This is a genomic window from uncultured Paraglaciecola sp. (assembly GCF_913020055.1).
Taxonomy (GTDB): Bacteria; Pseudomonadota; Gammaproteobacteria; order Enterobacterales; family Alteromonadaceae; genus Paraglaciecola.
In genome coordinates this window covers 1-57,671 of record NZ_CAJWCF010000004.1, presented here as the reverse complement: position 1 = coordinate 57,671, position 57,671 = coordinate 1, and the positions used below count along the sequence as shown (strand labels likewise).

The 57,671-nt window shown below is 39.6% G+C and carries 56 protein-coding genes and 1 riboswitch (1 of these 57 running past the window's edge); of the genes, 32 read left to right on the top strand and 24 right to left on the bottom strand.

Features of this window, described 5'->3' with window-relative positions:
* The 4 genes in view from QZ488_RS01795 to QZ488_RS01780 are tightly spaced (at most 11 nt apart) and all read right to left on the bottom strand, a layout consistent with a single transcriptional unit that may run on beyond the window.
* Positions 1-145 carry the 5' portion of an XdhC/CoxI family protein gene (locus tag QZ488_RS01795; protein WP_293745919.1) on the bottom strand. 863 nt of this gene lie to the left of the window's left edge, so 145 of the gene's 1,008 nt are visible here — the first part of the coding sequence; its start codon is at positions 143-145; the stop codon falls past the left edge of the window.
* Positions 146-150: 5 nt separating this feature from the next.
* A complete protein-coding gene (locus tag QZ488_RS01790) occupies positions 151-1,314 on the bottom strand; it encodes an RDD family protein (protein WP_293745918.1) in 1,164 nt (387 codons plus the stop codon).
* An 11-nt stretch (positions 1,315-1,325) separates the two neighbouring features.
* Complete coding sequence (locus QZ488_RS01785; RefSeq protein ID WP_293745917.1) at positions 1,326-2,510, bottom strand: hypothetical protein; 1,185 nt, start codon at positions 2,508-2,510, stop codon at positions 1,326-1,328.
* Positions 2,510-3,346, bottom strand: coding sequence for a MoxR family ATPase (locus QZ488_RS01780; RefSeq protein ID WP_293745916.1), 837 nt, complete (start codon positions 3,344-3,346; stop codon positions 2,510-2,512). The genes QZ488_RS01785 and QZ488_RS01780 overlap by 1 nt, the downstream gene beginning before the upstream one ends.
* A gap of 261 nt (positions 3,347-3,607) precedes the next feature.
* On the opposite strand from QZ488_RS01780, the gene cysK reads away from it, so the two are divergent.
* Complete coding sequence (cysK, locus tag QZ488_RS01775; RefSeq protein WP_293745915.1) at positions 3,608-4,573, top strand: cysteine synthase A; 966 nt, start codon at positions 3,608-3,610, stop codon at positions 4,571-4,573.
* 147 nt (positions 4,574-4,720) lie between these two features.
* Complete coding sequence (locus tag QZ488_RS01770) at positions 4,721-5,164, top strand: hypothetical protein (RefSeq protein WP_293745914.1); 444 nt, start codon at positions 4,721-4,723, stop codon at positions 5,162-5,164.
* A 9-nt stretch (positions 5,165-5,173) separates the two neighbouring features.
* Here the strand turns inward: QZ488_RS01770 and ggt are convergent, their stop codons facing one another.
* Entirely contained in the window at positions 5,174-6,910 is a 1,737-nt protein-coding gene (gene ggt / locus QZ488_RS01765) for a gamma-glutamyltransferase (RefSeq protein WP_293745947.1), read from the bottom strand.
* Positions 6,911-7,091: 181 nt separating this feature from the next.
* Between ggt and rrtA the strand changes: the two genes are divergently transcribed.
* The gene (gene rrtA / locus QZ488_RS01760; protein ID WP_293745913.1) at positions 7,092-7,694 is read left to right on the top strand and encodes a rhombosortase; all 603 of its coding nucleotides are present in this window, start codon (positions 7,092-7,094) and stop codon (positions 7,692-7,694) included.
* A 66-nt stretch (positions 7,695-7,760) separates the two neighbouring features.
* On the opposite strand, the gene QZ488_RS01755 is transcribed toward rrtA, so the two are convergent.
* From QZ488_RS01755 to QZ488_RS01740, 4 genes are all read right to left on the bottom strand, one after another.
* On the bottom strand, positions 7,761-10,250 hold the full coding sequence (locus tag QZ488_RS01755) for a prolyl oligopeptidase family serine peptidase (RefSeq protein ID WP_293745912.1): 2,490 nt from the start codon (positions 10,248-10,250) through the stop codon (positions 7,761-7,763).
* A gap of 254 nt (positions 10,251-10,504) precedes the next feature.
* Positions 10,505-11,269 carry an SDR family oxidoreductase gene (locus QZ488_RS01750; protein ID WP_293745911.1) on the bottom strand — a complete coding sequence of 255 codons (765 nt, stop codon included), beginning with the start codon at positions 11,267-11,269 and terminating at the stop codon, positions 10,505-10,507.
* Between the two features lie 42 nt (positions 11,270-11,311).
* On the bottom strand, positions 11,312-12,316 hold the full coding sequence (locus QZ488_RS01745; RefSeq protein ID WP_293745910.1) for an NADP-dependent oxidoreductase: 1,005 nt from the start codon (positions 12,314-12,316) through the stop codon (positions 11,312-11,314).
* 45 nt (positions 12,317-12,361) lie between these two features.
* Positions 12,362-14,167 carry an acyl-CoA dehydrogenase gene (locus QZ488_RS01740; RefSeq protein WP_293745909.1) on the bottom strand — a complete coding sequence of 602 codons (1,806 nt, stop codon included), beginning with the start codon at positions 14,165-14,167 and terminating at the stop codon, positions 12,362-12,364.
* 171 nt (positions 14,168-14,338) lie between these two features.
* Here QZ488_RS01740 and QZ488_RS01735 point away from each other — a divergent pair, with 171 nt between their 5' ends.
* Both QZ488_RS01735 and QZ488_RS01730 read left to right on the top strand, forming a co-directional pair.
* Complete coding sequence (locus QZ488_RS01735; RefSeq protein ID WP_293745908.1) at positions 14,339-15,313, top strand: helix-turn-helix domain-containing protein; 975 nt, start codon at positions 14,339-14,341, stop codon at positions 15,311-15,313.
* Positions 15,314-15,627: 314 nt separating this feature from the next.
* Complete coding sequence (locus QZ488_RS01730; RefSeq protein WP_293745907.1) at positions 15,628-15,936, top strand: isoamylase early set domain-containing protein; 309 nt, start codon at positions 15,628-15,630, stop codon at positions 15,934-15,936.
* Between the two features lie 91 nt (positions 15,937-16,027).
* On the opposite strand, the gene QZ488_RS01725 is transcribed toward QZ488_RS01730, so the two are convergent.
* Positions 16,028-16,954, bottom strand: a complete 927-nt coding sequence (locus QZ488_RS01725; protein ID WP_293745906.1) for an FAD-binding protein — start codon at positions 16,952-16,954, stop codon at positions 16,028-16,030.
* Positions 16,954-17,703, bottom strand: a complete 750-nt coding sequence (locus QZ488_RS01720) for an electron transfer flavoprotein subunit beta/FixA family protein (RefSeq protein ID WP_293745905.1) — start codon at positions 17,701-17,703, stop codon at positions 16,954-16,956. Before QZ488_RS01720 ends, QZ488_RS01725 begins: the two co-directional genes overlap by 1 nt.
* A gap of 456 nt (positions 17,704-18,159) precedes the next feature.
* Here QZ488_RS01720 and QZ488_RS01715 point away from each other — a divergent pair, with 456 nt between their 5' ends.
* From QZ488_RS01715 to fur, 5 genes are all read left to right on the top strand, one after another.
* Positions 18,160-19,797: an electron transfer flavoprotein-ubiquinone oxidoreductase gene (locus QZ488_RS01715; protein WP_293745946.1), complete on the top strand. Its 1,638-nt coding sequence runs from the start codon at positions 18,160-18,162 to the stop codon at positions 19,795-19,797.
* Between the two features lie 70 nt (positions 19,798-19,867).
* Positions 19,868-20,641, top strand: a complete 774-nt coding sequence (locus QZ488_RS01710; RefSeq protein WP_293745904.1) for an alpha/beta fold hydrolase — start codon at positions 19,868-19,870, stop codon at positions 20,639-20,641.
* Positions 20,642-20,724: 83 nt separating this feature from the next.
* Positions 20,725-20,934 (top strand): DUF2788 domain-containing protein, encoded by a 210-nt coding sequence (locus QZ488_RS01705; protein ID WP_293745903.1) that lies wholly within the window; start codon positions 20,725-20,727, stop codon positions 20,932-20,934.
* Positions 20,935-21,002: 68 nt separating this feature from the next.
* On the top strand, positions 21,003-21,527 hold the full coding sequence (gene fldA / locus QZ488_RS01700; RefSeq protein ID WP_293745902.1) for a flavodoxin FldA: 525 nt from the start codon (positions 21,003-21,005) through the stop codon (positions 21,525-21,527).
* Between the two features lie 109 nt (positions 21,528-21,636).
* On the top strand, positions 21,637-22,056 hold the full coding sequence (gene fur, locus QZ488_RS01695) for a ferric iron uptake transcriptional regulator (protein ID WP_293745901.1): 420 nt from the start codon (positions 21,637-21,639) through the stop codon (positions 22,054-22,056).
* Between the two features lie 49 nt (positions 22,057-22,105).
* Here fur and QZ488_RS01690 read toward each other — a convergent pair whose 3' ends face one another.
* Positions 22,106-22,744 (bottom strand): lysoplasmalogenase, encoded by a 639-nt coding sequence (locus QZ488_RS01690; protein ID WP_293745900.1) that lies wholly within the window; start codon positions 22,742-22,744, stop codon positions 22,106-22,108.
* Positions 22,745-22,993: 249 nt separating this feature from the next.
* Here QZ488_RS01690 and QZ488_RS01685 point away from each other — a divergent pair, with 249 nt between their 5' ends.
* The 4 genes from QZ488_RS01685 to QZ488_RS01670 all read left to right on the top strand — a co-directional run bounded on the left by QZ488_RS01685 (position 22,994) and on the right by QZ488_RS01670 (position 26,518).
* Positions 22,994-23,665: a nitroreductase gene (locus tag QZ488_RS01685; protein WP_293745899.1), complete on the top strand. Its 672-nt coding sequence runs from the start codon at positions 22,994-22,996 to the stop codon at positions 23,663-23,665.
* A 535-nt stretch (positions 23,666-24,200) separates the two neighbouring features.
* Positions 24,201-24,581, top strand: a complete 381-nt coding sequence (locus QZ488_RS01680) for a GntR family transcriptional regulator (protein WP_293745898.1) — start codon at positions 24,201-24,203, stop codon at positions 24,579-24,581.
* A gap of 10 nt (positions 24,582-24,591) precedes the next feature.
* Positions 24,592-25,452 (top strand): hypothetical protein, encoded by an 861-nt coding sequence (locus QZ488_RS01675; RefSeq protein ID WP_293745897.1) that lies wholly within the window; start codon positions 24,592-24,594, stop codon positions 25,450-25,452.
* A 226-nt stretch (positions 25,453-25,678) separates the two neighbouring features.
* Positions 25,679-26,518, top strand: coding sequence for a hypothetical protein (locus QZ488_RS01670; protein ID WP_293745896.1), 840 nt, complete (start codon positions 25,679-25,681; stop codon positions 26,516-26,518).
* A 243-nt stretch (positions 26,519-26,761) separates the two neighbouring features.
* Here QZ488_RS01670 and QZ488_RS01665 read toward each other — a convergent pair whose 3' ends face one another.
* The 7 genes from QZ488_RS01665 to moaA all read right to left on the bottom strand — a co-directional run bounded on the left by QZ488_RS01665 (position 26,762) and on the right by moaA (position 31,378).
* Positions 26,762-27,664 (bottom strand): transporter substrate-binding domain-containing protein, encoded by a 903-nt coding sequence (locus tag QZ488_RS01665; RefSeq protein WP_293745895.1) that lies wholly within the window; start codon positions 27,662-27,664, stop codon positions 26,762-26,764.
* A gap of 332 nt (positions 27,665-27,996) precedes the next feature.
* Positions 27,997-28,458: a molybdopterin synthase catalytic subunit MoaE gene (gene moaE, locus QZ488_RS01660; RefSeq protein WP_293745894.1), complete on the bottom strand. Its 462-nt coding sequence runs from the start codon at positions 28,456-28,458 to the stop codon at positions 27,997-27,999.
* Positions 28,459-28,466: 8 nt separating this feature from the next.
* Positions 28,467-28,727: a molybdopterin converting factor subunit 1 gene (gene moaD / locus QZ488_RS01655; RefSeq protein ID WP_293745893.1), complete on the bottom strand. Its 261-nt coding sequence runs from the start codon at positions 28,725-28,727 to the stop codon at positions 28,467-28,469.
* Positions 28,721-29,206 (bottom strand): cyclic pyranopterin monophosphate synthase MoaC, encoded by a 486-nt coding sequence (gene moaC / locus QZ488_RS01650; protein ID WP_293745892.1) that lies wholly within the window; start codon positions 29,204-29,206, stop codon positions 28,721-28,723. The genes moaD and moaC overlap by 7 nt, the downstream gene beginning before the upstream one ends.
* An 8-nt stretch (positions 29,207-29,214) precedes the next feature.
* A complete protein-coding gene (moaB, locus tag QZ488_RS01645) occupies positions 29,215-29,757 on the bottom strand; it encodes a molybdenum cofactor biosynthesis protein B (RefSeq protein ID WP_293745891.1) in 543 nt (180 codons plus the stop codon).
* A 1-nt stretch (position 29,758) separates the two neighbouring features.
* Entirely contained in the window at positions 29,759-30,364 is a 606-nt protein-coding gene (locus tag QZ488_RS01640; protein WP_293745890.1) for a molybdenum cofactor guanylyltransferase, read from the bottom strand.
* Between the two features lie 45 nt (positions 30,365-30,409).
* Positions 30,410-31,378: a GTP 3',8-cyclase MoaA gene (gene moaA, locus QZ488_RS01635; RefSeq protein ID WP_293745889.1), complete on the bottom strand. Its 969-nt coding sequence runs from the start codon at positions 31,376-31,378 to the stop codon at positions 30,410-30,412.
* Positions 31,372-31,540: riboswitch (molybdenum cofactor riboswitch) on the bottom strand. It overlaps the preceding gene by 7 nt.
* Positions 31,541-31,755: 215 nt before the next feature.
* Between moaA and QZ488_RS01630 the strand changes: the two genes are divergently transcribed.
* From QZ488_RS01630 to QZ488_RS01605, 6 genes are all read left to right on the top strand, one after another.
* Positions 31,756-32,631: a P-loop NTPase fold protein gene (locus QZ488_RS01630; protein WP_293745945.1), complete on the top strand. Its 876-nt coding sequence runs from the start codon at positions 31,756-31,758 to the stop codon at positions 32,629-32,631.
* Complete coding sequence (locus QZ488_RS01625; protein WP_293745888.1) at positions 32,624-33,460, top strand: HAD-IIB family hydrolase; 837 nt, start codon at positions 32,624-32,626, stop codon at positions 33,458-33,460. Before QZ488_RS01630 ends, QZ488_RS01625 begins: the two co-directional genes overlap by 8 nt.
* 11 nt (positions 33,461-33,471) lie before the next feature.
* A complete protein-coding gene (locus tag QZ488_RS01620; RefSeq protein WP_293745887.1) occupies positions 33,472-34,698 on the top strand; it encodes a glycosyl transferase in 1,227 nt (408 codons plus the stop codon).
* Positions 34,699-34,707: 9 nt separating this feature from the next.
* Complete coding sequence (locus QZ488_RS01615) at positions 34,708-36,480, top strand: sugar phosphorylase (protein WP_293745886.1); 1,773 nt, start codon at positions 34,708-34,710, stop codon at positions 36,478-36,480.
* 376 nt (positions 36,481-36,856) lie between these two features.
* Complete coding sequence (locus QZ488_RS01610) at positions 36,857-37,069, top strand: EF-hand domain-containing protein (RefSeq protein ID WP_293745885.1); 213 nt, start codon at positions 36,857-36,859, stop codon at positions 37,067-37,069.
* 95 nt (positions 37,070-37,164) lie between these two features.
* Complete coding sequence (locus QZ488_RS01605; protein ID WP_293745884.1) at positions 37,165-37,398, top strand: hypothetical protein; 234 nt, start codon at positions 37,165-37,167, stop codon at positions 37,396-37,398.
* 53 nt (positions 37,399-37,451) lie between these two features.
* On the opposite strand, the gene QZ488_RS01600 is transcribed toward QZ488_RS01605, so the two are convergent.
* Positions 37,452-38,285, bottom strand: a complete 834-nt coding sequence (locus QZ488_RS01600; RefSeq protein WP_293745883.1) for a sulfurtransferase — start codon at positions 38,283-38,285, stop codon at positions 37,452-37,454.
* Between the two features lie 457 nt (positions 38,286-38,742).
* Between QZ488_RS01600 and QZ488_RS01595 the strand changes: the two genes are divergently transcribed.
* From QZ488_RS01595 to QZ488_RS01585, 3 genes are all read left to right on the top strand, one after another.
* A complete protein-coding gene (locus QZ488_RS01595) occupies positions 38,743-41,169 on the top strand; it encodes a TonB-dependent receptor (RefSeq protein ID WP_293745882.1) in 2,427 nt (808 codons plus the stop codon).
* 72 nt (positions 41,170-41,241) lie between these two features.
* The gene (locus tag QZ488_RS01590) at positions 41,242-42,966 is read left to right on the top strand and encodes a cupin domain-containing protein (RefSeq protein ID WP_293745881.1); all 1,725 of its coding nucleotides are present in this window, start codon (positions 41,242-41,244) and stop codon (positions 42,964-42,966) included.
* A 118-nt stretch (positions 42,967-43,084) separates the two neighbouring features.
* A complete protein-coding gene (locus QZ488_RS01585) occupies positions 43,085-43,348 on the top strand; it encodes a hypothetical protein (protein ID WP_293745880.1) in 264 nt (87 codons plus the stop codon).
* Positions 43,349-43,354: 6 nt separating this feature from the next.
* Here QZ488_RS01585 and QZ488_RS01580 read toward each other — a convergent pair whose 3' ends face one another.
* Positions 43,355-44,362, bottom strand: a complete 1,008-nt coding sequence (locus QZ488_RS01580) for an adenosine deaminase (RefSeq protein WP_293745879.1) — start codon at positions 44,360-44,362, stop codon at positions 43,355-43,357.
* Between the two features lie 280 nt (positions 44,363-44,642).
* On the opposite strand from QZ488_RS01580, the gene QZ488_RS01575 reads away from it, so the two are divergent.
* Both QZ488_RS01575 and QZ488_RS01570 read left to right on the top strand, forming a co-directional pair.
* Positions 44,643-45,971 carry an NCS2 family permease gene (locus QZ488_RS01575; RefSeq protein WP_293745878.1) on the top strand — a complete coding sequence of 443 codons (1,329 nt, stop codon included), beginning with the start codon at positions 44,643-44,645 and terminating at the stop codon, positions 45,969-45,971.
* 337 nt (positions 45,972-46,308) lie between these two features.
* A complete protein-coding gene (locus QZ488_RS01570) occupies positions 46,309-47,400 on the top strand; it encodes a hypothetical protein (protein WP_293745877.1) in 1,092 nt (363 codons plus the stop codon).
* Between the two features lie 54 nt (positions 47,401-47,454).
* On the opposite strand, the gene QZ488_RS01565 is transcribed toward QZ488_RS01570, so the two are convergent.
* From QZ488_RS01565 to QZ488_RS01555, 3 genes are read right to left on the bottom strand one after another with little or no spacing between them, the layout of a single operon-like run.
* Positions 47,455-47,895 carry a MaoC family dehydratase gene (locus tag QZ488_RS01565; RefSeq protein WP_293745876.1) on the bottom strand — a complete coding sequence of 147 codons (441 nt, stop codon included), beginning with the start codon at positions 47,893-47,895 and terminating at the stop codon, positions 47,455-47,457.
* Between the two features lie 51 nt (positions 47,896-47,946).
* Complete coding sequence (gene puuE / locus QZ488_RS01560; RefSeq protein ID WP_293745875.1) at positions 47,947-48,849, bottom strand: allantoinase PuuE; 903 nt, start codon at positions 48,847-48,849, stop codon at positions 47,947-47,949.
* Positions 48,850-48,857: 8 nt separating this feature from the next.
* A complete protein-coding gene (locus QZ488_RS01555) occupies positions 48,858-49,502 on the bottom strand; it encodes a TetR/AcrR family transcriptional regulator (protein ID WP_293745874.1) in 645 nt (214 codons plus the stop codon).
* Between the two features lie 358 nt (positions 49,503-49,860).
* On the opposite strand from QZ488_RS01555, the gene xdhA reads away from it, so the two are divergent.
* From xdhA to QZ488_RS01520, 7 genes are all read left to right on the top strand, one after another.
* A complete protein-coding gene (gene xdhA, locus QZ488_RS01550; RefSeq protein ID WP_293745873.1) occupies positions 49,861-51,339 on the top strand; it encodes a xanthine dehydrogenase small subunit in 1,479 nt (492 codons plus the stop codon).
* Positions 51,332-53,674, top strand: coding sequence for a xanthine dehydrogenase molybdopterin binding subunit (gene xdhB, locus QZ488_RS01545; protein ID WP_293745872.1), 2,343 nt, complete (start codon positions 51,332-51,334; stop codon positions 53,672-53,674). The genes xdhA and xdhB overlap by 8 nt, the downstream gene beginning before the upstream one ends.
* Complete coding sequence (xdhC, locus tag QZ488_RS01540; protein ID WP_293745871.1) at positions 53,671-54,549, top strand: xanthine dehydrogenase accessory protein XdhC; 879 nt, start codon at positions 53,671-53,673, stop codon at positions 54,547-54,549. Before xdhB ends, xdhC begins: the two co-directional genes overlap by 4 nt.
* On the top strand, positions 54,546-55,085 hold the full coding sequence (gene uraD, locus QZ488_RS01535) for a 2-oxo-4-hydroxy-4-carboxy-5-ureidoimidazoline decarboxylase (RefSeq protein WP_293745870.1): 540 nt from the start codon (positions 54,546-54,548) through the stop codon (positions 55,083-55,085). The genes xdhC and uraD overlap by 4 nt, the downstream gene beginning before the upstream one ends.
* Positions 55,082-55,408, top strand: a complete 327-nt coding sequence (gene uraH, locus QZ488_RS01530; RefSeq protein WP_293745869.1) for a hydroxyisourate hydrolase — start codon at positions 55,082-55,084, stop codon at positions 55,406-55,408. Before uraD ends, uraH begins: the two co-directional genes overlap by 4 nt.
* A 13-nt stretch (positions 55,409-55,421) precedes the next feature.
* Positions 55,422-56,741, top strand: a complete 1,320-nt coding sequence (guaD, locus tag QZ488_RS01525; protein WP_293745868.1) for a guanine deaminase — start codon at positions 55,422-55,424, stop codon at positions 56,739-56,741.
* A partial coding sequence (locus QZ488_RS01520; RefSeq protein ID WP_293745867.1) for a urate hydroxylase PuuD occupies positions 56,741-57,671 on the top strand: 931 nt, incomplete at its 3' end. The genes guaD and QZ488_RS01520, both read left to right, overlap by 1 nt.

The window sequence follows — 57,671 nt, the reverse complement described above, 5'->3', positions numbered from 1 at the left end:
ATTGTCCCATGTCGTTTATTAACATCATGGCTCCGGCTTTTCTATATGATGAGCCGTCTGTTTCAACGATTGTTGCTAAAACCCATAAATGTTGATCTCGGTTTTCGGACCAATGGCCTAACAACTGAGTGATTCTATTGGCCATTAATGTTATTCCGTCATCTCTTTAACAAAATGTACTTTGGGTTTACGCAAATCAATTACTAGGGTTTCAGATATTTTATCTTGAATAGCTTGACGATTCGGGTCCCAAAAGACCTGTAAAAACCCGGTTAATCCTGTGGCAAAACCTGCTGCATAGCCGCCATAACGACCAAAACTTTCCCATAAATTTAATGCCTTATTATCAAGCTTAATAACCTTCATACCCATTAATTTTTTTCCTGGAGTTTGCCCTTTCCACCAAGCAGTAAAAATACTGAAATAAAACGCTGCCCAACCAAAACCCAGACCTAGCTCTTCTACTAAATCTTCTAACCAGTTAAGTAAGCCCTTGGACTTCGTATTTTCCTTATTCTCTAATGCCTTATTAACTTTTACTTCAGTAGATAAAGGTTCTTCTAAGCTTTCAGATTTATAGTTCGTCGCAACAATATTCAGTAAATGGTTCGATAACTCAGCTTGTTGCTCTGTATTAAGGTTTTCTGAAACTGCTGAAAGATAACCTTCTAATACGCCATCAATAGCGTCTTTATTAAAGCCAATATCTATAATGTCTTGAATAAGTTCTTCACCTAAGGTTTCAACGCAGTCATAGGCAGGTTCACAATCGCCTGCAGTGATTTTTTCTTTCATTTCCTTAGTCTCTAACAAATACTTTGCCGTTATTGCAACTATTTCAATTCCACCTACGTTAATATCGTTGCTTTCTGACACGTCAGGCTGATTATTATCAAATGCATCATTTTCATTAATTTCATCCACAATGCCCATAGCAACAACAAACAACAACAAAGCAACAAGTAGCCTTAAAAATATGCGAGCCCCATTGAAACGTTTCTTTGTTTTTAATCGATTGCCTGCTCTGAAAAAAGTCCAAGCTGCTACAGCTGCCAAAACCAAACTGCTTACCTGGGTTAATAAGGCAATAAATACTAAATCGATTAGTAATGCAAAACCTCTTCGAAAAGGTCCTGCCAGAGGCGTACCTAATAAATCATCAGATACAAAAAACGCATATGGAGTGACAATTTGTCGTGTTTCTTTGCGGGTAAGATGTGGATTGTGTTCAGTAGAGTCTAGCGCGCTAGACTCTACATCATTATCTGCTTGTTTTTTTATTTGATTTATTGCTAAGTCTGTTGATTTTTCCATAACTGACTATTTTATCCACTTCTTTTAGTTAAGCTTTTAATTCCCTCCCCTATTCCATCTAGCGTGAGGGGGAACATTCTTTCTGTCATCAGTTCTTTCATTATGCTAACTGACGCATAATAATTCCAGTACTGACTCAACTGCGGGTTAAGCCATATTGCATGTTCAAAATGATTAAGTAAACGTTGCATCCATACAGAACCCGCTTCTTCATTCCAATGTTCTACACTGCCTCCAGGATAGGTAATTTCATAAGGCCCCATGGTGGCATCACCTACAAATATTAACTTATAGTCAGCACCATATTTGTGAATGATATTGGCAATCGGAATAACTTCTCTGTCACGCCTTTTGTTGTCTTTCCAAACGCCCTCATAAACACAATTATGAAAATAGAAATATTCAAGATATTTAAATTCAGTATGTACCGCAGAAAACAATTCTTCACACTCTTTAATGTGTGCGTCCATTGAGCCACCTACATCAAAAAACATCAATACTTTTACCGCGTTGTGTCGCTCTTGCACCATATGAATATCAAGTAACCCAGCGTTCTTAGCGGTAGAGCCTATAGTAGTTGGGATGTCGAGTTCTTCAGTTGCTCCTGTACGGGCAAATTTACGCAGTTTTCTCAGGGCTACTTTTATATTACGGGTGCCTAATTCAACATCACCGGCTAGGTTCTTAAACTCTCTTTTATCCCACACTTTAGCAGCTGAAAAATTCCTATTTCCTTCTTGGCCTATACGCACGCCTTGAGGATTGTAACCGTTAGCACCAAAGGGTGATGTGCCTCCCGTACCAATCCATTTATTACCACCTTGATGACGTTTTTCTTGTTCAGCCAAACGTTCTTTGAGGGTTTTCATCAGTTCTTCAAGGCCACCCAAAGCTTTAATTTGTGCCTTTTCTTCTTCACTAAAATGTCGTTCCAATGCATTTTTCAACCATTCTTCAGGGATATCTTTACCAAAAAGATCAATGCTTTGCACACCTTCAAAATAATCTGCAAACGCCCTATCAAACTTATCGTACTGACTCTCATCCTTAACCATTACCAGTTTGGCTAATATATAAAAATCATCAACACTGGCAAATATCACACCTTTTTCAAGTGCCTTAAGTAAGTCGAGAAGCTCTCTTAGACTCACTGACAGTTTGTATTCTCTGAGTTTAAAAAAGAAATCAATTAACATTAACGGCGCGCCATAAAGACCAATTTTTCGAACAAGTGGATATCTTGTTCATTCTTCAACAAAGCGCCATATAAAGGTGGAATACTTTGTTTGCCGTCTTTGTTTTGTAATGCTTCAGCTGGAATGTCTTCAGCCACTAATAATTTTAACCAATCTAGCAATTCTGATGTAGAAGGTTTTTTACGCAAACCAGGTACATCACGTAGATCGAAAAATGATTGTAACGCTTGGTTAAGAAGTATTTTCTTAATTTCCGGAAAGTGTACATCCACAATTTGACGCATCTCTTGGGCATCAGGAAACTGAATATAATGGAAAAAACAACGTCGTAAGAATGCGTCAGGTAATTCTTTTTCATTGTTCGATGTAATGATTACAATTGGACGTCGTTTGGCTTTGATAACCTGTTGTGTTTCATAAACAAAAAATTCCATTTTATCCAGCTCTAACAACAGATCATTTGGAAACTCAATATCGGCTTTGTCTATTTCATCAATCAATAATATGGTGCGTTTTTCTGCATCAAATGCCTGCCACAACTTACCTTTAACAATGTAATTGCCAATATCATGGACCTTTTCATCACCTAGCTGCGAGTCACGCAGACGAGAAACAGCATCGTATTCATATAAACCTTGCTGGGCTTTTGTTGTAGATTTAATATGCCACTGGATTAGATTGGCATCTAAACTTTTTGCCAATTCTTCAGCCAACATGGTTTTACCCGTGCCCGGCTCCCCCTTAATTAATAACGGTTTTTCTAACGTGATAGCCGCGTTAACAGCAAGTTGTAACTCGCGGCTAGCAATATATTTTTCTGTTCCATTAAACGCCATTTAAAACCTCAAAAATCATTAACAAAAAATTAACCATAAGATATAGCGAAAAAGCTCTTTAAATAAAGCCTTCTACCCTTACCTATAGTTATGAATGTCATTATGATAAAACAGTTTTATAGGCTATATGTATCAATAATATTTATAGGGCCAGTTGTTGTTTGATAAATATTAAGAAAATAGGCGCTACAATTACTGATAGACGGTGTACCAATTAAGGTTACACTGTTAAAAATAAAAATATTAAGCAAGGAAATAACTATGCAAGTATACGACGACAATTCACTCGCTATTGGTAAAACACCTTTGGTTAAACTCAATCGAGTTACCGGTGGCAACGTTTACGCAAAAATTGAATCCAGAAATCCAAGCTTCAGTGTTAAGTGCCGTATAGGCGCAAACATGATTTGGGATGCCGAGAAAAAAGGCTTACTTAAACCAGGTAACGAAATAGTGGAAGCAACAAGTGGAAATACCGGGATCGCGTTAGCATTTGTAGCAGCATCTAGAGGGTATAAGATCACCTTAACCATGCCTAGCTCAATGAGCTTAGAGCGTCGTAAGTTACTTAAAGCCATGGGCGCAAATTTAGTCTTAACAGAAGCGCCTAAAGGAATGAAAGGAGCGATTGCTGCTGCAAATGAAATTGTAGCATCCGATCCTTCAAAGTATATTCCTATGCATCAATTTGAAAATCCAGCCAACCCTGAAATTCATGAAAAAACCACTGGCCCAGAGATTTGGAATGATACAGACGGTAAAATAGATATTTTTGTTGCTGGTGTTGGAACTGGCGGAACCATTTCTGGTGTAAGCCGTTATATCAAGAATACCCAAGGCAAAGCTATCACTACTGTGGCAGTTGAGCCCACTGATTCTCCAGTCATCACTCAAGCCAAAGCAGGTGAAGCACTTACTCCTGGTCCTCACAAAATTCAGGGAATAGGCGCTGGTTTTATCCCTGGCAACCTAGACCTAGACACTGTTGATGCTGTTGAGCAAGTCAGTAATGAAGAATGTATGGCAATGACCCATCGTCTAATGAAGGAAGAAGGCATTTTAGCCGGCATTTCTTCAGGTGCCGCTGTAGTTGCAGCCAAACGTTGGGCAGAAAAGCCAGAGAATGCCAACAAAATCATAGTGGTTATCTTAGCCAGCGCATCTGAGCGTTATTTGAGTAGTCCTTTGTTTGCCGGTGAGTTTTCTGATTCAGAAAATATTCAATAACCGTATAAATTGATAATATTGTAAACTTTGTTTACATCTTTTTTTATTAAAAGGGAGGCACTAGCCTCCCTTTTCTTTTGGTCTATCAAAAAACAGGATAAGATGAAACTATAAAAATAAGCTTAAATATAATTTATGGAATCTAACATGCTAAAAAATATCAGCTTTATCTTAATATTTTCTCTTTTTTTCATCGCATGTGAAGAAGCCCCAGTAAAAAAAGGCGGAGGGAAATTCGGAATGTTAGATAGTGATATTCCTGAATTCGCAGCCATTGAGTTTTTCGAACATATTTATCACAGTAAAAATTTAGAAGGAGCCATTAAATTAAGCACGCCAAAAATGGAGCGATTAATGCGTTCATATCACACTAACAAAGGCGTACAAAAACACGTGTTAAATATGCGATTCGATAAGGTCAAAATTCAACCCAGCACACGCAGTGCTGGCCGAAATGAATTCGCTAAAGACGCCAAAATATCATTGTTTTTTGAGGGAGAATTAGATGGTGATATTATTAAAGACATGCGTTTAGTGGAATTGATAAAAGTAGACAAAGATTGGAAGGTTGATGAAGTGAGTGTGGAATAGGCTTCCAGCCTATAACCCTACTGCAACACCTTCACGCCTAGGATCTGCACCGCCAATCAGTACTCCGTCGATTATTTGGATGCCATGTAAACCGCTGTTTAAATCTCTAATTTGGACTTTGTGCCCCATTTTTTCAAGAACTGGTTTTAAGCCTTCAACTTCAGTACCTTTTTCTAACGCTGTATAGTCATTCCTATTAGTCACTTTAGGTAAATTGATGGCTTGTTGTATATCTAACCCCCAATCAAGAACACCCATAATAGTCTGTGCGACGTAACTCACAATACGACTTCCTCCTGGTGAACCTATGGCAAGAATCAGTTGACCGGTTTCATCGAAAACCATGGTAGGACTCATCGCACTTCGGGGGCGTTTTTTAGGTTCAACCCTATTAAGCACTGCATCATTATATCTATAAGGATTAAATGAAAAATCAGTAAGCTGATTATTTAATAAGAATCCATCCACCATCACCCCTGAGCCAAAGGCGAACTCAATACTGGTTGTCATAGAAACTGCATTGCCCTCTTTATCGACAATACTGATATGGCTAGTATTGGGCTGTTCAAGGGTTTGACCTTTAGAAAAATTGGAGATAAGAAAAGGTTTACCTGCCAAAGTTTTACCTATGTCTTTATCTAAGCTAATTTTCCTTGAGCGTTCTGCCAAATAACGTTTACTTAACAACGCACTGAAAGGAATTCGACTGAAGTCGCTATCAGCAATGTACATCTCTCTATCAGCATAAGCCAACCTAGAAGCTTGGGTAAATAAGTGAACGGTTTGAATAGAGTCAATTGGATATTGGCCCATATTAAAAGGCTCTAAAGTGCGTAATATCTGTAATACATTAATACCACCTGAGCTTGGTGGCGCCATACCGCATATCTGATAAGTGCGATAACTGCCGCAAACGGGTGACCGTTTAACGGCTTTATACTCTGCTATGTCTTGCGAAGTTAACAAGCCTGGATTAATAATTGAAAACTGTGCTGCGCCTGCAATATTCTCAGCAAGTTTACCGTTGTAAAAACTCTCAGCACCATCTTTAGCTATGGTAGTTAAAGTGCGAGCTAACGCAGCGTTCTTTTTAACAGAACCTTCAGTGAGAGGTTTGCCACCAGGGTAAAAATAAATAGAGGACGTTCTAAATTGGTTAAGGCCGGGATGAATTTTGCGCTCTAATAAAGAAGCGAGACGATTTGAAACGGTAAAACCATTTTTCGCTAGGGAAATGGTATCAGTAAACAGTGTTGACCAATCTAAGGTGCCAAATTCTTTATGTGCCATATCAAGTGCTTTTAGCACCCCAGGTACACCTATGGATTTACCTCCTACAACTGCATCAATCCATTTAACGGGTTTTCCATCATCCAAAAACAAATCAATTTTTGCTTTGGAGGGAGCTGTTTCTCGACCGTCATAAGTATGTAATTTTTTGGCTTTGTTATCCCAATAAAGAATAAACGCACCACCACCTATACCTGAAGACTGGGGTTCTACTAACGTTAGCATAGCCTGTACCGCAATTGCGGCATCAATTGCATTACCACCATTAACTAATATATTTTTACCCGCCCAAGACGCGTATGGATTAGCAGCCACTACCATAAAGTCTTTTGCTTGAAATGCGCTTTTTTGTTGTAAACCTGTTGCCGCTTCTGGCTCTCGGTCTTCTCGTTTTTGTTTGCCCTGTAATGGCAAACTAATCAATAAAACGATACAAAAAACAAATGAAATTTTTATAAAACGCACATATTTTCCCAACAACAATAAATAGGCTCGAACACTAACGATGCATGACTGTATTTGCAAATAGTTATCGTTGTTTAATGACAATATTTTTATATTGTTCAAAATTAACCGGCTCTAACTTATCGAATGGAAATTAGTTACTATAGGTATACAAAGTAACCATAATAACTATATGTTTAATCTACCCACTCAAATAAAATACAGTCTAGCCCCTCTGTTAATAGTCATTATTAGTATTATTATGGCCTTAATAGAGCCTATGAGTAGTGACTTTCTGGCGTATGACAGACATCAACTGAATAACTTGCAATTGTGGCGACTGTTAACAGGGCATTTTCTACACACTAATAGTATGCATTTAGTATTAAATATAGTTGGTTTAACCTTACTGTGGGCTTTACATGGTCAGTATTACCAAACAAAACGTTATGTAACTCTATTTTTCACTTTGTGTTTGGGTACATCGTGTGGCCTGTTTTTGTTTGCGCCTCAAATGATTTGGTATGTAGGTTTGTCAGGGGTACTACATGGCTTGTTTATTATTGGCGCCTATTTTGATATTCAGAATAAATTTAAAAGCGGTTGGATAATGTTACTGGGAGTTTGGCTAAAAGTAGGTCATGAACAAATATATGGCGCTAGTGAAAATGTTGCGCAATTAATCGAAGCTAATGTAGCGATTGATGCCCATTTGTTTGGCACAATAACAGGTAGCATTATAATTTTGTTTTATTTTGTCGCAGATAAAATTCATAACAATAGGCAAAAAATATAACTATTCAAATCAATGCCCTAATCATTGCGAGTAAAACCGCTGTTTTACTCGCAACACATACAAAATCTATAAATTAGTTTCAAACAACTTATAAATTCTACGGTACTCGTCTAACCATGAACTTGGTTGTACAAAGCCGTGTGATTCAACTGGGTAGATTGCCGTTTCGAAATCTTCCTTTTCTAATTCAATTAAACGCTGAACTAATCTCACTACATCTACAAAGAAAACATTACTGTCTATCATTGGCGCGTTGATAAGCAATGGCTTTTCTAATCCTTCGGCGAAGTAAATTGGAGAGCTCCTTTCATAGGCAATAGGATCCACATCAGGAGTATTGAGTATGTTAGAAGTATATCCATGATTGTAGTGTGCCCAATCGCTAACAGGTCTTAATGCTGCCCCTGCTTGGAATAAATCAGGTGCATTAAACAGCGCCATAAAAGTCATAAAACCACCATAAGAACCACCATATGTACCTACCCTTTGGCGATCAACATTCACATTCTCAACTAACCAATCAATCCCATCTCTTAGGTCTTCAATTTCAGGAGTGCCCATTTGTCGATAAATAGCGGTACGCCAATCTCTGCCATACCCTGCCGATGCGCGATAATCCATATCTAGTACCACGTATCCTTTTTGCACTAACAAGTTGTGAAACATAAACTCTCTGAAGTAACCTGACCAACCAAGATGAGAGTTTTGCAAATAACCCGCGCCGTGGTTAAACACAACAGCCTTAGCCTTTAAACCTGGTTGCATATTTCGAGGTGTATAAACACGTGAATAGATAGGTTGGTCAGTGTGCGAAGAGTTTACTGGAACAATATCAGGAGCAAGCCATTCCATGTCTAAAAATGCCTGACTAGTTGTATGGGTGAGCTGGGTAACGGATTGATTTGCAACTGACTGCAAATATAACTCTGGCGGACGAACTAGGCTTGAATGGGTTAACAATAATGATTTTTCATCAGGGCTTAATTGATAATCTGTCATGCCATTTAACGTGGTAAGTGCTTCTAATGTATAATCAGCTAAGGCAACTCGGTATATCTCGTATATGCCTGGGTGTTTTTTATTTGCCTTAAAATACATAAATTTATCGTCGAAAGTTAAGGTCAACGAGTCGACCTCAAAACGTCCGTTAGTAACAGCCCTCGCCTGACCATTTAACGGTTTAACATAAAGTTGTGAATAACCTGTTTCCTCTGACAAATAGTACAATTCAGCACTATTATTTAACCAGCCAAAACTGTTAAATTTATAATTAATCCAAGCATCATCATGTAAGCGGTGTTGATTAACTAACGTGCCGCTCTCGGTATTAATCGTCGCTAGCCACCTGTCTTTGTTGTCCCATGCTTCCAACATGACCGCGACATTTTCGCCGTTGTTATGCCATTGTACCGCACCTTGCGTCCAATACCAGTCTTGTATTAGGTTAATATCTCTAGGTAAACGGTTAGCAGCATAGGTTTCTCCCTTGGCGTTCGCATTCTCTCTTTTCACTGCTTCCAATACATCTTCGTTATACCCAGGCAAACTTTTATAACTGAGTTTACGTTTGGTTCTATCTTGTAAATTGAGCAACCAAATACTCTGTTGGCCAGGTTTAGAGTCAGCAACTCTACGACGCACCTTGTCAGCAGCTATTCTTCCATCATCATTAATATAGTTGGGCATAATGTCACCATCATCCCGCCAAGTAGATTCTTCTTGTTCTACCAATACTAGCCATTTGCCATTAGGCGACAAACTGGCTTTAGCGGTCTCGTTTCCTTCTGAAAAATAGAATTCAGCTGGCGCTAAGCTAAGGTTTTTTTGCCCAAGTTGTTTCTTTTTCTCAAAACCTAATTCTTTGTGTTGACGTTTTAATGCAACCACTTCAATTAATTGTTGCTGCTGTTCGGCAATATAGTCTTCTGGTTCTTCTACGGCTGTAGGTTCATCAGCAAACTTCCATGAGACTAGTTGTTCATATAAGCCATGTTCTGGGTGAAGAGCGTAAAGAGCGTTACCACTTTGAAAACTTAAACGTCCATCATTTAGAAAGACTAAGTTGTGTGGTTGCCTATTATCTTTTGTCAGTTGTTTTAACGTATTTTCGGAGAGGTTTTTGACAAATATATTACCTTCAAATACCCAAGCAGCAGTATCCCTATCTTGATTAAACACTCGATTTTTATAATCGTGTATATGTAACTGTGTCAACCCAACCTTAGTACCATTGCCCTTTGCGCTTAGTGGTTTTTCCCATAAGTCTGATAAGGGTGACGCTTGCTGTTTTTGCTGGTAATAAATACTTTGACTATCATCAGCCCAATACGCAGAGCTAGGTTGACGACCTATCCAATCTGGATCACCCATGATTTGTTCTAAAGTTAATAACTTTGATTGAGGGTCAGTGCCAATTGACTTATCAGACTTGATAATTTTCGGTTGTATCGCATCAGCTTTTATAACGATTGAATCTGTAGTCTGGGTTGCCGAACAGGCAAAAAGAAAAGAGGTAGCAGTGGCTAATAAAAAGCCTTTTTTATTCAGTTTGAACATTCAGTAAGCCTTTGACAATATTGAGTTATATCCCAACGCTATTTAAACGCATTTGAGGGGCGACTGGCAAAACAAAAATACAAATCCCCGTATAACCCCTATGAGTGTTCGTCATTCATTATTTACACTCAAAGATTCCTCATTATGAACTTCTATTCAATTTTATCTTTAGTGCCAGTAATCATGGGGATAAGCAAAAATAAAAACGACAACTTAGTAGTTGCCGTTCAAACAAATAATTTCACGGGTAAAATTTAACTTAAAAACCCACCATCAACCACTACAGTAGTACCTGTAGTGTAACTTGAAGCATCGGAAACGAGATACAAAACAGTGCCGGCCATTTCATCTGGCTGAGCCGTTCTTCCTAAAGGTATTTGCCTTAACGCTGTTTTAAGAATTTTGTCGTTTCCGGTAAGTGCTGAGGCAAATTTTGTCTCAGTTAAACCCGGCAACAAAGCGTTAACTCTAATGTTAAACCCACCACACTCCTTGGCAAACGACTTGGTCATACTGATGACTGCAGCTTTAGTAATAGAATAAATACCTTGTCCCATACCTGGTGATATACCGTTTACCGATGCGGTATTAAGAATTACACCACCACCCTGCTCCTTCATCATTTTGCCGGCTGTAGTCGACATAAAGAAATATCCACGAATATTCACATCAACAGTTTTGTCATAGGCAGCTAAGTCTGTGTCTAGGATATTGCCAAAATAAGGATTAGCTGCGGCATTATTAACTAAAATATCTAAACGCCCATATTTTTCGTTGACCTGTTCAAAAATATTTTGAATCTGCGCCATTTCACCCACATGACAGGCCATAGCTACTGCATCTCCACCATCGTCACGAATGCTTTGTGCAACAGCTTCACAACCATCAATCTTGCGACTAGAAACGATTACTCGTGCACCATAAGCAGCCAGTAGTCTTGCGATAGATTCACCAATACCTCGGCTTGCCCCAGTAACTAACGCCACTCTACCGGTTAAATCAAAAATATCTTTTTTCATAAAATTTTTCTCACTGTGTAAATAGATCAATGCCCACTATTATTAATTTGTTTCTACTTTTAGTACCAATTTACCCATGTTTTCACCGTTGAATAACATTAGTAATGTCTCTGGGAAGTGTTCAATGCCCTTAACCACATGTTCTTTTGCTATTAATTTTCCTTCGGCTATCCAACCGGCCATTTCAGCGGCAGCTTTAGAATAATTAGCGACATTATCAAACACTACTATGCCTTCCATTCTGGCGCGATTTACCAGTAAAGTCAGGTAATTGGATGGACCTTTTACTGGGGTTGTATTGTTGTATTGACTGATAGCACCACAAATTACTATGCGTGCTTTCATGCGGATTTGAGTTAATACATCGTCAAGTATCTCACCACCAACATTGTCAAAATATACGTCGATTCCTTTTGGACATGCAGCTCGTAACGCCTTTTTTACGTTTTCATTTCTATAATCAACAGCCGCATCAAAACCTAATTCATTTACTAGGTAGGCACATTTATCAGCTCCGCCAGCAATACCCACGACTCGGCACCCCTTTATTTTGGCGATTTGTCCTACCACTGAGCCTACTGCACCTGCCGCACCAGATACCACAACGGTTTCTCCCTCTTTTGGTAAACCTGTATCCAGCAAACCAAAATAAGCAGTCATACCGGGCATTCCCAACACACCTAAGTAACGCTCTAAAGGCGCTAGACTTGGATCTATTTTATGTATGCCCTCAGTACCTACCACAGCATACTTCTGAACCCCACAGTGCCCATATACGTAATCACCTTCTACAAACTGACTACTGGTAGACTTAAGCACTTTACCCACTGTACCGGCGCGCATTACCGCACCAATTTGCACAGGTTCGATGTAAGACTTACCTTCGTTCATCCAACCACGCATGGCCGGATCTAAGGAGATATATTCCACTTCAACCAATATTTGATTGTCGCCTAATTCAGGCACTTCGTTTTCAACGAAATCCCAGTTTTCTTTTGTGGGCTTTCCTACGGGTCGAGATGCCAATAAAAACTGTTTATTTTTCATAATGATTCTCTATTAATATTTTATAACGTGGTGTTTACCAATCAATTAAAACCATTCAGCCTGCATTTCACTGCAACTGTCATCCATATCATTTATCAACGAAATATCTCTTTGCACAAGTGGTAATTCCCAGCGTACAAAATATTTGGCGGCTTGAACTTTACCTAAATAGAATGCTTTTTCTTCGCCAGTTAAGTCGGTCTTATTGAGTGCTTTTTCCGCCACATTTGCTTGTCGGATCCACATCCAGCTCATCACGATTTGACCAAATATATTCATGAAACAAGTGGCATTGGCTAACAAGGTCGGCTGCTTTTCAGACTTTAAATGTTGGCCAAGTAAAGGTAACAATGACTGCATTTGTTGCAAATAAGGCAACAAAGCTGCAATCAACTGCTGGCTTTGGGTCCCAGTGATTTTACTGAAGTCGTCTTGCATTCTTTGTTGTAATAACTTTAACCCTGAACCATTCCCCTGCCATAATTTACGAGTTAGCAAATCTAACGCTTGAATGCCATTGGTGCCTTCGTGAATTGGGTTAAGTCTATTGTCACGCCAACACTGTTCAACAGGGTATTCACGGGTATAACCTGCGCCACCTAACACTTGGATTGCTAAATCATTGGCCTTAGGTCCAAACTCTGAAGGCCAAGCTTTGACAATAGGTGTTAACAGATCTAATAGTTCAGAGGCTTGTCGTTTTTCATCATCAGACGTGAGTGTGTGCGAATCATCAACTAAACGCGCTGCATAAAAGCATAACGCCATCGCACCTTCTACATAGGCTTTTTGTGCCAAAAGCATACGTTTGACATCGCCATGTTGAATAATAGTCGCTGGATTGTCTGTAGGTTTATTATTAGGTGCAACACGGCCTTGGGTGCGTTCTTTGGCATATTCTAATGAGTATTGATATCCGCTATACCCAATCATTGCAGCACCAAAACCCACCCCTAAACGCGCTTCATTCATCATCAAGAACATGTAACGCAAGCCTTGATGTTCTTCTCCAATTAAATAACCATGACAGTCTTGGTTTTCGCCAAAACTCAACGCAGTTGAAGTTGTCCCTCTGTACCCCATCTTGTGAATAAGCCCTGCCAAAGCCACGTCATTTCGCTGTGCTGGGTTTCCATTTTCATCGAGACGAAATTTAGGCACCACAAATAATGAAATACCTTTTACACCGGCTGGGGCCCCTTGAATTTTGGCCAATACTAAATGCACGATATTGTCAGATAATTCATGATCACCAGCAGATATATAAATCTTATTACCTTTTAGTCGATAGTTACCGTCTTCATGTTTAATTGCAGTGGTATGAATATCAGCTAACGACGAACCAGCGTGAGGCTCAGTCAATGCCATTGTGCCGGTAAATTCACCAGTTAACATTTTTGGCATAAAAGCGTCTTTTAACTGCTGAGATGCAAAATTACGGATGACGTTTGCCGCTGCAATGGTTAAAAATGGGTAACCGGTACTTGAAGGATTCGCTGCCATAAAATAGCCAGCACAAGCAGTCATAATAGTTTCAGGTAATTGCATGCCACCTTCATCGAAATCAAATCGCCCTGCAATTAGGCCTGATTCAACATAAGCATCAAATGCTTCCTTAACTTCAGGGATCATCGTCACTTTTTGACCGTCAAAGGTGGGTTCATTCGCGTCACCTTTGGCATTGTGAGTGGCAAATTTTTCGGTGGCTATTTTGTTAGCAATATCCATAACAGCGTCAAAAGTTTCGCGATTATGTTCAACAAACCTTTCTCGCTCGCATAAGTTTTCTGTATCTAATAATTCATAAAGTTGAAACGCTAGTTCTTTACGTTTGACCAGTTCATTGCTCATATTTTCTAACCTTAACCAGTGATTACAGAAAAAACTGTAATTGTTCAAAATGATAGGCGTAGATTGGCAAAATTATCCCTTCGCTATAACTGTCATATATGACATATTAATGGTCATTTACGACACATATAACGAGTTGTTATTTATGACTAATCATTGCAGTTATTTCTTATGTTTAAAGTAACCATTCTTGGCTTTGATCAGGCCTATGCTAGTGCCATTACAGGAGCACTGGATCTATTTGCTTTGGCAGGAGTCACCTGGCAACGCATGCAAGGTCAGCAGCCCTCTCCTTTTTTCGAAGTACAAATTGCTTCGATTAAAAAACGTCCCGTGCGCTGTATCAATCAACTTGTTATTAATAGTCATATTGCCATTGAAGATGTTGATCATACTGACTTACTGCTTATTCCAACTATAGGCGGAGAGTTGGGTAGCGTGATTAAAAACAATCGCCCTTTGTTGGCACATATTAAAAAACACTTCGCTAATCGATCTGATATTGCCAGCAACTGCAGTGGTGCTTTTCTGTTAGCGGAAGCCGGAATATTAGATGGTAAAGAGGCGACCACTCATTGGGGCTATGCAAGTCTATTTAGATCCCGTTATCCACAAGTTAATCTTTGCGCTGAAAAAATGATCACTTCTGCACAAAATATCTACTGTTCTGGAGGTGGGATGGCATGGTTCGATTTAGCGTTGTTACTAATTGAACGTTATTGTGGACATGATGTAGCAACCACGACCGCTAAAGCACATGTGATCGATATTTATCGGGGAGAACAAGTTGCCTATGCCAATATTCTGACCAAAAAATATCATCAAGACCCCGACATATTAATTGTTCAAGAATGGTTAGAAGCGCACTACACTAAAAGAATCGCGGTAAGTGATTTACCTTTATTGGTTAACCTGACCCTAAGAACATTTAATCGTAGATTCAAAAAAGCCACTGAACAGAATCCATTGGAATATTTGCAGACCTTACGCATTGAAGCGGCAAAGAAACAGCTTGAAACTACTCATGATAGTATTGAACGAATAGTTAGTCACGTGGGTTATGATGACCTTAGTTCTTTTACGCGACTATTTAAAAAACACACTGGGCTGTCTCCCAGCCAGTATTCAAAGAAATTTAAGCGGTAGGTCTAGTGGCGACGTTACTAAGTCACGCCTTGAATAACATCTTGCATGTTTTTTGCACTAAATTAAAAGTAATGAAACCTAAATGTAATAATCAACCAGTAATCTGGTCACACAGATACTTATGTTAGTAGAGCAAGATTATAAAACCCATTATTATCAGTAAGATACTATATTTTCTTAATGTTTTTAAAGTTTCTTAAAAATCGCACCAAAAAGTAACTTCGTTGCCCAACTTTTGCGCATTTAGGTGTTTGTTAAACAGAGTTTCGATACAACAATATAATTTTATACTTAAGGTAAACAGGAGAAATACAATGGCGTTTAAAAAGCAATATTTGAAATCTAAAGCAGTGTGCAAGGTCACTTTTAAGCTGCCCAAAAACCAAGCTCACGCTGCCGGTTCGGCGCGTTTAGTGGGAGACTTTAATGAGTGGGATATGACGACATCACCGATGAAGAAACTAAAAAACGGTGATTTTACTACTACTATTAATTTAGCCAAAGATTCACAGTACCAGTTTAGATATTTGCTTGATGACAAAATATGGGAAAATGATTGGGAGGCAGATGCCTATGTCCCTTCACCCGTCTCTATTGCTGATAACTCAGTGGTGCAGGTTTAAAGATTTAAAAGCATAACAACTTTAGCGCTAAATACAAAAAAGCCATGACATAAGTGCCATGGCTTTATAAAGCTGAACCATAAAAAGTGTATTATAAAGCGGCTTCTAGCTCCGGTAATACATCAAACAAATCACCCACTAGGCCATAATCTGCAATTTGGAATATTGGCGCTTCTTCGTCTTTATTGATGGCAACGATAACTTTAGAGTCTTTCATTCCGGCTAAATGTTGGATTGCGCCAGAAATGCCCACTGCAATATATAAGTTAGGTGCAACAATTTTACCTGTTTGCCCTACTTGCATATCGTTTGGAACAAATCCCGCATCGACTGCCGCTCTTGACGCGCCCATGGCTGCACCAAGTTTGTCAGCTATACCATCAAGTAACTTGAAGTTTTCGCCATTCTGCATACCACGACCACCAGAAATAATAATATCTGCAGCGGTTAGCTCTGGTCTTTCAGACTCAGTTAATTCTGCTGAAACAAACGCTGATTTATCTAATGATTTTACTACAGAGCAAGCCTCAACTGGAGCTGAGTTGCCTTCAGCAGCAGCATCAAATGCAGCAGTTCTAACCGTAATGACTTTAATCTTGTCAGACGATTGAACAGTAGCAATTGCGTTACCCGCGTAGATAGGACGAACAAATGTATCGGCGCTTTCAACTTTAATAATGTCAGAAATTTGCGCGACATCTAATAAGGCCGCCACTCTTGGCATAAAGTTTTTGCCAGTAGTCGTTGCAGCCACCAATATATGGCTGGCTTCTTTACCCAGTTCTGCTACTAATTCAGCAATGTTTTCTGCCATTTGTTGCGCATATTCAGCATTGTCAGCCAATAACACTTTACTCACACCATCGATTTTAGCTGCTTGTTCCGCAACCGCAGCGCAACCAGACCCAGCAACTAACAAATGAATTTCTCCACCTAGTTGTGATGCTGCGTGCATGAGCTTGTGAGTCTCAGTTTTAAGCTGTTCGTTGTCATGTTCCGCGTATACTAAAATAGCCATTAGATCACCTTCGCTTCATTTCTTAATTTGTCGACCAATTCAGCGACATCTGCCACCTTAATTCCACCTGAACGTTGGGCTGGCGGCTCAACTTTTAACACTTTCACACCAGACGTTAGTTCTACACCATATTCAGCAGCAGGCTTAACTTCTAAGGGTTTACGCTTAGCTTTCATAATATTAGGTAAAGACGCATAACGTGGTTCGTTAAGTCTTAAATCAGTTGTCAAAACCGCTGGTAAAGACAGCTCGATGGTTTGTAAACCACCGTCAATTTCACGGGTGACTTTGACCTTACTAGCATCAACTAATACTTCAGAAGCGAACGTGCCTTGTGGCATACCTGTAAGTGCAGCTAGCATTTGTCCTGTCTGATTATTGTCTGAATCAATAGACTGTTTACCGAGAATGACCAAGTCAGGTGCTTCTTGCTCAACCACTTTCTGTAATAATTTGGCAATTTGCAATGAATCAAGACTCAACTCAGTATCAATTTGAATTCCGCGATCAGCTCCTAGTGCAAGCGAGGTACGAATTTGTTCTTGGCAACTCTTATTACCAATAGAAACAACTACGATTTCAGTCGCTATGCCTTTTTCTTTGAGGCGTACCGCTTCTTCTACAGCTATTTCACAAAATGGGTTGATCGACATTTTGGCGTTAGTTAAATCAACAGCGCTGTTGTCTGGTTTAACCCTGACCTTTACGTTGTAATCAATGGCGCGTTTTACCGGCACGAGTATTTTCATTTTCACCCCTACTATCAGGTATCAAGTTTAAAAAGTAAGTCAATTGGCGACTCAAATCTGGTTGGCAACAATTTACTTTGTGTTGACGTTACCGTCAACTTAGATGTCAAATTGTAGTCTGTTGTTAGTGTCAGCACTTTTAAACAGAAATATATGTCATAGTATATGTCATATATTGAGTTTTGGAATATTATTATTTCAGTCTAAAGAACAAATTAACTCATTGTTTAATATGAATAATTTGTGACTAATCGAAGTATTTATATATCCCAAAGCTAGTTACTAGTGTTATTAGTTTTTGTACAATTAAACGCTTAATCTGATGTAAAAACAGACATTCGCCGACTAAAATATGGTTATGAATAAGGTTCGCAACTATTTTTTATGTGAATAGTTAAGTACATTTTTATGAATAGTTAAATCTAAAAAGAGGACAAACAAGTGGAACGAGAATCGATGGAGTTTGATGTAGTAGTAGTCGGTGCTGGCCCTGCTGGTCTGTCAACTGCGTGCCGGTTGATGCAAATTGCTCAGGAAAAAAACCAAGAGTTAATGGTTTGTGTTGTTGAAAAAGGCTCTGAAGTTGGCGCACACATTTTGTCAGGCGCAGTCTTTGAAACTCGCGCATTGGATGAGCTATTCCCAGATTGGAAAGAAAAAGGCGCACCACTTAATACACCAGTCACTGGGGACGACATTTATTGGCTTAACAATGAAAACAAAGGCAGTAAAATCCCTAGTTTCATGACCCCAAAGACTATGCACAACCATGGTAACTACATTGTTAGTATGGGTAATGTATGCCGCTGGTTAGCTGAACAGGCTGAAGCACTTGGTGTTGAGATCTTCCCAGGTTTTGCTGCATCAGACGTTTTATACAACGAAGACGGCAGTGTCGGTGGTGTTATAACTGGCGATATGGGTCTTGATGAACAAGGCCAACCTAAAGATTCGTTTATGCCTGGTATGGAATTAAAAGCTAAATATACTGTGTTTGCAGAAGGTTGCCGTGGGCATCTAGGTAAACAGCTAATTGAAAAGTTTGAGTTAGATAAAGGTCAATCTCCGCAACATTACGGCATTGGTTTCAAAGAAATTTGGGATATTGATCCTGCCAAACATCAAGAAGGCCTAGTAGTACATACCGCAGGATGGCCAATCACAGACGCCACAGGTGGCTCTTACCTTTACCATGCAGAAAACAACCAAGTTTTAGTAGGGCTAATATTAGACCTGAACTATAGCAATACTCATCTAAGTCCATTTGATGAATTCCAACGACTGAAACATCACCCTGTTTTCAAACAGTATCTCGAAGGTGGTAAACGAGTATCTTATGGCGCAAGAGCAATCGCCAAAGGTGGTTTTAACTCTTTACCTAAAATGACCTTTCCTGGTGGTCTATTAGTGGGTTGTGATGCCGGTACCTTAAACTTTGCTAAAATCAAAGGTAATCACACAGCGATGAAATCTGGGCTACTTGCTGCAGAAACACTAATGGAAGTGTTAAGTAATGCTGATGCGGCTCCGTCACAAGAATTAGTTAGTTACACTCAGAAATTTAAAGATTCTTGGTTGTACGATGAATTATTCAGATCACGTAACTTCGGCCCTGCCCTGCATAAATTCGGCACCTTTATGGGCGGTGCTTACAACACGCTAGAACAAAACTGGTTCAAAGGTAACTTACCCTTTAATTTCAGAGATGAGGTTGCAGATCATCTGTTACTTAAGAGCTCAGACGACTGCGTTAAAATTGACTATCCTAAACCCGACGGTGTTTTAAGTTTTGACAAATTATCTTCTGTGTTTTTATCCAATACTAACCATGAAGAAGAACAACCTTGTCATTTAAAGCTAAAAGACAAGACAGTTCCTATCACGGTTAACTTGGCGAAGTATGATGAACCCGCGCAACGATACTGCCCAGCGGGTGTTTATGAAATTATTGAAACAGAACAAGGTGAAAAACAACTACAGATAAATGGACAAAACTGCGTGCACTGCAAAACATGTGACATCAAAGATCCGACTCAAAATATTACATGGGTTGTACCTGAAGGTGCCGGTGGGCCAAACTACCCTAATATGTAAGATTTGTTGAACTAATGAGGGAAACCTCATTAGTTTTTGCTTTTTTTCTTTAGGGATCGATACAGGTTATATGAACGCAGTAAACTATCAAATACACTCTGACTCAGCAGATAAACCTTGGTTAATGTTAATTCACGGCTTATTTGGAAGTTTAGATAACCTGTCTGCATTACGCAGGCAATTTACTGATTCTTATCAGGTGTTATCAATAGATCTACCTGATCATGGAAAATCCGCTGCAACTCAATCCTTTAGTTTTGAGCACTATGCAGAACTAATTCATACGCTCATCAACAGTCTAAAGATTACAAAACTCAGCGTAGTTGGACATTCTTTAGGCGGTAAAGTAGCCATGCAACTGGCTCTTAATCAAAATGAACTAATAAATCACTTGGTCGTTTTAGATATCGCACCGGTTGAATACAGCGCGCGCCACTCGAATGTATTTCGAGGATTAAACAATGTTGTTTTAGCTGATATTACCAGTCGAAAAGAAGCAGATGTTGCCTTAGCAAGATATGTAGAAGACATTTCAACGCGGCAATTTCTGTTAAAAAGCTTGTACAATGAAAACGATATTTGGAAATGGCGTTTTAATCTTGAATTACTGCAAAAAGATTACGCAAAAATATCTTCAGCTATAACGTCAGTTCATCCTTATGAAGGTCCAGTTTTGTTTTTAAAAGGTGAACACTCAGATTATTTGTTAGCCGAATATAAACCGGCGGTAGTCCAGTTATTTCCTAATAGCCAGTCAAAAATGGTAAGTCGTGCTGGCCATTGGTTACATGCTGAAAAACCAGAGATATGTGGCAAATTAATATCGGCATTTTTGATAAAATAAGCATGCTAACACTCAGGGCAATTTTCATAGTAAAGACTCTATGTTAATATGCGCCAGATTTTTAAGAGAGATGATCAAAGTACATGTTAAGTGACCATTATGAGCAAATCGAAGCAATTGGTTTAAACGTAACGATAATAGGCCTGTTTCTACTAATGGCGTATGTAGTTCACGATGTACTTAATAAAAACAACGTGCCACTTATAGGCAAACTTGTTGTGTATTTTGTTCTGTTTTTAGGTGCCGCAGGATTTATATTTAAAGGCATCATGCAATTGGTTATCGACGGCTAAGCTATTTCTAGATTTAGCGTTAATTGAAACCAGATTGAATTTTTATCTAAGTTGAGGAACAAGTAATAATGGCAAGTGTGGGGCTATTTTTCGGCAGCGACACTGGCAATACAGAACATATTGCTAAGATGATCCAGAAAGAATTAGGCAAAAACCTAATAGATGTTAAAGACATTGCCAAAAGCAGCAAAGAAGATATTGCTGAGTTTGACCTGTTACTTTTCGGTATTCCGACTTGGTATTATGGTGAAGCACAATGTGATTGGGATGACTTTTTTCCTGAACTCGAACTAATCGATTTTGAAGATAAGTTGGTGGCAATATTTGGCTGTGGTGATCAAGAAGATTACGCAGAATATTTCCTTGATGCTATGGGAATGGTAAGAGACATAGTCGAAGCTAAAGGCGCAATTTTAGTAGGCCAATGGCCAACCGACAGTTATGACTTTGAAGCATCTAAGGGAATGGCCGACGAAAACCACTTTGTAGGTTTAGGGATCGACGAAGACCGTCAACCTGAACTCACTGAGCAAAGAGTAAAAGCGTGGTGCAAACAAATACACGATGAGCTTTGTTTAGCTGAGTTAGGATAAATTATAAAAGGAGCTACGGCTCCTTTTTTACAAACTAAACAGGTAAATAGCTTTTAAATCAAACTAGGTACCCTATAATGAACTCACACATTTATATGTAAGTAAGATAATGGATCAAAATAAAGAATTGAAAAAAGCGGGCTTAAAAATCACTCTCCCTCGCTTAAAAATCCTAGAAATATTACAACTCCCTGAAAATCAACATATCAGTGCTGAAGACGTATATAAAATTCTAATTGATCATGACGAAGATATCGGTTTGGCTACAGTTTACCGGGTATTAAACCAATTTGATGATGCGGGAATTTTAAATCGCCATCACTTTGAAGGCGGTAAGTCGGTTTTTGAAATAAGTCATAAAAACCACCATGATCATCTGGTTTGTTTAAAGTGCGGTAAAGTTATTGAGTTTGAAGATGACGTTATCGAAAAACGTCAAGACGAAGTAGCCGAACGTCATAATATGAAACTGACCCATCACAGTTTATATCTTTATGGCGAGTGTAAAGTAGACTGCGACGTAGATTAATTTTCTACCTAGTATAAAAATGCCGCAATTAATGCGGCTTTTTTTTGCATTAATTTTTCCTAGCTTTGCTCTGAGGTTTAGCTGATTTAAGCAAACTAGTCACCAACATAAATTGCGCCGCATAATAGGTACTCATTATCCAATAGCTCTCAAATGGAACTGGACTAATAAACTTATTAACAGCAATCAAAGAATCCGAAATAATAAACACAACAGCTCCCAATACTGCCCAGCGTATAGGCAACGATGACTGGACAGCCAATAAACCCATTGCACTAATAACCAACAAATAGGCCATAACTGGCAACTGTAAATCACCTAGACTAGGTAGTAATAGCCACGCCATAAATACCATATAAATTAACAACCCAACACTCATTGCCCAACGAGTTGAGATACTTTGCCAGTAAGCCCTAAATATTAAGGCATAACTTAATTGGGCTAAAAGAAAAGCTGCAACACCAAAGATAAACTCATCAAATGCGAGCAATAAATCGCCACAACCGCTGAACACTAACGCCACAATTAATACGGAACGACTTGAGCTAGCTTGGGTTTTAAAAACGCTAACTCCCGTGATGGCAATGGGTATAATTTTAAGCAGCCATAAAAAATCCACCACATAAAATAGACCTAACATATACAGCAATACAAACACTAAAAATGCAATATTCATGGTTTTGGACATATTCAATCACTTATAGGATCAACAAACTAATCTGCACAGTATTGTATCTAGTTCATACGGTAAGACCAAACCCAAAATAAATATTTGCTAAGGGAATGGTGAGTTCCATTCACTACTGCTAAAAATTAATGATAATTGCCGAATAAATAAGACGTTAGCCCGATAATAAGTTTGCATGATTTTTACCTATTAGACGCTTACGTTATATTGATACTCATTAGGTATACTATTTGAACAATATAGGTTTATATGAATTTTGCAGAATTTGCCGCATCACGAAAGAGTGTTAGAGGGTTCAAAGACAAAGCAGTATCGAAAGAACTAGTAGATGCGGTTATCAACGCAGCGAAGTGGGCGCCTTCGTCTTACAACACCCAGACGTGGAAAATCCATGCTGTTACAGGTGATGTTCTAGATAAAATACGTGAAGGTAACACTAAGGAAACGCTGGCGGGTAAACCCAATGTTCGTGACTTCCCATATAAAGAAGATTATGAAGGTATACACAGACAACGTCAGATTGACGTGGCTATTCAATTATTTGAAGTGATGGGTATTACCAGAGAAGACAAAGAAAAACGTATGGAATGGATGATGAGAGGCTTTCGTCAGTTTGACGCACCCGTATCACTTGTTCTAACTTACGACAAAACCCTCGAGCCTGCAGGCATTACACAGTTTGGTTTGGGCTCATTGGCTTACGGCATTGTGCTAGCCGCTTGGGATCTAGGTTTAGGTTGTGTCATTAACGGCCAAGGAATTATGCAATCCGATGTAGTACACAAACATGCACAAATACCAGATGACGAAGCAATTATGATTTGTATTGCGATGGGTTACCCAGATGAAGACTTTGCGGCGAACGAAGTGCGTTCAACCCGCGCTGATAATAAAGACTTTGTGTCTTATCATGGGTTTTAGAGCAGCCTAGCGTGAACTAGATTGTCCCGCTGGAAATATGCCCACATCTCAAACATTAAAAAGAGCGGCTAGTTTTAATAGCCGCTCTTAGCGTGTATAACAGCCATTTTTAAATTTTAATTTATTCGCCAGTTTGCGGATTTACTCGTCTCTACCTTCCTGCTTTTCAAGTTTTTTTTAAGCGTTTAGGCCATTGCTATAGGTTGGTGCTCATTCATTCTGGCTTGTCTGGCGACTTTGCATTCTAAACCATTATCCCATGCCTTTTGGGTGGCTAGAACAGTGAAATATAAGATATCTGTGCGATAAAAGTTGAACTTTATTTAGCTACTACAGCCCTTGTATCCCATTTACAAAATGAAGAAATATCTATGTTTCTTTAGATTAAGCATTAACACCTCTTCAATTAACAATTAAAAAAACTTTAATTTCAATTACTTAAGTCATTACAAAAGAAAAGATCAACATAGTTACTTGTAAAAACATGATTTAGTTGTACCATTACATCACAGGGTACATATGGAGCAATTGAATAGTGGAAATAATAGTTAACATTGATGACCCCATTCCGTTATTTGCACAATTGGTAGCACAAATTAAACAGGCCATCGCCAGCGACAGTAAAAAACCGGGTGATCCTCTACCTTCAATTAGACAGCTAGCAAATGATCTTGAGCTGAACAGTAAAACTGTTGCGAAAGCGTATCGCCTGCTTGAACGGGATGCTGTGATCCAAACACGTGGCTATCGTGGCACCTTTGTACACCCGGATGCTAAAGCAAATTGCAGTATTGATTTGAATGCCTGGGTCAATCAGCAACTTAGTGTAAGCATCAGCTCATTTAGAAATGCTGGGGTAACGGATTCAGAAATTCGTATTGCCTTTGCCAATCTAATGAACGAACGAAACAAATAAGGAGCAGCTCATGACAATTAACCTATTATTTATCTTAGTTTTCCTCTGTCAAATCATATTGATTTCTTATGTCTATCCGCGACAACTCCTGCGCCGAATGGGCTACGTTATAAATAACTACCCACCGCAAAACTATGCAAAACTCTACACTGGGTCCTTAGATACAATACAAAAGGGCCAGGCAAAATATCGTCTGTTCAATCACATTATTTTGGCCTGTGGTTTAGGGGTGTTGCTTCTTTACGGACTCTTTGCCGGTGACTATGATCCCCAACATACCCGCTTGGAAGCCCTGCCATTGGCATTTGGTATGCTGCAATTCATACCCCTTGCATTGCTAGAAATTTCAGGTTTCAGGGAACTACGTTTAATGCGAATAAACGATACTCGTACTGCCCGTCACGCCGAGCTCAGCCCTCGCCGACTGTTTGACTTTATATCCCCGATTTTGTTTGGTTTTGCGCTAGTACTGTATGTGACTTTTATTCTGTTCGTTCTGTATGTCAATCAATGGACCTGGGTATTTGACGCAGTGGTTACCGTCTCAGCACTTAGTCTAAGCAACGGCCTGTTTGTTGCCTTGGGTGTATGGAAACTGTATGGCAGAAAACTCAATCCCTATCAGGATAGTCGGGACCGGAACAAAGAAATTAGTCTGTCACTGCATTCAATGGCCACTGTAAGTATCGTAATCAGTATTTTTTTGTTGGTCACGGTCGCCTTTCAGACTTATGCCTTAGACCAGTTCGAAATTGTCTTAAACAGTCTCTACTGGCAATTGATAGCGGTATTTGGCATAGGTGCCATGTTGCGCTCTATTAAAATTGAAGATATCAATTTCGATAATTATAAAAATGATGCCCCGGTCTAAGGAAAACCCTTATAGCTCAGTGAACAGCTTTATCCACTCAGCAGGAGTCATAATATGCATATTTTGTTGATTATCGGAATAACCGTGGTGGTGGCAGTAATAGTAATACTCGCCACACTAAAAGCGAAAAATAATGCTGGCTGAGTTTACGCAAATACAGAGTAGAAAAAACAAAATAATAGTCAGAGCCCAGAGCCTGCTAAGTCAATGATTTAAGGAGCACGACATGGATACAATCGACTTTCTTTTTGGCGTATTTTTAAGCCAAATAATTTTAGTCTCTTATTACTTCCCCAAAATACTGGTGGAGCGAACTGAAAACGCCATTGAGCAACATCCACCCAGTGAATATGCAAACTTGTATCCGGTTTCGGTGGAAACAATTAAGAAGCAAATACTTAAATATAGAAACGCTAATTTTTTGATGATGATACTTGGTATATTCATTTTCGTATTCAGCATCGCCATTGGAGCAGATGAGTTACTCGGTTGGGACAGTCAATCGGTGAGTTCCTTTTATTTTATGCTGCAAATGGCTCCTCTAATTTGGGTTGCAATTATTAGTACAAACTATGCTAAGTTACTGCGTAAACTAAACCAAGGGCCAAGCAGAAAAGCTCAGCTTAGCCCCCGTAAACTGACCGACTTTATTGGCAAAAACTATTTGTACGCACTGGCAATAGGCCATATAACGTACATCGTTCTTATCTGGTATTTAGTGCAACACCCCTTTGATGGTTTCGCCGGTTACATCAACCTGCTTGGCCTAGCCATAATAGACCTGATCCTTGCAGGCGGGATTTATTACTATGTTTACTTTCAAAAACCCGATCCTTTGCAACCTGAGCAAGTAAGAATACGCGATACCCGTCGCACCGTGTATTTGTTTGTATTGTCTGGGATGGCAGTGCTAATTAAACTATCAGTCGACCTCATCCTCTCTGCACTGGATATGCGAGACTATCAGGACATTGTCAGCTGCATTTATTTTCAACTGATTGTGGCTTCAATCGTTTATTACTACCGCCTAAGTGAGATTGATTTTGAGGTCTATAGGAAGGGTTGAATAAAATATATAAAAGCCACTTATATTTAAAAAGTAGCAAGGTCGAACTAAGCTAAACACTCAAATTATTACTGAAAAAAACACTTGGAAGTAATACCCACATTGGTTTCTATACTAAGAATATTATGGGGGCAGAATAGACTTTGTAGTTCAACTGTCTAAATTGATGGGCATTGCCAAAGAAGACAAAAAAGACAAAAAAGACAAAGAGAAACCCATGGAATGGGTGATAATAGGGTTTTTCTAATTAGGAGTTTCAGCTTCAGAATAGACTAATTTCATTAGGGAAGGCTCAAGAAAATTCTCTTTATCTAAACTTCCTTGCGTTTTTAAATATTGGAAAGCTAAATTGAATCTATATAGTATATTTTCATGTTGCTCACTTCGTTTAGAAATCCAGATACCTGCACTACTTAACACCAAAGGTTTAAAGTCTTCCTCCTTCCACTGCACCGACATTTGGTTAAAATACCATTCAAAAACCTTTCTTGACCCCCATAACAATGAAGTTCTACTTCGACTATAAATCTTTATAGCTGACTCGATTGAATTCGTTTCAATCAGTTCAACTTCACCCTTAGCGACTAAGTCCTTGAGATTTGGATATACGTCATAAATGGATTGCCATCCTCTCACCATAACTAAACTATGGCCTTTTAAGTTGGCTTCTTTAAACGGTATATCATCATTTAAGCGTTCTGTAATCAAGCCTGCAACAAAAGGGTAAGACCATTTGCTATAGTCACAACACCGCTCAAATCTACGTATATCAGCGGTCATCAAAACATCACTAGTGCCATTTTCTATATTCATATAGGCACGAGCAGTTGGGTAGAGAATCACTTCACATGTCATGCGAGCAATCGTGCAGAAGGCTTTGGCGGTTTCAACTCCCTTACCTGAAACTCCTCCTTTTTTGGTTCTTTGAGTGAAAGGTGGGAAGTGAAACGACGCTATTTCTATATTGATTTGAGGCAAATCATCTAATTCTTGTTTCAATGTTTTAGCGGATGATTGAGAGGAAACAGCAAACAATATAAATAAGCCAAATATGAATTTGCCAAAATTTAAACTATACAAAAACCGAAAACTTTTAAATCGGATCCATTGCATGTAATTACCTCCTCCTACACTTTCAATAATCACAGCGGTTTCCTAGCTTGAGTAAAGTACTTTTATCCCTTTGGCGTTGAATATTGTTACCAATAAATCCTTGAACTTCTTATATAATTAGGAATGCACGTCTTGTCATATAAAACAAAACAACTCATATTTTAAGGTTTCAGCAACACTCACATAAACTTTTAGTCTTGTTAAATGCCTATAACGAGAACATACCATGCTTTACAAACCAAGCTATTCAACTTTAGTCTTGGTTTGCAAATACTTATGCCTTTCATTGGACAGACTCAATCCAACCATAGGTGAATATTCAAGCGCCCATTCATAATTTACCAAACGCCTAGTGACAATTAGGTTTACGACCAATCTTCTGTTTTTTTTGTATCACTACTCTTAGCCTCAATCCATTTATCACCTTGTTCGGTGGTTTCTTTTTTCCAGAAAGGCGCTTGGGTTTTCAAAAAATCCATAATGAACTCATTCGCATGGTAGGCAGATTGACGGTGTTGGCTAGTGACACCCACAAATACTATTTGGTCGGAGACATTTAGTTGCCCCACTCGGTGGATAACTGACACGCTGCCTAACTGCCACTTACTCCTAGCTTGTTCGACTATTTGGGTTAATACCTTATTGGTCATAGCTGGATAATGTTCTAAAAATAAACCACTAACTGATTGTTGTAGATTTAAATCTCGCACTAATCCAACAAAGGTGACTAACGCACCATCGCTGTTACTGCTGTTTCTTAATTTTTGATATTCGTGAGCAAAATCAAAATCCTGAGTTTGAACATTGATATGGGTAAAATGGCTCATAGAGTCGTTTAACCGCCGGTTACAGGTGGGAAAAAAGCAATTTCGTCAGCATCCTTTAATGCAGTATCGTCGCTACTCATTTCTTGGTTAACTGCTACTAAGGCTTTACCAAAAGCCAAATATTCATTCCAAAGTTCGCCTTTTTCTTGCAGTACCTTACGTAACATTGCCACTGTGTTTAGCTGCTTGTCACCTTGTACTAATTCAACCTCTAAACAATCGGTTTTAATGATCTCTTTTAACTGTCCAAAAAACAACACTTTTAACATGACCAATCACCACTTTTGCCACCTTGTTTACTTAACACTTTTATGTCGCTAATTTGCATGTGGGGATCTACAGCCTTACACATATCAAATAAAGTTAACGCGGCGACACTGACTGCGGTAAGTGCTTCCATCTCAACCCCGGTTTGCCCAGCCAATTTACATAAAGCTTGAATTCGCACTTTATTTTCAGAGTCCATAGTTTGAAAGTCTATCTGAACTTTAGATAACATTAATGGATGACATAAAGGGATAAGATCACTGCACTTTTTTGCTCCTTGAATACCTGCAATTCGTGCAATAGACAACACGTCCCCCTTGGCATGTGTATTGTCTTTTAACATACTAAATGCTTTTGCTGACATGCTTATATATCCTTCTGCCACCGCTTGCCTTTGGGTGACCTGCTTATCTGTCACATCTACCATGTTGGCTTTTCCGTGCTCATTTACATGGGTTAACACTGCACTATTTTCTTGCATATCTGGACTCATCCTCTACTTGAACAATTAACATCATTGTTTTTTAAATGCACCACAAAATTACATGGTCGATGGGTTGAGTCCAATTGCTGTTGTAAAATTCCTGTCCAAGCGGTTTTACAGGCTCCGGTCGAACCCGGCATACAAAAAATGGCTGTACCATTGGCCATGCCACCTAACGCTCTAGATTGCACGGTTGACGTACCAATTTCTATATAAGACACGTGTCTGAATAACTCACCAAACCCTTCTATTTCTTTTTCAAACAAAGGCAACATCGCCTCTGGTGTGGTGTCTCTTGCTGTAAATCCAGTGCCACCTGTGATCAATACTACTTGAACATCGTCAGCAGCTATCCAATTAGATACCACAGCCCTAATCTGAAACTTGTCATCGATAACTATCTTTTTCTCAATAACTTGGTGCCCATCGGTGGTTGCCGCTTCACACAAATACTGTCCAGATGTATCATTTTCCTTACTGCGCGTATCCGACACAGTTAACACTGCAATATTAAGAGATTGTTTTGTTGTTGAATCACTGGCTTTCATTTTATGCCCTAGTAAATGGTTGCTCGGCGCAGCGCTGGTGCCACTGCAAAGGCGTATTAATATTATTTAATTGTGAATTTTTTAAAGCGTGTATTTGAATTCCTTGTAACGAATTCAACATTTGTTTTATCGAGTATTGAGGTTTTTTAGGCTGTAACCCTGCCCCATTAGGCTTAGGCGTGAGTAAATCCGACAGATATTTTGCCACATCAATTGATAACGGAAGGTACAAGGGTAAAAAACAGTTTTCAAAGCAGCATAAACGCTGGCTTTCTCTACCCCTTTTGAGTAAATAAATATAGTCCTCATGACATATATCAGGCATATCAACGGCTACCACTAACAACTCATTAATATGGCTTTGCTGAGATTCAATATGGGTTAATGCCCCATGTATACCCGACAAAGGGCCGCAATTTGGAATAACATCCATGATGCCTTCGTCATGCTGCGAGCCACTGATAAGCACATTGTCATCACAGACTAAGGCTAGTTTTTTTTGGCTATATTCAAGCAATGACTGCTGGCTGCCAGGCAGGGTTAATAAACTTTTGTCTAACCCCATTCGGCTTGATTTTCCGCCTGCTAAAATTAATCCAGCTAACATTTCACTAGCTCATTAATATTCGCCACTCTTCTCATCACCCTGCCCTTAGCCGCCTAACATGGCTAAATGTTTGGTGCCGCCAGTAAAGCCATCTTGTAACCAATGTGTTGCTTCCTTGTCTCCTAATAACGTTTTTAGTGTGGTTTGTAATTCGTTGCTATCAGCTGATTGTAAAGTAGGTCGAATATCCAAACCTTGATCGGCGAACAAACATAAATGCAATTTTCCTGTTGCCGAAATCCTTAAACGGTTACAGGTTGCACAAAAGTCTTTGCCGTAGGGCATGATCAGGCCAATTTTACCTTTATAATCTGCATGGAAAAACTCTTGTGCCGGTCCCGCAGCTTTGTCTCGAATAAGCTGGCCCCAACCGTTGTCAATCAACTGTTGTCTAATCGGGGTGCCGGAAACATGGTTTTCCTCAAAAAACGTTTTATTGTCGCCAGTTTGCATTAACTCAATCAATCTTAACGTGACAGGCGTAATTTTTAACCAAGCAAGGAAATTTTGGAGTTCTTGCTCGTTGTATTGTTTCATCAAAACTGCGTTGATTTTGACTTTCACACCTAAAGCTATGGCTTTATCGATACCACATAAAATAGTCTCAAGTTTATCGTGACCGGTAATGGCCGAGAACATTCTAGGGTCGAGGCTATCAATGCTGATATTCAATGAATTTAGTCCCGCATCAACCCACTTATGAATATCTGACTCCAACTTATAACCATTGCTGGTCATGGCTACGTGTTGAATACCAGTTGCAGTGGAGCAAGCCTTTATGATCTCGGGTAAGTCTTTTCTAAGAGAAGGTTCACCACCGGTGATACGGATTTTGCTGGTGCCCAGCTCGGCAAATCCGTTAACCAGTGTTTCTATTTCGGGTAAAGCCAAAAAATTACGCTCAGTATCGCAAGCATAACCATCGGGCAAACAGTAATTGCATTTAAAATTACACACGTCCGTAATAGACAGCCGTAAGTAATGGAAACGGCGTCCAAATTTATCTTCTAACATTTTGTTTAACACCTTTCCAAAGTGAAGTGACATCAAATATGGCACTTGCGGGAGGCTGTTCGATTTCTCTTACAACCCTGGCGAATTGACAACATTGCCAAATTCACGGCTACAACACCTTGTCTTTGATTTAGGTGAGATAGCTCGGAGTTATGCACCGGTCATTTGCCTATTAGGTCAAACAACAGTTGGGTATTTGTACCATAAATTTAAAATTTTGTAATGGGGAAACTAAGTTCAACTTACTACAAACTGCTGTGTTTGGTGATGCAAACAGCACAAGATGGCACATATGTTGTAATTATCTTATTAGAAAATAACTAACAGCTTAAATTTAAAGCACTTTTAAAGTGCAAAACCAGAGGTTTTAAATGTCTATAATCAGCAGGTTTATCAACAGAAACAAGCTCTCTAATGGATTTTTTAAAATCGCTGAGGATTATTTCGTTCCTCTTGCCGATGAAATTAGGCTGCACCAATCAAGTGCAAAAAAACCTTATTTTGTAGGAATTAATGGCAGCCAAGGTTCTGGGAAGTCCACATTAACCGATTTTTTAAAAGACTACCTGACTGAGACTTATAGTTTAAATGTAGTAGTGATGTCGCTAGACGATTTTTATTTTAGTCGTATAGAGCGACAAATAATTGCAGCTGATGTACATCCCTTGTTTGTCACTCGTGGCGTGCCAGGAACACATAATATGAGTCAGGCAAAAATGGTATTGCATAATCTTAAACATCAACAACCAACCGTTATCCCAAGATTTAATAAAGCGACAGATGACCCCTACCCTATAAATGCTTGGACAAAAGTAGATAACACAGTGGATGTCGTGATTTTTGAAGGATGGTGTTGGGGTGTTGAAGCACAAACTGCAGACCAACTAAAAACACCAGTCAATACGTTCGAAGCAAATGAAGACCACAATGCCGACTGGAGAAACCATGTCAATCTGCAACTGTCTCTGCATTATTTACCCCTTTATAGCTTGATGGACCAATGGATAATGTTAAAAGCGCCGTCCTTTGGTGAGGTCTTTGCGTGGCGATTAGAACAAGAACTAAAACTTAAAGCAGCCACTGATGACAATCCCAGTATTATGAATGAGCAACAAATTCAACGTTTTATTCAACATTACCAGCGTTTAACCGAACATTCGCTGCACACTCTGCCTAATAAATGCGATCACGTTTTTAAACTTGATTCGAGTAGAGCCATCATCGCTCACAAAACAAAGGCTATTCATGCTTAAAAATGTACTAATTTTCTCGGATTTAGACGGTACGTTGCTAGACCATCACACCTATAGTTTTGCACCCGCATTACCCATGTTACAGAAACTTCGTTCAGCAAATATCCCCGTCATTCCCAATACTAGTAAGACTTTTGCAGAGCTAACCGAGTTAACACAACAAATCGGTTTAGATGGACCATTTATAGTTGAAAATGGTGCTGCTGTTTACATTCCAATTGGCTATTTTGCCTTTCAACCAAAGCATACAAAATCTGAAAAAGGTTTCTGGGTTAAAGAGTTTTCAAAATCCAGAGAGTTTTGGTTATCACTGCTTGCAAAGTTAAAGGAGCAATACAAAGGTCAGTTCAATCACTTTTCTAACATGTCTACTCAAGAAATTGTTGAGGCTACAGGGCTTTCAATAAAAGCGGCCAAGCTAGCGGCAGCACGTGAATATGGTGAACCAATTTTATGGTTAGGCAGTGCTAAAACAAAAACTAAGTTTATAACCGAAATTGAAAAACTAGGATGTTCACTTTTACAAGGGGGACGTTTTTTACATCTTTCTGGCGAATGCGATAAGGGTAAAGCATTAAATTGGCTAACACAGCAATTTCAGATTGAACGCGGTATAGAAGGTTGTATCTCGATTGCTTTAGGAGATGGTCAAAATGATGTTGCTATGCTGGAGGTAGCAGATATAGCGATCCGCATTTTGTCACCCGCTAACCTACCACCTTCTTTAACCAAACAACCCCATGTCTACACTAGCCAAAATTATGGCCCACGTGGCTGGGCAGAAAGCCTCGAACAAATCATTTTTAACGATACACAATTTAACGCTTAAACGGAGATATCATGGCTGATTTTTATCAAAATGGCATAGTCACAACCCTACACAACTTGTCTGAAAGGCCTGTTGAAGATCTAGAAAGTGAGCTAGTAGAATTCTCAAAAAAGCGCCCAATGGCGTTAATACTACCCTCTTTATTTTCCGAACTTGAAGGTACAGCATTACCCAACATTATCGAACATATCGCAAAAGTCCCTTACCTTTCACAAATCGTAATTGGTTTAGACAGAGCTAACCTTGAACAATACCAACATGCCTTAAAGTTCTTTGGCACCTTACCGCAAAATCACCGAGTATTATGGAATGAAGGCCCTAGATTAAAAGCCTTAGATGCAAAATTAGAAGCATTAGGTTTGGCACCTAAAGAATTGGGCAAAGGTCGTAATGTTTGGTACTGCATGGGCTATGTATTAGCCACTGGAAAAGCCGAATCTGTGGCGCTACATGATTGCGATATTCTTACCTATGACCGTGGATTATTAGCAAGGCTAATCTATCCAGTTGCTAATCCACAATTCAACTACGAATTCTGTAAGGGTTACTACGCTCGTGTGGCAGATGGGAAAATCAATGGACGTGTTTCAAGATTATTAGTTACACCATTAATTCGAGCCTTACAAAAAGTAGTGGGTCACAATGAGTACCTTGAATATATGGACAGTTTTAGATATCCATTGGCAGGTGAGTTTTCTTTTCGACGTGATGTGTTAAATGATATCCGTATACCCAGTGACTGGGGTCTAGAAATCGGTGTATTGTCTGAGATGCAACGTAACTACTCACATAATAGGTTATGTCAGGCAGACATAGCCAAAACCTATGATCATAAACACCAAGACTTATCAGCTAATAATGACCAAGGCGGACTATCGAAAATGTCTATCGATATCACCAAAGCATTAATTAGAAAACTCGCCACGCAGGGTGAAACCTTTTCCACCGAAACCTTTAGATCATTAAAAGCCACCTATTACCGGATAGCTTTAGACTTTATCGAAACCTATAACAATGATGCCATTATCAACGGTCTCAAATTGGACATTCATAGCGAAGAAAAAGCGGTGGAGCTTTTTGCTCAAAATATTATGAAAGCTGGTGAAAGTTTCTTAGATAATCCAATGGAAACGCCATTTATTCCCAGTTGGAACCGTGTTGTTAGCGCCATGCCAGATGTATTAGAGCAGTTAAAAGAAGCGGTAGAACAAGATTTTGCAGAGTTTAAACAAGCTTAGGGGCAATAAATGTTATCTGTATTAGAGCAACTAACCGATCGAATTGAACATCACTTAGCTGTTATATATGAAGATGTTGAATTAGGTATTTCATACCCTGACTTGGGTGATCAATTATTGCGCACCATGCGTTTAGAAGATCCTAGTTTATTGATTGAGCCGAAACGTCATCATAACAATTGGGAGCAAAAGGATGTGATGTTAATCACCTACGGCGATAGCATTGAAAAATCAGGAGAGAAGCCACTACATACTCTGCATAGCTTTCTAAATGAATACTGTGGCGATGCCATCAATGGCGTGCATATATTGCCGTTTTTTCCCTATAGTTCTGATGATGGTTTTTCGGTAATTGATTATTCTAGCGTCAATGAAGCCCTTGGGGACTGGGATGATATACACGCCATTACTCAGGATTACCGAGTGATGTCGGACGTGGTAATTAATCATTGCTCATCCAGAAGTGCATGGTTTGAAAACTTTATTAAGGGAGAAGGCCCTGGTTGTGATTTCTTTTACACTGCGTCCTTAGAAGATGATTTATCTACCGTAGTAAGACCTAGAACCTCCGACTTACTTAGATCAACTGAAACACCTAGCGGTGAAAAACAAGTGTGGTGCACCTTTAGTCATGACCAAGTTGATTTTGATTTTAGAAACCCTGCTGTTTTAGATACCTTTGTTTCAATCATCCGCCAATACCTAGACATAGGTATTCGGATATTTCGTTTGGATGCGGTCGCTTTTCTTTGGAAAAAAACAGGCACTAGCTGCATTAACCTCGAACAAACTCATGAAGTAGTGCGCTTATTGCGCACCCTAATTGAACATGCGGTGAGTGATGCGGTTATTATTACCGAAACAAATATTCCGAATAGGCAAAATCTAACTTACTTTGGAAACGCTAACGAAGCACACGGCATTTATAATTTTTCGTTACCACCACTGTTAGTCAACACTTTGGTAACAGGTTCATGTAAACACCTAAAGTCTTGGTTAGGTAGCATGCCACCGGCACAAAATGGCACCTTCTTCTTTAATTTCATCGCGTCTCATGATGGTATTGGACTCAGACCTGCCGAAGGATTATTACAGGATCAAGAACTCACTGATCTTGTCAATACCATGCAAAACTTTGGGGGACGAATTTCGTGGCGTACCTCTGAAGACGGCAAACAAAAAGCCTATGAAATCAATATTGCCCTTTACGATGCGCTGCAAGGTACAGTCAAAGGTGCGGACAAATGGGGATTAGACAGATTTATATGTGCCCATAGCATTATGTTCGGCCTAGAAGGTATTCCTGGAATTTATATTCATAGTTTACTAGGTACAGGAAACGATTATGAAAAAGTCAAAAACACCAGTCAGAACCGTTCCATCAATCGACATAAATGGGACTATACCGTATTACAAGAACAGCTAGCGTCGCCCTATAGCCAACATTATAAGGCGCATGAGGGGATCATTAAACTGTTGAATATTCGTAAGCTACAACCGGCGTTTCATCCAAGTGCCACCCAATTTACTTTGCAATTAGGCGAACAAATATTTGGTTTTTGGCGTCAAAGTATAAACAGAACTCAAAGTATTTTTTGTATCTATAACATTAGTGATCAACCACAAAATATTAGATTAAGTGATATGAACTTAATAGGTACCGACACTTGGTATGACCTTATCAGCGGTGAAACACTGAGTATGGAAGATATTGAATACCAACTGGCGCCCTATCAACCCTTGTGGATATCCAATATTCAAAATGGGTCACTTGCAACCTAATAAAATCCCTTAATAAAGGCTTATGTATGCCATAAGCCTCACCCTATTCCTTTGATTTTAATCAGTATTATTAAACCCGATTAATTTCTGTCTGTGTCAAGAGACAGATTGTTAATAAGTAATTTAGTCATTCCTACATACATCCTAAAAAATCAGCGTAACCCTATGATATCAATCGATTTTAAATGTTTGGCACAACACTTGTAATGTTATTGATAAGAGGTTTGCAGCGACAGCTATTAATAATCGCTGCGTACCTTTTTGGCATTTTACTTAGCTAGGCGAGTAAAAGCGCTAACAGTTCGACAAGACAGTTTGTTTGTTTATTAATGAACAACTGGTCGTTTTAAAACTGATACTAAACAGGAGTCAACGTATGAAAAAATTAATCCCTCTGGTCGCTCTAACGTTTGCATCAATGGCATTAATCGCTGAAGAAGACTTAATCGCTAAATTGGATTCTGACAATGATGGGCGAATAAGTATCGAAGAAGCTGCTGAAGATACCGCGTTGTTGGCGATGTTTTCTGAACTCGATACCAATAAAGACGGCTATTTGTCACCAAGCGAGTTGGAAAACCATAATTAATGGACACTGAGTGACCTGTGAAGACCTGCGTAACTGGAACACAACCTCACTCATAAAATTTATTACTCAAATTTGATATTTAAAGGAAAAATACAATGAAAAAATTACTAATAGCAACAATCGTTACTTTCGCTTCTCTGCACGTACTGGCTGAATCTTCTGACACCACCATTCACCCACTAGATGCAGACAAAGACGGTCAAATAAGTAAGGAAGAAGCAAGTGTAGATACTACCCTAAGCGCAATTTTTGCAGAGCTTGATATTGATCAAGATGGTTTTTTATCACCCTCTGAATTAGCAGTTAAAACTAAAGACCTATCTCACTAAACTGATTGTTTAATTAGCGGCTCGCAAAGCTATATGGCTTTGCGAGTTTCTAATTAAGCTTCTAAAGGTAAATCAGTTCTAGCGCCCCATTCACTCCATGAACCATCATATACAGCAATTTTTTTAAAGCCTGCTTGTGTAGCAGCTAAAGCTAGAATACAGGCCGTTACGCCCGACCCACAACTAACAACCAGTTTCATATTCGGATCTAGCCCCAGCTTAGTAAAAATACCTTTTAACTCAGATGTCGACTTTAACGATGTGCCATTCAAACATTGATCAAAGGGTAAATTAGTGGAGTTAGGAATATGTCCTGAACGTAAACCTTTGCGAGGCTCAGCTTGTGTGCCGTTAAAACGTCCTTCGCTTCTGGCGTCAAATATAGTGATACTTGTCTGCGTCTGCAGTATTTCTTCTGCGCAGATAAAATGGCTGTTGTTAAACTCGCCGTTGAAATTACCGACTTTATTAGGAGAAACAAGATGAGATTGGGTAGGTAAACGTTGATTTAGCCAAACAGGCAACCCGCCATCAAGAACATAAACGAGTTCATGCCCCATTGACTTAAACATCCACCAAACTCTAGGTGCGCAATAAATCCCTTTGTTGTCATAAACCACAATAATACTATTTTGGTTTATACCTAATTTTTTAGCTTCTTTATCAAAGAGTTCTTTACTTGGCATAGTATGAGGTAAACCAGAACCTAGTTCACAGAACACGATTTCAAAGTCAAAAAATATCGAATTTGGAACATAACCAATTGGTTTATCGTCAATTCCCCCTAAGACTGGGTTGTCCATTTGGGTGTACAACACTATAAGTTTTGGGTGTTCAATATTGTCTTGCAGCCATTGGTTGGAGACCATATTAGTTTTTAGCAGCATGGGTTATTCCTAAACAAGCTAAACGATTTGTGGATTATACGACAAACCCAAAGTAAAACATGGCATCTACTTTTGCTTAGGACGACGGACGCTGAAAAACTAATCAGTTGCCAAAAGAACAACAAATCTAAGCCATTGTTAAAACGTTATTTTTTTAGAACTAAGCCCTCCAATGGTGCAATACAAAGGAAAATGATTTAACTTGGTGCGCAAGAATTTTGACGGACTAATGAACCGAGTAATAAACAAACCGAACATTCGCTTGTCGCTTTGTAACTTTACTATTTATATCAATGTATTAGTAAATACTATTGTGACTAGACCATTTGGACAAGACATTGGCATCGATAATGCTAAACCGTAAGTAAAAAATTAAATTGATAACTAAAACAGTGGGCTGAATAGTCCAAAGAGCCTAATACAACACATATGCAAAATCACTACCTTGGGAAACACAATGACAAACAAAACCTTTTTAACTAATCCACTTACTAAAGCAGTTGCTATTGGTTTAGCTACCTTCATTCCACTACAAGCCATCGCGCAAGATAGTGAAGAAGAAAGTGTCGAGCGAATTCAGGTAACAGGCTCTTTAGGCAGCTTACCCGGACAAGATGTTGAAGCCGTATTCGGTTTTGGTAAATCAATCCTTGAAACACCACGATCAGCATCAACTATCAGTCAAGAACAGCTTGAACGTTTTGCAGTGAGCGATATAGATGAATTAGTTGCGTTCGCCCCAGGTACATTTACTCAATCGTTTTTTGGTGTTGCAGGCTCGCTAGATGTGCGTGGTACACCAGGTGAAACCTATTTCCGTGGTGTAAAACGCTTAGATAACCCAGGTAACTATCCAACACCAATAGGTGCTTCAAGCCGAATTGATATTGTTCGTGGTCCGGCATCACCGATCTATGGCCCAGCTAAGATTGGTGGATATCTAAATTTCAATCCAAAATCGGCACGTGCCAGTGGTGGACAATATTTAGCGCAAAACGAAGGTGCATTTTCCTACTCACTAGGTAGCTGGGATAAAAGTATCCTATCAGCTGAGCTAGGTGGTCCAACAACCATTGGTGGAAAAGAAGCCGGTTTCTACCTTTACGGTGAAGTCGAAAACTCAGGTAGTTATTATGATAATTCAGGCACCGACCAAACAGTTTTACAGGCGTCATTTAATGTAGATATCACTGATAATTTACGCTTTGAATTTGGCGGAATGTATCATGACTATGATGGCAACCAAGTAGCAGGCTGGAACCGTTTAAGCCAAGATTTAATTGATAATGGTACTTACGTAACAGGAACAGCCAAACCACTAGATACCAATGGTGATGGTTCAATTTCGCACCAAGAGTATGGTGTAGTTAACCTTGGAGGCAATGGTTTTTTCTATCCTTTCGCTCCCGCATTTACCGATGCTGATGCTACCGAAGCGATGCAGTTAGATAATCCAGGCACCGCTACTCTACGTGGAAACCAAGTATTAGTAGCAACTGATGATGTGTTGTTAAATACCGTTGAAACCGCTTATTTCGATATTTTTTATTACACGGATAGTGGTTGGGAAATCAAAAACCAAATGTTTTATGAGGCCTACGATAATTTAAATGAAAACGCCTATGGTTTTTCTCAAACTCACGACAGTTCTGTGTTTGAAAATAAACTGGTTTTTTCATCTGAATATGAAACTGACACCTTACTAGCACAAGTTCAAATTTCACCTTCAATTCGTCATACAGAGTTTTTCCATGCTGATGATTTTGCCAATGAATTTTTTAATAGACGAGATCTGACGGGTCCTTCAACCGCATTGGACAGACGTTTGTTAGGCACTCGCATTGGTAAAGATTTCGATAATCATGATACGGGAAGTTATACCGATTTAGGTTTTGCTGTGATGACTGATCTAACTTGGGAAATGGGGCTAAACATCGTACTAGGTGTGCGTTATGACACAATAGATGTAGAGACAACCAGCCGCGGCGATTTGTTACTTAATCAAACAACTGTTAACAGTGCAGAAGAAACCTTTGATGGCACCTCATGGAATGCCAGTATCTCTTATAAAACCGATTTTGGTTTAATCCCTTACATTACTGCTGCTGAACAAGCGACTTTGATTGCGGGTCAAGGAGCGGAAATTGGTTATGGACAATTAATAGATGGCGATGGAAATCCTTATAATGGTGCATTCGATACGTCTGAATTGTTTGAATATGGTGTTAAAGGTTCATTTCTCGACGACAGTTTATACTTCGCATTGTCTGTTTATGAACAAGAACGCAGTGACTTTAACGCACAGGCTATTGTTACTAACGCTACAACGGAAAACAAAGGAACAGAATTTGAATTACGTTGGGTAGTGTCAGATCAACTTGTTATTGGTGCGGGTTACACAAACTTAAAAGTGTATAACCTAACTGCCTATAACAACGGTGAAGGTGGTAGTTTGTTTGGTTTCTTGGGAATAGAAGACCTCACATCCTTGTCTGATGCTTCATTAATATACGGTGGTAATCCAATTGGACTGACATTAATTGGCGAAGGTGACAAGGAAGCATCGCGCAAAGCGGGTATCCCTGAAAACATTTATACGTTAAATGCTACTTACGACTTTCAAAATGGTTATGCGCTAAACGCGAGTCTTGTTAAGGCTGATGAGACATTTTCAAGTTTCTCTCAAGCCGTTACATTACCTTCCTACACTTTGATTAATGCTGGTATATTTTATGAAGCAGACACATGGACTGCAAGCTTCAATATCAAAAACTTAACTGACGAAAGGTATTTTAGAGCTAACTTCCCAGATTTATTTGGTGCTCAAATTGTATTGCCTGAATTACCTCGCCACTACCAAGCGAAATTCAGCTATAAGTTTTAATTAGCTTTTATCAAAACAACCTTATAGGGTAAATATGTCATGTATTTACCCTTTTTTATTGGAAGAAAATCTGTGTTTACTAATATTTTAAAAGCGAGTTACCTAACAATTTTAAGTCTGCTGCTGTTATCAAGTTGCTCACCGCAAAATGATACTAGTAATGACTTACAAATTGCCGACGTCCCCATTGAAATAAAAGTTGTCGTTGTCACCATGTTTGAAATTGGTGCTGATGAAGGTGATAAACCGGGTGAATTTCAACTTTGGAAAGCAGGCCAAAAGCTTGATACTTGTTTACCTTTTGCTGTTTCACACCATGATATTTGTATCAATGCTGAAACGGGCGTAATGGGCATAGTGACTGGTATGGGAACTGCTAAAGCGGCAACTGCAATAATGGCCTTAGGCTTAGATCCTAGATTTGATTTAACCCATGCCTATTGGTTAGTAGCTGGGATTGCTGGTTTTGACCCAGCGGATGCTTCTTTAGGCTCTGCCGCTTGGGCTACTTGGCTGCTCGACGGTGATTTGGCCCATCAAATTGATGCTAGAGAAATTCCTGACAGCTGGTCATCAGGTTACTTTCCGTTATTTACCACTGATCCAATACTCAAAAATCAAACCATTGACCTCAATCAAGTGAATAGGCATGGCCAATCTTCAAATGGTGAGGTATATCAACTTAACCCTCAACTAGTGGATTGGGCTTACACACTGACTAAAGATGTTGAATTAAATGATTACCCACGTATGCAAACTCTTCGAGATAAATACGTGGGTTATCCGAATGCTCAAAAATTACCTTTTGTATTAAAAGGCGAACATTTGGCCGCATCCACTTTTTGGCATGGTGATTTATTAAACCAATGGGCAAACGATTGGACTCACTACTGGACAGCTGGGCAAGGAAATTTTGTTAGTTCTGGCATGGAAGATACCGGCAGTTATCAATCAATGATCTACTTAGATAACATTAAAAAAGTGGATAAAAAGCGTTTTATGGTAGTGCGTACTGGTAGCAATTATTCAATGCCTCCAGCAGATTTAAGCGCTATTGAAAATTTAAGATTAGAAAGCGGTGAGAATGGTTATGCAGGCATGCAATCTGCGCTCGAATCAGCTTATCTAGTGGGTAGTAAAGTGGTGAATACAATTGTCGCTAATTGGGGCGAATACAAAACAACCATGCCCTATGCAGTACAAAGTGAAATAAACAATGTGAGCCAGCAACGCCTCACACCAAGTTCTGAAAAGTCGGCATCCATTAGTGAATTAGCCAGTGTAACCAATGACAACAACCTGCTCACTGCAAAACAGTTAGCTAAAGCATTAAACTTAGAAGAACATGTTGAAGGAGGGTATTTTCGCCAAACTTTTAAAGCGGACCATCGCCCTACTATTACCACTGACAATGGCAATCGAGTCACCATGACTAGCATTTACTATCTGTTAAGTGCGAAATCTCCCATTGGTCATTTTCATATGAACCAATCAGATATCATGCACTATTTCCATATGGGTGATCCTATTACCTACTATATGCTGAACGCTGACGGTAGTTTACAAACCACCATTTTAGGACCAGATCCAAGCCAAGGTCATCAGATGCAAATGATGGTCGAAGGTGGCACTTGGAAAGCTTCAAAAATATCAACTTCCGGTAAGTATGGGTATGGTTTAATTGGTGAAGCCGTGGCTCCTGGTTTTGAATATGCTGATATGCAGTTAGGTAAAACGGCTAACTTAATCAAACAGTTCCCGAAGTATCGAACTCTGATAGAAGAACTCAGTCGTTAATGAGTACTGAACTTTGAGATTAATTATTACTCGTAAACGAAGTAACGTGAACGTACATTGCAGGTCGCTATCAAGCGGCCACTAACCAGTGGGTCTATCCTACGAACTGAGAGATATCATGAAAAACACCTATATTCCGATTATTGCCATATTAGCTTTCTCTATAGGCATGGTTAACGCACAAGAAAGCAAACCGTTTAATTTTATGAACGAACAACTGTCAGAGCAATTGCTTAATCAGACAACAGTATTAAGTGATCCAAGATTAGTTAAAGCCCAAGCAGAATTGTTACGTAAACATTACGAAGCGCTTATAGAAAGCGGGTTTAGCAAAGATGAAGCCTTACAACTAGTCATTGCAATGGCTTCTCAAGATAAATAATAGGCGTTAGTAAGAATCTATTTTTTCCAACCATTTTCGTTTTTGCTCTGCAGGCATAAAGCTAGCATTAAAACTGTTTATTACTAATTGATGCAATTGATGTTTTTGGATAGGTAAATGGTCGATTATGGCAAAAAAGTTGTCGTTTAAGTATCCACCAAAATAACTAGGATCGTCTGCGTTAATCGTAGCCATCAGACCCAAGTCAAGTAATTGCAAAACGTTATGCTCTTGCATATGGCTAAACACTTTTAACTTAGTATTAGACAGAGGGCAAACGGTTAACGGATGTTGTGATTGGATTAAGAACTCAATCAATTTAGGATCTTCAATACTACGCACACCATGGTCAATTCGATGTACATCTAAAGCTTTAAGTGCTCCCCACACATAATCTGCAGGGCCTTCTTCCCCAGCATGCGCCACGCGTTTTAAACCTAATTCTTTGGCCATTTCAAACACTTGAGTAAATTTTTCAGGTGGATTGCCTAACTCAGCACTGTCTAATCCAACAGCAATAATATCGTTTAAATAAGGTTTTGCAGATTCTAATGTTTGAATGGCACTTTGTTCTGTCAAATGCCGCAAAAAAGACATAATCAATAAACAGGATTGGCCCCACTCTTGTTCAGCTTGTTGCATAGCCCGTTTAAAACCCTGCATAAACACATCAAAGCCAATGCCTCGTTCTGTATGGGTTTGTGGGTCAAACATAATTTCTACATGAACAACGTTATCTTCTTTACATTTAAGTAAATAATTCCACATCAGCTGATAAAAATCGTCTTCGTCTTTAAGCACCGACGCACCAAAATAATAAAGGTCTAAAAAGCTTTGCAGATCTTCGAAGTTATATGCTTGTTTTACTTCTTCAATATTCGCATAAGGCAATGCAATCTGATGTTTGTCTGCTAGAGCCATCATTAATTCAGGCTCTAACGACCCTTCTATGTGCAGGTGTAACTCAACTTTTGGCAGGGATGCTACCCATTGCTTCAATTCATTTTTTGTCATTTTTTCACCTACTTAATCTAGGGCATGTTGATAATACTTGCACCAAAATAGCTAACTAAGTTAATAATTGGTGCAACACTAGCTATGGTAGCTGTTTCTAGGTGATATATTTCAGCCAAATCAAAGGGCTAGAGTAAAAATATCGGATTGTTTCTTCACGTTCGATAACATCTAACGTATGTTAACAGCATAAATCAGACCATTGCCAGACTAGGTGGTCAGCTTTTTGCACAATAATTGTAAAATCAAAATATTTTCATACAAAACCAGAGTGATAAATATGTCTAACTTTCTTGAACACTTTTTTAAATTGAAAGAAAAAGGTACCAATCTCAAAACTGAATTTATTGCTGGTTTAACCACCTTTGCTGCAATGTCTTATGTACTGGTAGTCAACCCGAGCATCTTAGGTGCTGGTGGCATGCCGATAGAAGGACTTATCACTGTCACAGCGATAGCGGCATGTTTAGGTACATTATTAATGGCCTTTATGACCAACTACCCCATCGCAATGGCGCCTGGTATGGGATTAAATGCTTTCTTCGCTTTTACGATTTGTTTAACGCGAGAAATACCATGGGACGCAGCCTTAGGCATTGTATTTTGGAACGGTATTTTATTTCTGTTGTTATCTGTGACGGGGGTGCGCACTAAAATAGCTGAAGCAATTCCCGCAGCACTTAAAATTGGTGTGCAATGCGGTATTGGCTTGTTTATCGCATTTATCGGCCTTAAAAATGCTGGTTTAGTAGTCGACAATCCTGCAACGTTTGTATCTATTGGCGATTTGTCTGAGCCCGCCACGTTATTGGCGTTAGCAGGCATAATATTAACCATAGTTTTAGTCATTAGAAAAGTAACGGGTGCGATCCTAATATCAATCGTTGTACTCAGCTTAGTGGGTGCATTTATCCCAGTGGGTGACGGTTATTTAACCCAACATACCAGTCAATTCATTGGTCTTCCTGACGATATAAGCAGCACATTTTTTGCTATGGATATTATGTACCCCATCGAATTTTTTGCTGAAACTTGGGATCTTATTTTCGCTCTACTGTTTGTGAATATGTTCGATACCATAGGCACCTTAATAGGTGTATCCCGACGCGCCAATTTATTGGATAAAAACGGTCAATTACCTAAAATGGGCAAAGCGATGACAGCCGATGCAGCGGCCAGTGTAATAGGCGCAGCAATTGGTACCTCACCTGTTACGTCTTATGTTGAATCAGCAGCAGGTGTATCTGCTGGCGGCAGAACCGGACTGACTTCAGTGTTTGTTGCTTTGTGTTTTATGCTGGCTTTGTTTTTAACCCCACTTATGAAAGTCATTCCCCTAATGGCAACCACACCCGCGCTGATAATGGTGGGCATATTGATGATGGACTCATTCAGACAACTCGACTTTGACGATCTTACGTCACTCGCTACCGCCACTGTGGCCTTACTTGCCATGCCATTAACTTTCAGTATTAGCGAAGGCATAGCACTCGGGTTTATTACTTATGTGGGTATCATGCTCGGTACAGGGCGTTATAAACAAGTCACCTTGATCACCTATATCATGGCCGCAGTGTTTGTATTGAGGTATGTATTAGATTTGAAATAGTCAAAAATGGCTAAGTTTTTAGCCGAGGCGATCTTTAATAAACGCCATATTGACTTATCCGTTTGGTAGGTTAATTATTGCATAAAGAGTGTTCTCGGCGAAAAATCATTGTTCTAATGGTTTACTAGAACAACGAATAATTCAACTCTCAATAGCATGCACGAATTTATCAACGCATGCTCAAAAACAAAGCTTCTCATCGACATCATTGAGTTATAGGTTCACATCGTATTACCACGAATCAACAGTAAAATTTAGATGGAGAGTTGCTGGTTGTTTTTTCAGCAATTTATCTATACTTGGGTATCGCCTTTTTCTCTGAACTAAGGAAGCCAAGATGAATAATTTCAGCGACTATATTAGTGATGTACAACGATACGATCCCCACCAAACTATAACGCCTATCCGAGCACTTAATGCTGGTAAGCCTGAACAACACTTTTTTACCACAGAAGATAACGTTGAACTGCGGTTAACCCGGTTTCAAGGAGGCAATAAAGGGCCGATTATCTTGTCTCATTGTATTGCGGTGTCTAGTTTAATGTATGCCATCGACACCATAGAATGTAATTTGTTGGAATATTTAGTAAATCACAAATATGACGTGTGGTTGTTAGATCATCGATTAAGTATTGAATTACCTGTTAGTGCGTTGCAATCCACCATGGATGATGTAGCCACACTAGATTATCCTGCGGCTGTTGCTCGAGTGTGTGAGATTACAAAAGCTAGGGCAGTTGATGTATTTGCCCATGGCGTAGGATCATCAACTTTAACTATGGCCTTGTTATCAGGTCTGCAGAACGTCAGAAAAGTTGTGTGTTCACAAGTTTCCACTCACTTGTATTCGTTAGATTTAAATACTAATAAAGCCAAATTACGACTCCCTGCATGGTTACCCTATTTCGGTAAAAAACACTTAACTGCGTTTACTGATTCTAATGCGGGTTGGTGCACAAAATTATACGATGCTAGCTTGGTGTTTATGCCCGTTCCTAAACACGAGCGTTGCAACAGCCCCGTATGTCACCGCATTAGTTCTATATTTGGTGAATTGTATGAACATAGTCAGCTAAATATTGCTACTCACAATGCCCTACCACGCATGTTTGGCAGAGCCAATTTGCGCGCAATGAAGCAGTTGACAGAAATGTTACTGGCAAACCAGCTTATTAATGCCAAAGGAGAGAATAGTTACCTTCCGCATGTACAAAAATTAGCCCTGCCCATGCTGTTTATCTCAGGTACTAATAACGACTGCGTATTACCTCGCAGTACCCTAGAAACCTATAATCTACTACGCAGTGTAAATGGCAACGATTTATATCACCGTCAAGAAATTCCTGACTACGGGCATGTGGATTGCGTTATTGGGCAAAATGCATCATTGGATGTGTATCCTTTGATAGTGGACTTTTTGGAGTCTTAGAGCAAAACTGAGCTTTGCAACAACTGGGTTAGCTGTTGCAAAGAATGGTAAAACTTAACTATTTCGGCATTTAAAAAATGCATTGGATTCTAACGCCATCACAGCCACATCATGTTGATTAACAATCTCATAATTGACACAAATTAAACCGACACCTGGTTTACTTTCAGACAATCTACTAGATTTCACACAACTTTTTACGCTTAAAATATACCCTGGATACACAGGTTTTAACCATTTGAGGTTATTGATACCCGGCGATCCAAGTGAGCCATGGTCTTCCGGAAGACTATCAATCAACATACGCATAAACATAGCTGCAGTATGCCAGCCACTCGCACACAGTCCCCCAAATAGCGATTCTTTCGCCGCCTCTTGGTCTAAATGAAAAAACTGAGGATCGTACTTACTGGCAAACTCTATTATTTCTTCTTCAGTAACTTGATAAGCGCCAAACTGAGATGTTTGACCCGGCTGAAAATCTTCAAAATACATGTATATTCCTTACTAGCTAAGGTTTATCAAAGGTACGCTGCAAATGTTGTCTTAGTTTGGAAACTTCTGTTTCCAATGCAACGCTATCTGCTCTCTAGTACAGCACCAAACCTGATCATGACTTTGTACATATTCTATAAATTTTTGTAGTGCTGTCATCCGCGCTGGACGACCAATAATACGGCAATGCAAACCAATAGATAACATTTTTGGGGCGACTTCACCTTCGGCATACAAAACATCAAATGCATCTTTTAAATACTGATAAAATTGCTCACCACTGTTAAAACCTTGTGGGGTAGCAAAACGCATATCGTTGGTGTCTAGGGTATAAGGCACCATTAATAGAGGTTCAGAGTAGTGTTTATCGTAATAAGGTAAGTCGTCTGCATAAGAGTCGGCGCAGTATAAAATATCACTTCGGTCAGCTATCAATTTCAGTGTGTTAGGACTTGTTCTACCTGTATACCAACCTTTCGGTTTACTGCCTGTGATCGCTTGATGTAACTGAATAGCAGCATTAATCATCTTCTTTTCTTGGGCTTCAGGCATATCTTGAAAACTGATCCAGCGCATACAATGACTGGCAATTTCCCAATTTGCTTCTTGCATCGCGGCAACTGCTTCTGGATTACGTTGCAGTGCCATCGTCACTCCAAATACGGTAATCGGTAAATTATAACGAACAAATAAATTATACAGTCGCCAAAAACCAGCACGGCTGCCATATTCATACATAGACTCCATACTTAAATGTCTGTCTGGAAAAGCTTGCGCACCTATGATCTCAGATAAAAAGGTTTCTGATTGTTCATCACCGTGCAACACACAGTTTTCACCGCCTTCTTCGTAATTAAGTACAAATTGCACTGCAATTCTGGCTTTATTTGGCCATTTTGGATGAGGAGGATTTTGTCCGTAACCTATTAAATCCCTAGGGTATGCATGTTTCATCGATCACCTTATTGAAATTCTGTTGGAACAGACAATCCACAACCAGTTAATATTAACTTGATCAAATTACTGGTCGCTTCAGCAAAATCAATTTGAGTCATAGGATTACCTCTAAGTTCATTAATTTGTACCGAAAAGTCAGCATAATGTTGTGAAGTTGCCCAAATATTAAATAACAAATAGTGGGGATCGGTTGCCACTAACTTGCCTTGATCTATCCATTGTTTAATAACGTCTACTCGTCCCGCCATCCACGACGCATGTTGATCTTTAAAAAACGCGTTTAAATTAGGTGCACCATTGATGATTTCTAGTGCAAACATCTTAGAGGCATCTGGGCGCAGACGAGATATCTCCATCTTATCAGCGATATAATGAGCCAGAACTTCAGCGGGGTCATCATTCACTGTTGCCTCGTCAAACCGACTATTCCATAGTCGCAATATATCTTCTAATGATGCCAGATAGAGAGATTCTTTAGATTTAAAATAATAAAGCACGTTGGTTTTCGGCAATTCAGCACGATCAGCTATTTGTTGTACTCGCGCTCCTTTAAACCCATGCAAGGCAAACTCCTTTTCCGCCGCATCTAGTATTTTATTGCGGTTAAGTTCACCAATACTGATTTCTTTGTAATTAATACTTGCACACATTTATTATTTTATTTCCCTTGGTGTAAAACCTACAAGGCTCTAATTATTAATTTAAAAATATCACCCAATCTATTCGATTGCTAGAAGCATAAATTTGTAACCAAAAAATTACTTATAAGGATTCAAATAGTAGATGTTCATTTTGGAGTTCTATGCAAATTTACACAATTTATTTGGCCAAACTACAATTGTCGCAAAATCACAATTATCTTTAGAAACATCTATAAATAATTAACACACTCAATAAGACCTTTTTCTTAATCATAAACCAAACCTGACCATTTAGTCTGGTTTTTGTTGTATTTCACTACACTAGTCTGGATAATATCAATTCTAAACCCTAATTTTGGAGCGCAATATGATCAGCTTTTTGCTCAACAACGAAATAACTACCATAGATAAAGCCCGAGCTGACTTAACTTTGCTTGAATATTTGCGCGAACAACAAACCCTAACAGGCACTAAAGAAGGCTGTGCTTCAGGAGATTGTGGGGCCTGTACAGTAGTCTTAGCTGAAGTGATAAATAGTAGTGAACAAACAAGTAGTAGTCTTGAATATCGGGCCATTAATAGTTGTGTGACATTTTTATCTGCTCTACATGGCAAACAATTAATTACCGTTGAACACTTACCTGATGGAAAAGATTTACATCCAGTACAGCAAAGTTTAGTTGAGCATCATGGTTCTCAGTGTGGGTTTTGTACGCCTGGTTTTATAATGTCGATGTTTGCTTTGTACCAAAAAACACAACAACCAAACAGAGAAGCCGTAATTCAAGCACTTTCAGGCAATTTATGCCGCTGCACAGGTTATCGCCCTATTATCGACGCCACGTTAAGCGCCTGCCAAAACAAATCACCTGATAAGTTTAAACAAACAGAAATTCAGACAGTTAAACAATTAAATGACATAAACACTCATAATGTCAGCACTGATAATTTACTGGTGCCTACATCAAGACTAGAACTAGCTGCTGCCAAAACTAAATTCCCTGAAGCAAATGTATTTGCAGGTAGTACAGACTTAGCGTTGCAAGTCACCCAGCAATTAAACAGCTTTGACAAGCTTATTGCTTTAGGTGAAGTACCAGAATTAAACGAACTTGTTGAACAACAGCAAGGGTTATTGATTGGTGCTGCCCTACCCCTGGGTAAAATTGAATCAAGCTTACTAAAACATTTCCCACAACTATCCGAACTGTTATGGCGTTTTGCCGCCACGCCTATTCGTAATCAAGCGAGCCTTGGTGGAAATGTTGCCAACGCATCGCCGATTGGTGATATGCCCCCGGCGATGCTGGCACTTAACGCAATGATCAATGTGGATGATGGCCAACAAAAAAGAACAATAGCAGCAAATAAATTCTTCTTAGACTACCGCAAGACAGCATTACAAAAGTCTGAATGGATAGAGTCCATTTTCATTCCCTACACGAGTCCAACCAATGTTGTTCGCGCCTATAAAATATCTAAACGTTATGAGGACGATATTTCAGCGGTATGTGCAGTGTTTAATGCTCAAATCATTGAGGGCAAAGTCCAAAGGATTAACAGTGGATTTGGTGGAGTGGCTGCTATTCCAGCGACTGTGCCTGCGCTAAACACTCAACTCATAGGAAAAACATGGTCAAATAAGGAAACCTTTGAGTTGGGTAACGAAATACTCAAACAGGCTTTCTCTCCTTTAGATGATGTGCGTGCCAGTAAAACCTATCGGATCTCAATGCTGGCTAATTTGTGGAAACGTTTTTGGTTAGAAACAAATCACAGCACACAAAATATCGAAACCCGAGTAGTACACATCCCCTCAATATCTGAGGAGGCGCCTCATGCGTAAACTGATTAATCAACCAGGTTTTGACTCCGCGCCCCAAGGTGCTGCTGGTAAGTCACACAAACATGAAAGTGCACAGCGACAGGTAAGTGGCCTTGCACGTTACGTAGATGATATGCCCGAGGCAGCCAACATCCATCATGTTGCGGTAGGCGTTAGTACTGTTGCCAGTGGAAAAATCGAATCTATCGACTTGTCATTGGTAAAAGCCAGTGCCGGAGTGATAGACGTTATTACTGTTGACGATATACCCGGTCATAAAGATATAGGCCCAGTATTCCCCGGCGATCCTTTATTAGCTAGTACAAAAATTTTGTACCATAGCCAACCTATATTTGCAGTTTTGGCGACCAGCGTAAACTTGGCGCGCCAAGCAACACTAAAAGCCAAAATAGTGATTGTAGCGACCGATGCATGTTTGACAGTTAATCAAGCCAAACAGCAAGAAAACTTTGTGCGTCCGCCACACTTTATGCGTCGTGGTGATTTTGATAAAAGTTATCACCAAAGCCCGGTAAAAATTCAAGGCGAAATGATCATTGGCGGTCAAGAACATATGTATCTTGAAGGCCAAGTGTCTATGGCCATTCCCGAAGAAGAAGATCGCATGTTGGTGTACACTTCTAGCCAACATCCTAGTGAAGTGCAAAAGCTGATTGCTGAAGTGTTAGATATTAAACTGCATAAAGTAGTGGTTGATATGCGCCGTATGGGCGGCGGGTTTGGAGGAAAAGAAACACAAGCGGCGCAATGGGCCTGTTTAGCAGCAGTATTTGCTAGCCGTAACAAAGTAGCTGTAAAACTTCGATTACCGCGTATGTTGGATATGATGGCAACCGGAAAACGTCATCCTTTTGAAAACCGATTTAAGGTAGCAACCGATAAATTTGGCTTGATCCAAGCAACACATGTTGAGATCAACGGTAATTGTGGGCACTCACCGGATTTGTCTGATGCCATAGTCGACCGAGCGATGTTTCACGCAGATAATGGTTATTACCTCGCGGATTGTTATCTAGAGGGCCATAGGTGTCGCACCAATCAAGTATCACATACTGCTTACCGTGGTTTTGGTGGACCTCAAGGCATGATTGTAGCCGAGGCTATGATGGATGCCATTGCGCGAAAATTAGGTAAAGATCCTCTAACAATTCGTAAGCTTAATTTATATGGCAAAGACAGTAGAAACACCACTCAATATGGTATGCAGGTAGAGCATAATTTATTAGCTGACCTGATTGATAAGTTAGAAGTATCTAGCGAGTATCAATTACGCCGTAAACAATTAACCGAGTTCAACAAAAACAGCCCTATTATCAAAAAAGGGTTAGCCTTAACACCGGTTAAATTTGGTATATCCTTCACCGCTAAACATTTGAATCAGGCTGGTGCGTTATTACACGTCTACACCGACGGCAGTATGCAAATCAGCCATGGTGGTACCGAAATGGGCCAAGGTTTACATACTAAAATTGGCCAAATAGTCGCGAATGAATTTGGCGTGCCTTTATCTCATGTCGAAATCACTTCGACTCGAACTGATAAAGTACCCAACACCTCACCCACAGCAGCTTCAAGTGGTACAGATCTAAACGGTAAGGCAGCACAAAATGCCTGTTTGATTATCAAACAACGCTTAGCTGAATTTTATGCTGAACAGGTTAATGGTAATTCATTAGATGTTAGATTTAGTGAGCAGCATGTATTGTTAAACGAACATCGAATTACCTTCGCAGATTTAATTCAACAAGCCTATATCGGCCGAGTATCCCTTTCGGCATCTGGTTTTTATAAAACCCCAAAAATCCACTACGACCGAGCTACAGGTAATGGCAGACCATTTTTCTATTTTGCTTATGGCGCTAGCTGTTCAGAGGTTTCGATTGATACATTAACTGGTGAATACAAAGTTAATCGGGTTGATATACTGCATGACGTGGGAAAAAGCCTCAATCCGGCCATAGATATTGGACAAATTGAAGGTGGTTTTATTCAAGGCATGGGATGGTTAACCAGCGAAGAACTGCTCTGGGATGAAAGCGGTAAACTTATTAGTAATAACCCCGCTACCTATAAAATTCCTGCGATTGGTGATACCCCTGAAATTTTTAATGTCGATTTGTATCCCAGAGCCAACGACGAAAACAGTATCTATCATTCAAAAGCGGTGGGCGAACCCCCCTTCATGTTAGCTAATTCAGTTTGGTGCGCGTTAAAAGATGCGATATCCAGTATCACCGATTATCAAATTGATCCTTTGTTACACCCACCCGCTACGCCAGAAAAAGTCTATAACGCTGTTGAGCAAGCCCAAATATGGCTTGAGGGGCAAGTATGAGTTTACCAACGAAAACCTGGTTTGACGCTCTGCACCAATGCCAACAACAAGGTAAAAGTTATGTGTTAGTCACATTACTCGCTACTGCTGGCTCTACACCAAGAAATGCTGGTAGCAAAATGCTGGTATGTGATGACAGCGCGTTTGACACTATAGGCGGTGGGCATTTGGAATTTGAAGTAATAAAACAAGCCCGTAATTTTCTGCTAGATAACGTTACAACCCAAAAAGTAGAACACTATCCTCTTTCCAGTAAATTAGGTCAGTGTTGTGGGGGTGCTACCAACGTATTATTTGAAGTGTTTACAGGGCACAGTCAGCATATCGCTATTTATGGTGCTGGCCACGTATCACAAGCATTAGTGCCTATTTTAGCGCAACTACCTTTGCAAATTAGCTGGATAGATAACCGTCAAACCATGCTTGATGAAATTGCCCAGCAAGCACTGCCAAGTAACGTGAAATTGGTATTCAGTGAACAACCAGACGAAACAATTGCCACATTACCTACAGGTTCTTGGGTGATGATCATGACCCATAATCATCAACTGGACTTTGCACTAGTCGAAACATCGCTTAAGCGGTTAGAGTTGGACTTTGTTGGCATGATTGGCTCTGATACTAAAGCCAGACGCTTTAGAACACGATTAGAACACAAAAACTATCAACTTGAAGTTATTCAGCGTTTAGTCAGCCCAGTTGGATTATTAACTATACCTGGCAAACGCCCTATTGAAGTGGCTGTTTCTATGGCAGCACAACTCATTCAGTTACTCGAACCAGAAAATGAAACACAAGCGCAAAAAAAACAAGCATGGCGTGATAACAAACAACTTATTCAATCACTTGTTAAACAAGGTGAACCACAAGCATGAATCAACAAACAGTGGCGTCGTTAGAAAGTATCAATAACTTAAGCCAATCAGAAGCCCAGCTGTGGCTCAGTCAATGCTGTGCTGCCCCTAAGTGGTTTGAAGGTATGGCCAAAACTCGTCCTTTTACTGATATAGACAACATTAGTCAGGCCGCACAAGACATTTGGCAACAATGCCATGAACAAGACTTTTTAATCGCTTTTGAAGCCCATCCAATGATTGGTGACGTGAATAGTTTACGGGCTAAGTATGCTGCCACTAAAAACATCGCCAGTAATGAACAACAGGGAGCAGCTCAAGCGAGTGAACATACATTGCAAGCTCTAGCAGACGCTAATCATGAGTATCTAGCCAAGCATGGCTTTATTTTTATTATTTGTGCCACGGGACTCAGCGCGGAGACTATGCTTGATGCCCTTATGCAGCGGATAAATAATAGTACTGCTCGCGAAATTGAATTGGCCGCAGCAGAACAAATTAAAATCACCCTACTAAGGCTCGAAAAAGGCCTAGAAAAAGGAATACAAACATCATGAGCATCAGTCTTTCCAGTCACGTACTAGACACCACGCTTGGAAAACCAGCAGGCAATATGAAACTAGTGTTAACCACTAATGACGGGCAAGTGATCGAAGCACAAACGGATGAAGACGGTCGATGTAAGGATTGGGCGGATTTTGAGTTTAGCGCGGGTAAATATTGCTTACGTTTTTATACAAAGGACTACCTACTGACACATCATAAAGACGCATTTTATCCCTTTGTTGATGTGAACTTTGAACTGACTAAAAACGGCGGGCATTATCATGTTCCTTTATTGATATCGCCCTTTGGTTTTAGTAGTTACCGTGGTAGTTAATGAGAATTTCAGATTGAATACAGCACAAGCTTATAGAGCTTCAATACTACATTTCCCAACACATAGTGCTTGTCCAAAACAGGACTATCAGTATTTTGAAGATGGACTTTTGGTTACGCGTAACGGAAAAATAGAGTTTATTGGTGAATATAAAACCCATATAAATCAATATCCTGAATCAGATATTAAGGATTACTCTGGAAAATTACTGTTACCAGGCTTTATTGACAGTCATTTACACTTTCCGCAAACCGAAATGCTTGCTAGTTTTGGTGAACAGTTACTTGATTGGTTAGCTGACTATACTTTTCCGGTCGAACGTAAGTTTGCCGATCCAGCATACGCCAGTCACATAGCCAAGATATTTATTAAACAATTACATCGTCATGGCACTACCACAGGCATGGTGTATTCATCGGTGCACAAGCAAGCTGCCGACGCCCTTTTCCGTGAAGCTGCGACTCACAACATGTTGTTGATCGCCGGTAAAGTGTGCATGGACAGACACTGCCCTGATTGGTTACAAGACACACCTAAGAGTGCGCAACAAGACAGCGCAGCACTGATTGATAAGTGGCATAACAATGGCCGATTAAGATATGCTATTACACCGCGCTTTGCGCCTACCAGTAGCCCTGAACAATTACACCTGTTAGGTGAATTAGCACAGCAATATCCTGATGTATTTATCCAAACCCATTTATCTGAGAATCACAAAGAAATCGCTTGGGTAAAAGAACTATTCCCAGAACGTAAAAACTATTTAGATGTGTATGACCATTTTGGTTTACTTAGAAAAGGCGCAGTGTTGGGTCACGGTATTCATTTAGAACAAGCTGAATGGCAACGCCTACAAGAAACCCAAGCAAGCATTGCTTTTTGCCCAACATCAAATCTATTTTTAGGTAGTGGCCTATTCGATTTAGCCAAAGCCGAACAGCAAAATGTGCCTGTTATGCTGGCAACCGATGTTGGTGGAGGCACTAGTTTTAGTATGCTTAGGACTATGGGAGAAGCGTATAAAATATGTCAGCTTAAAGGCAACCAAATGGATCCCATGCATGGCTTATATTTAATGACTCAAGGTGCAGCACTGGGATTAGGTCTAGAACAGGAAATCGGTAACCTTAATCCGGGTACAGATGCAGATTTTGTTATCCTTGACCCAGAGTTTGATGAACTAAGTACACTTCGTTTTAAACAACATCGTAGCCCAGAAGATCTTATATTTGCATTAAGTATGTTGGCCGATGATCGAGCCATAGTCGCTACTTACGTAGCTGGCACAGCCGTCTACCATAGGCACACACAAACACTAGAAGGAGCACTTTAATGTTGCTTGATTGGATTTCGTTATTTCTTCGCTGGTTTCATGTTATCGCTGGCGTAGCTTGGATAGGTGCTTCATTTTATTTTATCTGGTTAGATAATAATTTACGTACTCCGCCAGATTGGAAAAAACAAAAAGGCATCAAAGGCGATTTGTGGGCCGTACATGGCGGCGGGTTTTATGAAGTATCAAAATACGAATATGGCCCCGAAGTGATACCTGAGAAATTACACTGGTTCAAATGGGAAGCCTACACCACTTGGCTCAGTGGCTTTTTGTTACTTGGTTTAGTTTATTACCATGGCGCAGCTATCTACCTAATTGACAGCTCTGTAATGGACTTAACCCCTACCCAAGCAATAAGTAGAGGTTTAGGACTGATATTTGGTGGATTATTTATTTATGAAGCAGCGTGTCGCAGCCCATTAGCCAAGTACCCACGTGTGTTTGGCATTATGTTTTTAATACTGATTGCAGCTGCCAGTTATTTGGCGACCCATTGGTTTAGTGGACGTGGCGCATTTATGCATGTAGGAGCTTTAGTAGGGACTATCATGGCCGGTAACGTTTTCTTTAAAATCATGCCTGCTCAAAGGTTAATGGTTGACGCAGTTACCAATAAAACAGAGATTGATCCTAGCTGGGGATTGGGCGCAAAACTACGTTCAGTGCACAACAACTACCTAACCCTACCTTTGTTGTTTATTATGATCAGCAATCATTACCCTATGACCTATCAACACCCAAATGCTTGGTTAGTGTTGATGGCCATTGGATTAGTCTCGGCTTGGATACGTCACTATTTCAATCTAAAACATATCGGTATATCTCGCCCATCAATACTCATAACCGGTGCCATTGGCATGATTATGATTGCTGGTTGGGTGTCTAGGCCAGCGGCACCTGTAGTTGAGACATCTGCAACTGTGGCTA

Excerpts from the sequence above, each read along its gene's own strand:
- QZ488_RS01790 (WP_293745918.1), bottom strand. The coding sequence starts at position 1,314 with ATGGAAAAATCAACAGACTTAGCAATAAATCAAATAAAAAAACAAGCA.
- QZ488_RS01785 (WP_293745917.1), bottom strand. The coding sequence starts at position 2,510 with ATGTTAATTGATTTCTTTTTTAAACTCAGAGAATACAAACTGTCAGTG.
- QZ488_RS01780 (WP_293745916.1), bottom strand. The coding sequence starts at position 3,346 with ATGGCGTTTAATGGAACAGAAAAATATATTGCTAGCCGCGAGTTACAA.
- cysK (WP_293745915.1), top strand. The coding sequence starts at position 3,608 with ATGCAAGTATACGACGACAATTCACTCGCTATTGGTAAAACACCTTTG.
- QZ488_RS01770 (WP_293745914.1), top strand. The coding sequence starts at position 4,721 with ATGCTAAAAAATATCAGCTTTATCTTAATATTTTCTCTTTTTTTCATC.
- rrtA (WP_293745913.1), top strand. The coding sequence starts at position 7,092 with ATGTTTAATCTACCCACTCAAATAAAATACAGTCTAGCCCCTCTGTTA.
- QZ488_RS01755 (WP_293745912.1), bottom strand. The coding sequence starts at position 10,250 with ATGTTCAAACTGAATAAAAAAGGCTTTTTATTAGCCACTGCTACCTCT.
- QZ488_RS01750 (WP_293745911.1), bottom strand. The coding sequence starts at position 11,269 with ATGAAAAAAGATATTTTTGATTTAACCGGTAGAGTGGCGTTAGTTACT.
- QZ488_RS01745 (WP_293745910.1), bottom strand. The coding sequence starts at position 12,316 with ATGAAAAATAAACAGTTTTTATTGGCATCTCGACCCGTAGGAAAGCCC.
- QZ488_RS01740 (WP_293745909.1), bottom strand. The coding sequence starts at position 14,167 with ATGAGCAATGAACTGGTCAAACGTAAAGAACTAGCGTTTCAACTTTAT.
- QZ488_RS01735 (WP_293745908.1), top strand. The coding sequence starts at position 14,339 with ATGTTTAAAGTAACCATTCTTGGCTTTGATCAGGCCTATGCTAGTGCC.
- QZ488_RS01730 (WP_293745907.1), top strand. The coding sequence starts at position 15,628 with ATGGCGTTTAAAAAGCAATATTTGAAATCTAAAGCAGTGTGCAAGGTC.
- QZ488_RS01725 (WP_293745906.1), bottom strand. The coding sequence starts at position 16,954 with ATGGCTATTTTAGTATACGCGGAACATGACAACGAACAGCTTAAAACT.
- QZ488_RS01720 (WP_293745905.1), bottom strand. The coding sequence starts at position 17,703 with ATGAAAATACTCGTGCCGGTAAAACGCGCCATTGATTACAACGTAAAG.
- QZ488_RS01715 (WP_293745946.1), top strand. The coding sequence starts at position 18,160 with ATGGAGTTTGATGTAGTAGTAGTCGGTGCTGGCCCTGCTGGTCTGTCA.
- QZ488_RS01710 (WP_293745904.1), top strand. The coding sequence starts at position 19,868 with ATGAACGCAGTAAACTATCAAATACACTCTGACTCAGCAGATAAACCT.
- QZ488_RS01705 (WP_293745903.1), top strand. The coding sequence starts at position 20,725 with ATGTTAAGTGACCATTATGAGCAAATCGAAGCAATTGGTTTAAACGTA.
- fldA (WP_293745902.1), top strand. The coding sequence starts at position 21,003 with ATGGCAAGTGTGGGGCTATTTTTCGGCAGCGACACTGGCAATACAGAA.
- fur (WP_293745901.1), top strand. The coding sequence starts at position 21,637 with ATGGATCAAAATAAAGAATTGAAAAAAGCGGGCTTAAAAATCACTCTC.
- QZ488_RS01690 (WP_293745900.1), bottom strand. The coding sequence starts at position 22,744 with ATGTCCAAAACCATGAATATTGCATTTTTAGTGTTTGTATTGCTGTAT.
- QZ488_RS01685 (WP_293745899.1), top strand. The coding sequence starts at position 22,994 with ATGAATTTTGCAGAATTTGCCGCATCACGAAAGAGTGTTAGAGGGTTC.
- QZ488_RS01675 (WP_293745897.1), top strand. The coding sequence starts at position 24,592 with ATGACAATTAACCTATTATTTATCTTAGTTTTCCTCTGTCAAATCATA.
- QZ488_RS01670 (WP_293745896.1), top strand. The coding sequence starts at position 25,679 with ATGGATACAATCGACTTTCTTTTTGGCGTATTTTTAAGCCAAATAATT.
- moaE (WP_293745894.1), bottom strand. The coding sequence starts at position 28,458 with ATGAGCCATTTTACCCATATCAATGTTCAAACTCAGGATTTTGATTTT.
- moaD (WP_293745893.1), bottom strand. The coding sequence starts at position 28,727 with ATGTTAAAAGTGTTGTTTTTTGGACAGTTAAAAGAGATCATTAAAACC.
- moaC (WP_293745892.1), bottom strand. The coding sequence starts at position 29,206 with ATGCAAGAAAATAGTGCAGTGTTAACCCATGTAAATGAGCACGGAAAA.
- moaB (WP_293745891.1), bottom strand. The coding sequence starts at position 29,757 with ATGAAAGCCAGTGATTCAACAACAAAACAATCTCTTAATATTGCAGTG.
- QZ488_RS01640 (WP_293745890.1), bottom strand. The coding sequence starts at position 30,364 with ATGTTAGCTGGATTAATTTTAGCAGGCGGAAAATCAAGCCGAATGGGG.
- moaA (WP_293745889.1), bottom strand. The coding sequence starts at position 31,378 with ATGTTAGAAGATAAATTTGGACGCCGTTTCCATTACTTACGGCTGTCT.
- QZ488_RS01625 (WP_293745888.1), top strand. The coding sequence starts at position 32,624 with ATGCTTAAAAATGTACTAATTTTCTCGGATTTAGACGGTACGTTGCTA.
- QZ488_RS01620 (WP_293745887.1), top strand. The coding sequence starts at position 33,472 with ATGGCTGATTTTTATCAAAATGGCATAGTCACAACCCTACACAACTTG.
- QZ488_RS01615 (WP_293745886.1), top strand. The coding sequence starts at position 34,708 with ATGTTATCTGTATTAGAGCAACTAACCGATCGAATTGAACATCACTTA.
- QZ488_RS01610 (WP_293745885.1), top strand. The coding sequence starts at position 36,857 with ATGAAAAAATTAATCCCTCTGGTCGCTCTAACGTTTGCATCAATGGCA.
- QZ488_RS01605 (WP_293745884.1), top strand. The coding sequence starts at position 37,165 with ATGAAAAAATTACTAATAGCAACAATCGTTACTTTCGCTTCTCTGCAC.
- QZ488_RS01600 (WP_293745883.1), bottom strand. The coding sequence starts at position 38,285 with ATGCTGCTAAAAACTAATATGGTCTCCAACCAATGGCTGCAAGACAAT.
- QZ488_RS01595 (WP_293745882.1), top strand. The coding sequence starts at position 38,743 with ATGACAAACAAAACCTTTTTAACTAATCCACTTACTAAAGCAGTTGCT.
- QZ488_RS01585 (WP_293745880.1), top strand. The coding sequence starts at position 43,085 with ATGAAAAACACCTATATTCCGATTATTGCCATATTAGCTTTCTCTATA.
- QZ488_RS01580 (WP_293745879.1), bottom strand. The coding sequence starts at position 44,362 with ATGACAAAAAATGAATTGAAGCAATGGGTAGCATCCCTGCCAAAAGTT.
- QZ488_RS01575 (WP_293745878.1), top strand. The coding sequence starts at position 44,643 with ATGTCTAACTTTCTTGAACACTTTTTTAAATTGAAAGAAAAAGGTACC.
- QZ488_RS01570 (WP_293745877.1), top strand. The coding sequence starts at position 46,309 with ATGAATAATTTCAGCGACTATATTAGTGATGTACAACGATACGATCCC.
- QZ488_RS01565 (WP_293745876.1), bottom strand. The coding sequence starts at position 47,895 with ATGTATTTTGAAGATTTTCAGCCGGGTCAAACATCTCAGTTTGGCGCT.
- puuE (WP_293745875.1), bottom strand. The coding sequence starts at position 48,849 with ATGAAACATGCATACCCTAGGGATTTAATAGGTTACGGACAAAATCCT.
- QZ488_RS01555 (WP_293745874.1), bottom strand. The coding sequence starts at position 49,502 with ATGTGTGCAAGTATTAATTACAAAGAAATCAGTATTGGTGAACTTAAC.
- xdhA (WP_293745873.1), top strand. The coding sequence starts at position 49,861 with ATGATCAGCTTTTTGCTCAACAACGAAATAACTACCATAGATAAAGCC.
- xdhB (WP_293745872.1), top strand. The coding sequence starts at position 51,332 with ATGCGTAAACTGATTAATCAACCAGGTTTTGACTCCGCGCCCCAAGGT.
- xdhC (WP_293745871.1), top strand. The coding sequence starts at position 53,671 with ATGAGTTTACCAACGAAAACCTGGTTTGACGCTCTGCACCAATGCCAA.
- uraD (WP_293745870.1), top strand. The coding sequence starts at position 54,546 with ATGAATCAACAAACAGTGGCGTCGTTAGAAAGTATCAATAACTTAAGC.
- uraH (WP_293745869.1), top strand. The coding sequence starts at position 55,082 with ATGAGCATCAGTCTTTCCAGTCACGTACTAGACACCACGCTTGGAAAA.